This window comes from Faecalibacterium sp. DFI.5.82 (genome assembly GCF_029076575.1).
In the GTDB taxonomy this organism is placed as follows: Bacteria; Bacillota; Clostridia; order Oscillospirales; family Ruminococcaceae; genus Faecalibacterium; species Faecalibacterium duncaniae.
Genome location: NZ_JARFIS010000001.1, coordinates 281,238 through 337,743, shown reverse-complemented (window position 1 = coordinate 337,743; position 56,506 = coordinate 281,238). Strand labels below are relative to the sequence as shown.

Genomic DNA, 56,506 nt, shown 5'->3' with positions numbered 1-56,506 from the left:
AAGATTCCGCCGGGCTTCAGCACTCGATAAACCTCTCGGAAATTCTGCGCAAGCTCCGGCCAGAAATAGACCGTTTCAAAGGCGGTCACCACATCAAACTGCTCCGCTTCAAACGGCAGCTCTGCCACACTTGCCTGTTGCACGGTACACCGTCCTGCCGCAATGGCTCTGGCATTGACTTTTCGCGCTTTTTCCACGCTGACGGCTGAGTAGTCGATGCCCTGCACCTTGCCGTTGGGGCACAGTTTCAACAGCGTTTTAATGTTCGCTCCACCGCCGCAGCCGCAGTCCAGCACCATGGCATCCGGGGCAGGCTGTAAAAAGCGCAGCCCCCATTCTGCCATTGCGCTGTGCCCAAAGTTCATCATAGCAACCATGATCTTCCCGCCAAGGCCTACGGGCTTTCGGGTGTTTTCAAAAAAGGACATAATGCCACCTTCTTTCTGTTTACCGTTCACAATGCAATGCTTTTTACCAGATGCGCCCACTGCTCCGGGTGACAGGCCAGCAATTTCTCGTGCTTCAAGTTAGGAGAAGCTAACTTTCTGTTCTATAAAAAGCCGCTTCTCAGCGGTCCTTCTGCCAAAATAATACGCCCTGCTATCTCCTCTGTCAAGAAGTTTATGCATTTTCGGAGATTCTGAAAGAGATTTCGCTTTCGGGAACCCCCAACCGTCACCCCAGTGCCACATCCAGCACCATCATCACGCTGAAGCCCACCGCGAAAAATACCGTGCCAACGTTGGAGTGCTGCCCCTGCGACATTTCCGGGATCAGTTCCTCCACCACAACATACAGCATGGCTCCGGCAGCAAAGCTGAGCAGATAGGGCAACGTGGGCACCACGATGCCTGCCGCCAGAATCGTCAGCACTGCCCCGATGGGCTCTACGATGCCGGACAGCACGCCGCCCCAGAACGCCCGGCTTTTTTTCATTCCTTCCGCCCGCAGGGGCATGGAGATGATGGCACCCTCCGGGAAGTTCTGGATGGCAATGCCAAGGGAAAGTGCCAGCGCCCCGGCGGCGGTGATCTGAGCAGTTCCGGCAAGGTACCCGGCGTAGACCACGCCCACTGCCATGCCCTCCGGGATGTTGTGCAGCGTTACCGCCAGAACCATCATGGTGGTGCGCTGGAGCTGGCTTTTTGGCCCTTCGGCCTGCAAACTGTTCTGGTGCAGATGCGGGATGAGATGGTCCAGCAGCAGCAAAAACAGGATGCCCAGCCAGAAACCCACCGCCGCCGGGAAAAATGCCAGCCTGCCCAGATCCGCGGCCTGCTCCATAGCCGGGATCAGCAAGCTCCATACCGATGCCGCCACCATGACCCCGGCAGCAAAGCCGGTGAGGGCGCGCTGGATGCCGTCACGCAGAGAGTTTTTCAAAAAGAACACACAGCCCGCCCCAAGACTTGTGCCCAGAAAGGGGATTAAAATCCCCCAGAATGCGTCTTGTATCATGTAGTACCTCCTTGCGGTTAAATATAGCTAACCATACAAGCAGTATACTGCGCTCCGGCAAAAAGGTCAAGGGCTTTGCGATATAGAGGATGCAGATCGTTTCCTGCATCGAAAAAATTTCGCCCCTGTAAACTTGTCTGTTTCTGCTTGACAACGCCCGGTGGGAGTGCTATTTTTACTTTGTGAATTTGTTTTAACTAACCATCTGAGGGGCTTTGCCCCTGCATTTTTTGCATCGATTGTTAGGTAAAGCTAACTGTTTTTTCAAAACTGAGATAGAGGTGTGTTACTATGAGATTGAAAAAAGTATTTGCAGGTGCACTTGCGGCCGCTATGTTGGTATGCGCTGTGGCAGTCCCGGCCTTCGCTGCGGAAGAGGTGGAACAGGAAAACTGCCTGACCTCCAGCTATGTCCAGATGAACATCCCCTACGCCGACTTCTACAAAGCTGCCGGTGTGGACAACGCATCTGAGATCGACGCTGTGACCAGCGCCACCAAGAACAAGACCCGTGCAGGCAACCTTGCCGCCGGTTCCTACCACGTCAACGCCGATGGCACCGACATCACCGGCGTTTCCTTCCCGGTCAAGGTGCTGACCCCGTGGGCGCTGGAGAACGCAAAGCAGGTCACCGATGCCGACAGCTACGACATTACCGTTACCCTGAAGGGCAAGGAATCCACCACCACCTACACCGGCGCAGATGCCTTGTTTGAGAACGAGAGCTACGCTTACTACAAGCTCAGTGAGACCCCTGCCTACTACATCACCGCATGGTATAACCTGCTGAGCGGCAAGTGGGAGTTTGGCAAGGTCAACGCCACCGAGACCACCGTGGAGGGCACCACTGTGGAGCTGAATACCAACGGTCACCACACCACCTACGAGATGAAAATCTCCGGTTTTGATCTGGACTACAAGGCCAACAAGGTCTACGGCGTAGTTCTGACCACCGCCGATGGCAGTGAGTACGGCCTGCATCATGTGACCAACATCTGGCATGGTACCAAGCTGGGCTTCAATGCCGATGATCCTTACTTTGCATCCATCATCGGCAAGACGATTACTCAGATCACCTTCTACGCCGCCGATGGCGTGTATGTCCTGCCGGTCAGCGTGGCATTGTAAGTTTGCGGAAGGCTGCCTGATTTAGCAAATACAGTACAAAACGGCAAGGTCGCTTGGCATCAGGCGGCCTTGCTTTTCCGTGTCAGGAGGAGTTGGAATGAACAAAAAACGATGCCATACACTGCTGCCGCTGGTGCAGTTGCTCCCGACGGTGGCGACAGCGGCAGCTGTACTTTTTGCCCTGCCCCGCACCGTTCCGGTGCTGGCCGCCGTGCCGGAAAAGCTGACAACCGTGGTGGAGCAGCCTGTGGAAGCCGCTTCCTCCGAAGCGGAGGAAGAAACCCTGCCCAAGCTGCCCTATGCCGACGGCGTTTACGTCGGCTCTTCCCGGGGCTACGGCGGTGCCGTCCGAGTACAGGTCACCATGGAAAACGGCAGCATCACGGAGGTGGAGATCTTGGACGCATCCCACGAGACCAAGCAGTTTCTGCGGCGTGCCAAGCGGCTTTTGACCACCGTGGTGGAGACTCAGAGCTGGGAGGTGGATGCCGTTTCCGAGGCCACCTACACCAGCCGGGGCATTCTGGGCGCAGTGCAGAACGCCCTGACCGGCGAGGTGGTCAACAATCCCCTGCCGCCCCAGCCAAAGCCCGCTGCAACGCTTGTGGTGGAGGAATTTACGGCTCCCTCCATCTACTTGGACGGCATCTACACTGCCGAAGCCATGGGCTTTGAGGGCAAAATTACGGTACAGGTCACGGTGGCAGAGGATAAGATCACCGATATCACGATCCTGAGCGCCGAGGACGAGGAGGAATATCTCTCCCGGGCAAAACAGGTCATCCCCGCCATTCTGGAGGGACAAAGCCCCAACGTGGATACTGTTTCCGGTGCCACCTACTCCTCCACCGGAATTCTGAACGCAGTCAAGCTGGCACTGGCAAAGGCCGCTGTTGCCCCGGCAGAGAAAACCGCTCCGGAGCAGACTGCATCGGAAGAGACGGCAGAAGAAGCCGCGCCGTCTGAAGCAGCAGAGCCCGGGGAAACGCCGGTCACCGCGCCCACCGTGGAGGTGGTGCAGCCGGAGGAAAAGAGCGCCGTTCCCGTGTGGCTCAAGGAAGTATGGCAGCAGCTTTTCCCGGCAGATGCACCGGCATCCTCTGAACCGGAACCGGCATCTTCTGAGGAAGTGCTGCCAGCCTCCGAAACGGTGCTGCCGCCGGAAGAGACCGGGATTGAATCTGAAACGGAAGGAGCAGCAGAATGAAATACAAAAATTTTCTCCTCCGGGCGGTGAACCTGCTGCTAATTTTGGGGGTACTGTGGCAATACCAGCAGGTGGCGCTGATCCGGGCGGCAGCGGTAAGCCAGCGCAAGCAGGAAATTGCCGAAGTTGAAGCCTACAATGCTTTCGTTTTGCAGGCGCAGAGCGCAGCACAGGCAGAGCAGAGCGGCTACCGTGACGGCATCTATGAGGGCAGCGCCTATGGTTTTGGCGATGTCATTCGGGTGTCGGTGACGATCCAGAACGGAAAAATGACCGATATTGCTGTGCTGGATGCTTCCGGCGAGGATAAGCCCTACTATAAGCAGGCGCTGCCTTTGCTGGACGAGATGCTGGCAGTGCAGTCTGCTGAGGTGGATGCTGTTTCCGGCGCTACCCTCACGGCAGAAGGACTTATCGGTGCGGTAGAGAACGCACTGGGAAAGGCGGCAGGATGATGGAAAAAACACAGGCAAAGCCTTTAACAGCGGCGCAGCAGCGTCAGCGGGACAAAAAGCGCCGTACATGGCTGCGCACCGGGGTGCAGTTGTTCTTCTTTGTGTCCATGCCGGGCGCATTCGTGGCCGGGTTTTCCGGGGTAAAACAGATCTTTCTGCACATCGGTGCAGGCGAGGTGCTCTCTGTGGACAGCTTCACACTTTCCCTGCTGGGGCTGTGCGGCTTCACCCTGCTTTTCGACCGTTTTTTCTGTGGGTACGCCTGCGCCTTCGGCAGCTTGGGCGATGCCGTCTGGGCGCTTTCCGGGCTTATTCAGAAAAAGCTGTTCCACCGCAAAAAGCAGCTCCGTCTGCCGGAGCGGGCGGTGCTTTTGGGGCAGAAGGTCAAATATCTGCTGCTGGCATGGCTGGTAGCACTGTATGTGACCCGGCAGGAAAAGTTGCTGACCGGCGCAAGCCCGTGGGAGGTGTTTTCCCGCCTGACGGCTCTGCATCTGCCGCCGGAGGGCTTTGGTGTGGGCATCGGGCTGCTTGTGCTCATTTTGCTGGGTATGGCGGTGCAGCCCCGGTTCTTCTGTCAGTTCCTCTGCCCCATGGGAGCGGTGTTTGCCCTGCTGCCGGTGCTGCCATTTGCGCGGCTGCACCGGCAGAGCGACAGCTGCATCCCGGGCTGCAATGCCTGCAAACAGCAGTGCCCGGTGTGCCTGAAGCTGGAGGAAACCAGCCTGCGCAGCGGGGAATGCATCGCCTGTGAAGCCTGCGTTGGCACCTGCCCCAAGCAGAACATCCACCGGTGGGATATGGCCCTGTGCAAGAGCCTGTGGCTGCCGGTGCTGGGTAAAGTGTTGCTCTTCTTCCTGCTGGGCTGCTGGCTGGGCTTTTGCCGATTCATCTGAACTAAAAAAGGAGGCTGCTGCGCAGTATTTGTGCAGCAGCCTCCTTTTGGCTGGGAAATCTATCATTTCGATACGCCGGAGCATCTGCGGACGCTCCGGCGTACCATTTTTACAGGGAAGACTTCTGCCCCAACAGGTCTGTCATGCTGCGCAGGCTGATGCCTCGGTGCTTGTGGCCGCCGAGGCGATTTCAAACTGTGCAGAAATCCCCGCCTTTTCCACTAAGGCCTTCATCACAAATTCCGCCATAGGGCTGCGGCAGATATTCACATGATACTGATTTATTGAATTTACTGCAACATAATCTTGAAGTTTATGTAATGTATTTCGGTAACAAAGGTATTCAGCAAAGACCGTTTACGCTATATCATTTTTTGAGTAATTCCAATGCCCCGTCCATTGGTACGCAGTCTGCATATCGTTCAGGCCAGAGAAATTCATTATAGTAATGGTAAGCCTGTTCCCTAGTCATGTACTCATTGTCCTGCGTAGAATTTGCATAGGCAGGAACAATCATGTGTAAGCCATGCTCAAAACCAGCTTTTCAAAAGCTCCATCACCTGGTCATCGGTCAGCTCCCCCGGGCAGATCAGAAAACTTTCCAGCATCCCCCCGCGCGTACAGACAAAACGATTTTCATTATGCTGCATTCATTCTGCCGGGCTTATGAAAAGGCAGGCATTTTTCTTGCTTTCATCATCCTGCAAACAGACGATGAAGCACTACTGGGTATTAATATCAAAAAAGTCTTTATTTGAGTTCAGAATTCATTGAAGATCAAAGGATCATTCGGATTGCAATTACTGTATGAATATGCTATGATTACATTGAAAACCATTTGTGTTTCAACTGATCAAACAGGGAGCGTATGAACAGCCATGAAGCGTTTGCAGGATATTGCAGATCAAGTTGGTGTAAGCCGGACAACAGTGTCCAATGTGCTGCACGGCAACACCAAAAAAGTCTCCAAGGAAATGATCCGGAAAATTTCGGAAATTCTGAACCAGGAGGGCTATGTCCCGAATACATCTTCCCATGAGCTGACCCGCAAAGGGTCCTGCATCATTGGACTGGTGCTGGGCTACAGCTGTATCCACGGCATCCCTTCTCTGCGCGATACCTTTGTGGCAGAATTTCTGTCTGGTGTAGAAGAGACAGCCCATCGAAACGGATATTATGTCATGCTGATCAATGGCCATGACCAAAATACGGACCGGATGGCAGAGATTGCCTCCCGATGGAATGTGGATGGTCTTGTCGTCCTGGGACTGGACGAAAAGAAATACAAGGAGCTGCGCAGGCAACTCAACAAATATATGGTCCTGATTGACACCTATCCCGAGGCGGAGTACCACTACGTCAACGTGGGAACTGATGATTTTGGCGGCGGCGCCATGATTGCAAAGTATCTGCTGGACAACGGGTACACCCAGGCCATCTTTGCCGCCGAGTGTGATACCGGCGCAGACCATTACCGCTGGAAAGGATTTCAGCATCAGATGCGCTCTGCCGGGATTGACTGCGGAGAAGAGCGCCATATTCTTCTCCCCGAGGATCTTTCTCTGCGCCGTGTCATGTACGGCCACTATTTGGATTGCTTTGTCCAGGCCGGGGCTGTGGCCCTGGCCTCTGACTATGATGCGGCGGAAGTGATGAATTATCTGGAGGACCACGGCATACAGGTGCCGGAGCAGGTCTCCGTCACCGGGTTTGACGACTGCATCTATGCAGAACTCATGCATCCCCCTCTGACGACCGTGCGTCAGAACGTCCCGGCCAAAGCAGAGGCCGCCGTGGAACTGCTGGTGCGTCTGATTCGGCAGGAACCGGTGGAGTGTAAAAATTATGTTCAGCCTGTTGAACTGATCCGCCGCAGCTCGGTGCGCGAATCAACCCCCAACGCCGCGCCCTGGTCAAAAAATCTGCACAAAACCCACAAATAATTCTTGTGGTATTTGCCAGTTTCGTAGGAAACGTTGCGCAAAACCCTTTTCAAATCCTCTTCGGTTTTGTATAATGAACTCGTCAGAAAGACACGCTGCGCAGCCTGTCAGAACGAGACATATACAAACTGGAAGAGGATTTGTTTTTTGTATCCTGGATGGAGCAGACAAAAAATGAATTCCGGAAAATCTGACTGAACATCGTGGAGGATTTTATCATGAGAAAGATTTCGCGCAGATCATTCTTGAAGGCCGCTACCGTTGCCTGCGCACTCACCGCACTGACCGCCTGCGGAGGCGGCGATGAATCTGCCGCCGCTTCCGTGGCCAAGGACGAAAACGGAGCCTATGTGGACACCCTGACCATCACCCTGGGCCGTTTTGCGGAACCTTCTGCCGCTGCCCTGTTCCCTGAAGGCCAGACTTTTGAAGACAACGCCTACACCCGTTACATTGAATCCAAGCTCAACGTGGATCTGGTGGACAGCTTTGAAGCAGGCGGCGACGCTTACACCAACCAGCTGGCCACCTGCGTCGCCTCGGGTGAACTGCCCGACATCCTGACCGTCAACAGCTACGACACCTTTGTCGAGATGGTGAACAACGGCCTGACCTATGACCTGACCGATGTGTACGAGGAGTATGCCTCTGACTACATCAAGAGCCTCTACGATTCCTACGACGGCCGCTGCCTGGGCATGGCAACCTTTGACGGCCGGCTGATGGGTATTCCCGGCACGAACCCCGACAACAGCGTCCCTGTCCTGTGCTGGATGCGCAAGGACTGGCTGGACAAGCTGGGCATCAACCCCGACCCCGACGGCGACCTGTGCATCACGCTGGATGACATCGCCGCTGTGGCCAAGGCCTTTGTGGACGCCAATGTAAGCGGCGGCAACCACACCGTGGGCATGGCTTTTTCCGGCAATGATATCGCCGATGCCATGTGCATCGCCAACGCCATGGGCGGCTACATCGACCGATGGATCGAAAATCCCGATGGCACCATGAGCTGGTCCACCCTGGCGCCCGAAGTCAAAGCTGCCTGGGCCAAGATGAACGAGTGGTACGAGGAGGGCATCCTGGATCCCCAGTTCGGCACCCGCACCACCGAGGACATCAACGCCATGATGATCAACAACGAGCTGGGCATCGTCTTTGGCGCATGGCATATCCCCGACTGGCGTCTGAGCAGCGTCAAGGCCCTGGTGCCGGAGGCCGAGTACATCGCCTATACGGTGGCCGATGACAACGGCATCGTCCACACCTACCACGAAAACGCCGCCGACCGGTTCCTGGTGGTCAGCAAGGACTGCAAGTATCCCCAGGTGGCAGTGGAAATTCTGAACATCCTCTATGACGATCTGGCCCGCGCCACCGCGGAAACCGCGCCGGATGTCATCGCCTACATCAACGCCGGCGGACACAACGAGGGCCGTCCCTATTACATGGAAGTCCTGCCCTCCAACAATCCCTCCATTTACTACACCGAGCATATGGCCGTCATCAACGGCGAGATGACCCCTGAGGAAACCACCATTGCCGAGAACAGAGGCTCTTCCCAGGCCATTCTGGACTACCTGAAGGATCCCCAGAACGTCACCGAGAAAACCCTGGGCGGTTGGCACTTCTATGAGTCCCGCATCATCGGCCTGGGCGCATCCATCGAGGCGCTGGAAAAGAACGGCAACGCCGAGTGGATCACCCCCAAGTATCCCCCCACCACCCCCACCAGCGAGCAGAAAAAGGCAACCCTGGACAAGACCGAGCTGGAGGCCTATGTGGCAATCGTGACCGGCGCACAGCCCATCGATTATTTCGATACCTTTGTCAGCGAATGGAAGCGTCTGGGCGGCGACGCAATCGCCCAGGAAGTCCAGGAATACTTTGCACAGTAATAAAGGGGGTGGAACCGGATGAAAAATCAGGTCAAAAAGAGCCACGCAAACCAGGCCTATCAACTGTATTACCACGGCATGATGCTCCCTGGTTTCATCTTCCTGATTCTGTTCAACTTTGTTCCGATGTTCGGCGTCATCATGGCCTTTCAGGACTACAGACCCGCCAAAGGGTTTTTCGGTTCTGACTTTGTGGGCCTCAAACATTTCAAATACCTGTTCGAAATGCCAGACAGCTTTGAGCTGTTCCGCAACACCCTGATCATCGCCCTGGGCAAAATCGTCCTTACCACCATCATGTCCATCGCCTTTGCGATTCTGCTCAACGAGGTCAAGAACCGGGCCCTGAAAAAGTCGGTTCAGACGGTGGTTTACCTGCCTCACTTCCTGTCCTGGGTTGTGCTGGCTCTGGTCGTCAAGAATCTGTTCAGTGTGGACGGCTCCATCAACGCAATGCTGGGCACCTCGCTGAACTGGCTGGGCAGCAACTCCCTGTTCCAGCCCCTGCTGATCCTGACCGACACCTGGAAAGAGTTCGGTTATGGCTCCATCGTCTATCTGGCAGCCATCACTTCCATCGACTCGACCCTTTACGAGGCTGCTTCCATCGATGGCGCCACCTGGTGGAAAAAGGTCTGGCATGTCACCCTGCCCGGCATCCGCACCACCATCGTCCTGATGGCCGTCATGAATCTGGGCAACATCCTGAACGCCGGTTTCGACCAGGTCTATAACCTGTACAGCGCATCGGTCTATGCCACCGGTGATATTCTGGATACCTATGTGTACCGCGTCGGCCTGCAGGGCCTGCAGTACAGCTTCGGTACCGCCGTGGGCCTTTTGAAGTCCGTGATCGCCTTTGTTCTGATGATCGGCGCCAACAAGCTGGCTCAGAAGTACACCGACAGCAAAATTTTCTAAGGAGGTCCGTCCGGCAATGAAAGTTGATAAATTCCGCACTGTCATCATCTACATCATTATTATTCTGCTGGGCCTAGTCTGTCTGCTGCCGCTGCTGAACATTGTTGCCATCTCCTTCTCCTCCTCTGCAGCAGTGGAAGGCAACATGGTAGGGCTGATCCCGGTGGGATTCAGCACCGCAGCCTATGAGAAGATCCTGGAGGACTCCCAGTTCTGGCACTCCTTCCTGATCTCGGTGGAGCGGGTTGTGCTGACCCTGATCATCAACTTTGTGCTGATCGTACTGATGGCTTATCCCCTCTCCAAAACCAACGCACAGTTCCGGGGCCGCAACATCTATGCAAACCTGATGATTTTTGCCATGCTTTTCAACGGCGGCATGATCCCCACCTTCCTGCTTGTCAAATCCTACGGCCTGCTCAATACCGTCTGGGCCCTGGTTTTGCCGGGAGCCGTGCCCATCTTCAATGTCATCCTGGTGATGAACTTCTTTGCTGCCGTTCCCAAAGAGCTTGAGGAAGCCGCCTTCATTGACGGCGCCAACCCGCTCCAGGTTCTGACCAAGATCTTCATCCCCATTTCCAAGCCGGTTCTGGCTACCGTATCCCTGTTCAGCATTGTGGGCAGCTGGAACGACTTCTACAGCGGCCTGATCTACATGTCCAAAGCCGCCTATTATCCCCTGATGACCTATATCCAGAGTCTGCAGATCAACGTGGAAGATCTGATCAAGCAGGGCAATCTGTCTGCCGTGGTGGATTCTGCCTCCCTGGGCAACACCAACCTCAATGCAGCCAAGATCGTTGTTGCAGTTATCCCGCTGCTGCTGATCTATCCCCTGCTGCAGCGGTACTTCGTTTCCGGCATTGTGGTGGGCTCGGTTAAGGGCTAATTTATATTCTTGCTAATTTATATTCTTTCAGAGCGCTCCGGAGACGGGGCGCTCTGTCTGACAAAACAACCATTCAATCACTTTTATTTGGGAGAACGGTATGATTCAAAAGTATCTCTATGGTGTCCCCTTTGATACCGAATCGGTGGTCGCACCAATCCCTGCAAGCCAAGGCGAACCCCCTGTGGGAACGGTCAAAACCAGCGAGTCCGGCTTCTGCTTTGCCTGCCCCCTGGCGGAGGGCGACCGGGTCTACGGCCTGGGCGAAGCCAACCGCGGCATCAACAAGCGGGGCTTTGTCTACGTCAGCGACAATGTAGACGACGGCCTCCACACCGAAAACAAGCAGCGAATGTACGCCGCCCACAACTTCATCGTGATCTTGGGCCAGCAGAATCTGGGGCTGTTCTTCGACTATCCCGCCCGGATTCGGTTTGACATCGGCTTCACCCGCAGGGATTGGCTGGAAGTCACCTGTGAGCGGGCCGACCTGGCCCTTTACGTCATCACCGGCGACAGCGCCTGCGATGTGGTCAAGCAGTTCCGGGCCATCATCGGCCGCAGCTACATCCCGCCCAAATTTGCCTTTGGCTTTGGCCAAAGCCGCTACGGCTACAAGACCCAGGCCGACTTTGAAGAGGTGGTTGCCAAACACCGCCAGGCCCACATTCCCCTGGACATGGTGTACATGGACATCGACTACATGGACCACTACAAGGACTTCACCGTCAACCCGGAGGAATTCCCCGATTTTTCCGGCTTTGTATCCAAGATGAAAGAGCAGGGCGTCCGGCTGGTGCCCATCGTCGACGCCGGCGTCAAGGAGGAAGCGGGCTATTCGGTCTGCGACGAGGGCAAGGAAAAGGGCTACTTCTGCAAGCGGGCCGACGGAACCGATTTTGAGGGAACCGTCTGGCCGGGGTGGAGCCACTTCCCCGACGTGCTGAACCCCGAGGCCCGGGCCTGGTTCGGCAGCCAGTACAAGGCTCTGACCGACTGCGGCATCGAGGGCTTCTGGAACGACATGAACGAGCCCGCCATCTTCTACTCCCGGGAGGGGCTGGCCGAGCGGCTGGATCATCCGCCGGTTCCCCATGAAGACGGCACCATCGATCATTTTGGCCAGGCCATCGGCTGGCTCAATCTGTCCAATGCGCCGGAAGACTACGCCCGCTTTTATCACAAGGTGGACGGCAAAATGGTCCGCCACGACCAGGTCCACAACCTCTACGGCTACAACATGACCCGGGCCGCCTCGGAGGGGCTGGCCAGCATTGCCCCGGGCAAACGGTTTCTGCTGTTCTCCCGGTCTTCCTGCATCGGGATGCACCGGTACGGCGGCGTCTGGACCGGCGACAACCACTCCTGGTGGAGCCACCTGCTGCTGAACCTCAAGATGCTGCCCTCCCTCAATATGTGCGGTTTCCTGTATGTGGGAGCCGACCTGGGTGGCTTCAACGCCGACACCAGCCGGGATCTGCTGCTGCGGTGGCTGGCGCTGGGGGTGTTCACCCCCCTGATGCGCAACCACTCGGGCAGCGACACCCGCCGGCAGGAGTTCTACCAGTTTGAGGGCCCCGAGGACTTCCGCAGCGTCATCGAGACCCGCTACCGGCTGATCCCCTACCTCTACAGCGAATACATGAAGGCAGCGCTGAACGGTGATATGCTGTTCAAGCCCCTGGCCTTCGTCTACCCAGAAGACGAGATCGCCCTTCAGACCGAGGACCAGCTGATGCTGGGCAATGAGGTGATGATTGCCCCGGTCTACACCCAGAACGCCACCGGACGGATGGTGTATCTGCCCGAGGAGATGCTGTTTGTCAAGTTCGGCCCCGAGGGCCGCATCACACAGGAAGTCCTCCCCGCCGGCACCCACTTTGTGAAGGTGGCCCTCAACGAGGTGCCCCTGTTCATCCGCAAAGGCGCCTGCATCCCGGTGGCGGACCCCGCCCAGACGGTGGCCGACATCGACCCCGCCACCATCCGGATGATCGGCTGGCCCGGGGCCAGCTATGACCGCTACGACGACGACGGGGTCACTATCCCCGCAGAATAAGGAGGCATTACCATGGACCGCAAATGGTGGAAAGAAAGCATCGTATACCAAATCTACCCCAGCAGCTTCCAGGACTCGGACGGGGACGGCATCGGGGACCTGAACGGCATCCGTTCCCGGCTGGATTACCTGAAGGATCTGGGGGTCAATGTGCTGTGGCTGTGCCCCATCATGGACTCCCCCATGGATGACAACGGCTACGACATCTCCAACTACCAGACCATTAACCCTCGGTTTGGCACCATGGAGGACTTCGACGCCCTGCTGGCCGAGGCCCATCAGCGGGGCATCCGCATTGTGATGGACCTGGTGGTCAACCACACCTCGGACGAGCACCCCTGGTTTATCGAGAGCCGTAAGTCGGTGGATAACCCCTACCGAGACTACTATATCTGGAAGCCGGGCAAAGACGGCCACGAGCCCAACAACTGGGGCGCCAGCTTCGGCGGCTCGGCCTGGAAATACGACCCCCAGACCGATATGTATTACCTGCACCTGTTCTCCCCCAAGCAGCCCGACCTGAACTGGGAGAACCCCAAAGTCCGGGACGAAGTGTTCAACATGATGACCTGGTGGTTTGACAAGGGCATCGACGGGTTCCGGATGGACGTCATCAGTATGATTTCCAAGGACCAGCGCTTTCCGGATGGCGAGAAACACGGACTGTATGGCAATGGCGGTCCCTACTATGTCAATGGGCCCCGCATCCATGAATTTTTGCAGGAGATGAACCGGCGGGTCCTCTCGAAATACGACATTATGACGGTGGGCGAGACCCCCGGTGCCACGGTGGAAAACGCTCCCCAGTATGCGGGGCTGGACGGCAAGGAGCTGAACATGGTCTTCCAATTTGAGCACGTCGGCATTGGGGACGGACCCCTGGGCAAGTGGACCACCCAGCGCTACGATTTTATGCAGCTCAAGAGAATTCTCAGTCACTGGCAGACCGGCCTGGACGGTAAAGCCTGGAATAGCCTGTTCTGGGACAACCACGATCAGCCCCGGGCTGCATCCCGCTGGGGCGATGACTCGCCCCTCTCCGCCAAGATGCTGGCCACCTGCCTGCTGAGCCTGCAGGGTACTCCCTACATCTATGAGGGCGATGAACTGGGGATGACCAACGCCTATTTCAAAGATCTCAGCCAGTACCGGGATATCGAAAGTCTCAACGCCTTCAAGGAGCTGACCGGCGCAGGCTTGATTTCTGCAGACGAAATGATGGAGTGCCTAGCCCTCCGCAGCCGGGACAACGCCCGCACCCCGGTCCAGTGGGATGACTCCCCGAACGCCGGTTTTACCACCGGCACCCCCTGGATTGAGGTCAACCCCAACTATACCGCCATCAACGCTGCCGCCGAGGAAAAAGACCCGGACTCGGTGCTCAACTACTACAAGCAGATGATCACCCTGCGCAAGAGCCATTTGGGGCTGATTTACGGCTCCTTCCAGCTTCTGGCCGAGGAGAACCCCCAGGTCTTTGCCTACCGGCGTACCCTGGCCGAGACCGGCGAGAACTACCTGATCGCTTGCAACTTCTCAGACAAGGACGCGGCCTTCACAATTCCCGCTGATTTTGCGGGGGCCCGGCGCCTGATCGGCAATTATCCTGACACCGCTTCCACCGGCGCTGTGACCCTGCGCCCCTATGAGGCCTTTGTGCTCCAGAAGTAAACCAGGTGATACCCTATGAATGACTTTTTCGACCTGGATGCCCCTCTGTTCCGTTTCTTAACCCGGGTTGCGGATATGGTGATTCTCAGCCTGCTGTGGCTAATAGGAAGCCTGCCGCTGTTTACCTTGGGCATTTCCAGCACAGCCCTCTATTATGCAGTGAACAAGTCCCTAATTGAGGACCGGGGAACGGTCAGCGAGGAATTTTTCCGGGCCTACCGCCGGAGCTTCCGACAGGCAACTTTGAGCTTTCTTGCTCTGGCAGTGCCGGAGAGCATTCTGCTGGCTGACTGCTTTATGACCCATTACCTCAAGGGGCAACAGGCAGTGACGGGTAATCTCTGGATCATTTTTACGGTGCTGAGTACTTGTGGGCTGGCCTGGATGATCTACAACGCAGCCTATGCGGCAAGATTCGACGACCCGGTCAAAAAGACGGTGTTGCAGTCCGGTGCCATGGCATTGCTCCATTTTGACAAAAGTCTGCTGCTTTTGGTGGTGCTGGCTGCGTTCGGCCTGCTGACAGCATTCTGCCCGCCGCTGATCCTTCTGGCACCTGCCGGATATGCACTGTTTGCCCGGTGGGTCCTTGAGAAAAAGGTGTTCTATCAATATCTTCCCGATATAGACGATGGCATAGACAAGGAGAATAAAGACTGTTCCCATCAGGATTGACCTTTCCTCCAATTTGACCATTCTTTTCTACCAAAGGCAGGGGGCCTGACAGATGATCTGTCAGGCCCCCTGCCAATTATTGATGGGGCCAAAAGTTGTATACCGGGCAGCTCACCCTGTGGTGCCCATTTCCTTCATTTGCTCCACCGCTTCCTGCTGCACCAGCAGCCCAGCTGAGAAGCCAATCTTGAAGTGGCACTCATTCTCCTCGCACTGGGCGATGAAAGCCTGATCCTGGAGTTCTTCTACTAGGTCCCGTTGGCTGCTTTGGGCCGTTTCCACAGCCTCAGCTTGTGGGCAATGTTCCAGGTATCCTGATCCACAATGGCCTCATGGGTGTTTGGGAAGATCATCAGCTCGTCGGCAGTGGCAACCCGGCGCTGCTTGGTCTTGAAGTTCTCACAGATATCCTGCCATGGCAAACAAACAAGATCTTCTTCATCTTACTCTCCCAGCACCTCGCCCAGTGCCAGAACAGCGTTGCGGACGCACTCCGGGCACGGGCACAGCGGTGCGCCGTTCTCTATCCCCTTCAGATCCTTGCAGATGGTAGCACCGCACTTTTCCTGAAAGTTTTGCAGCAGTTCCTTAGAAATGCGGGGTGTGCCCTTGCCGTCGGTGACGATGCCCGCCACCATCACAGCGCCGATCAGTGCGCCGCAGGTGCTCTCCATGCAGCCCATGCCGGCGGCATAGCCTGCGCCCAGCTTCATCAGGGTGTCGGCATCCACCGGCAGCTTGTCCTCAAATGCCTTCATCACCGCCTGTGCACAGTTGCACTGTCCAGCAGCTTTCCATGCGGCAGCCTGTGCCGCCCGTTCTTCGATGTTCATTTTACAGTCCTCTTTCTTTGATGAATCGTAGTTTATTCGACATTATCATAAAATTCCTGTAACACTGTTGCCAATTCCTCCGGAGATTCTATGTTTGCTTCATGACCTGCTTTCAGAAGTTCATGGAAGTGGGAATCGCTCAAATAACTGGCAAGTTCCTTTGAGGCTTTTTTGTTTGCGTTGTCCTTTTCCCCACAAACGATCAATGCCGGACAGGACACCTTACATAATGAATCCCTGAAATCCAATTCCGTCATCGTACCGCACAAGCTGATCACATCGGCTTTTTTGAGGCCAAATTGCCTGAACATTGTATTCGGCATAAAGCGAAACAGCATATTCTGGAACTTCAATAGCTTTTCAGGCATTTTATATTGTGCTGCAATTAGCACCAGTGCCTTTACTTTATTCGGATGGTCTATCGCATAATTAAGTGCTAGAACAGCACCCAAGGAAAGCCCGCACAAGACGATTTCGTCATTTTCCTTGTTGCACTCTTCTGAGAATGCAGTATACAGCTCCTTATAGGTAGCCGCTTTTCCTTCCAGCATCTCTGCCAAGCTCAAGCTGGCGCTTCTATCCGAGACCGTCGTTTCTTTTATCACTCTATCCCAACTGTCTGGTTTTTGTCCCAACCCATGCAAGTATAAAAACTTCATCTAATTTCCGCTCTCCTTCACACGTCCTGCTGCTTCCTTTCCAGCGCTTCAAAGTGATACCGGGGCTTACCTTTGCTCTTTTTGCCGTACTCGATGGCCTCTTTGGGGCAGTAGCAGATGCACGCCATGCAGTGGGTGCAGTTCTTGCCCCAGATCGGCTTTCCGTTTTCCAGACGGATGTTGCTCAGCGGGCACAGCTCCACGCACTTACCGCAGCCGATGCAGGCATCCGTTGCCCGGAAGGCCTCCGCTTTTACAAAAAACCGATAGAACACCGGGTTTACCGGGCCGCTCATAAAGCGGTCGTAGAGGTTGTCTCTCGGCGGGGGAAATTCCTGCCCGGCCTTGAGCTGGGTCAGCACCTTCTGAAGTTCAGGCTCTGCCTGCTCCACGATGCTCTTTGCCTGCTCTTTTTGGGGCGCATTGAACATGGCAATGTAGTTTTCCGGCATAATGATCTGGGCTGTGCCCATATACTGCAGCTGCTTTTGCGCCGCAAGCTGCCGGTTATAGCCTGCCGCATTGCCGATCTCGCTGCCGCAGTCCATCACAAACCAGATACGCTCTGCCCCGGTCAGCGCGGTCTTGCCCAGCCACTCTGACACCACCCGGGGGATGCGCCATGCGTAGGTAGGCGTGACCAGCACCACATCCCGCCCGGTCTGCACCGGGGCGGTATTTCCTGCCTTGATGCAGGTGTTCAGGTCGTAAAGCGGCATCTCCAGCCCTTCGGCAATGCGCCGCGCCAGATATCGGCTGTTACCGGTTCCCGTAAAATAAAGTACCATGGCTGCTCCTTCGTTTTTTGTGTAGTTTTCAGTTGCCTGTCCGCCCGGCAAGCTGGAATTTGACACTTTGTATTTATTGAGAATACTCTTGAAACCATTTTATAAAGCGTGATTTATTGAAAATAATGAATTTATATAGTTCTCCATTTTTCATATTAACTGTTGCAATTGGAAAGACTATCCACTTCCAAGAGATTTCTTTTATTTCCTGCATCGGCAAAACTAAATTTCTGTATTTTTTGCCAACTGTAAGCTTGTTTGTCTTGTAAGTAAGCGACTGACTATCGAGGTACAGACCTCCTCCAACTATGCCATTGTGACACAAACTGCAAACAAAAGATTTCATAGAAACCTCCCTCCATTAAATTCCGAGTTGTCGCTCTCCGTATGCCATAGTCTCCGCACGCAAAAAAAGCCCTTTGCGGCAAGCTGTGCGCTTACACCTCGCCCGCAAACTTCATGCCCCAGCTCATGCGGGTGTCGTACATCAGGCGGGTCAGGGCAAGGCTGTCCTGCGGGGTGTAGCGGTCGCTGTCGGTACGCCCCAGCTTGACGCAGCGGCTTGCTTCCCGGATCTCGTACTCAAAGCCGTTGATGTCCACCGGGCAGCGGATGACCTCCGGCTCTTTGCCCTCCACTTCCAGCGTCATGGTCTCGGCGTGCTGGAAATCCGGCAGGAAAATACTGCCCTTGGTGCCAAGGATGCGGGCATTGCGCTCCAGCTCCTGCCCGATGGTCTGGACAGACTCTGCCATGCAGCCGCCGGGGTAGGTCAGCGCAAGGCGGCTGTAATCGTCGGTGCCATACTCATTGATGTGCACCTCTTTGGTCTCCACCTTCTCCGGGTCCTGCCCGGTAAGGATGCGCAGAAAGCCCAGATTGTAGATGCCGATATCCAGCAGCGCACCGCCGCCCAGACCGGAATCAAACTTGCGGTCCTTCCGGGCACCGGAGGCCACAAAGCCGTACTGACAGGTGATTTGCTTCAGCTCCCCGATGGTGCCAGCAGTAAGGATCTCGCGCAGGCGGTCGTACAGCGGCAGCAGCCAGATCCAGAACGCCTCCATGAGAAAGCGGTTCTTTTCCTCCGCCAGACGATACAGCTCCTGCGCCTGTTCCGGGCGGATGGTAAAGGGCTTCTCGCACAAAACGTGCTTGCCCTGCTCCAGACAGAGCTTGCAGTTTTCGTAGTGCAGGGTGTTGGGGGTGGCAATATAGATAGCCTCCACCTCCGGATCTGCGGCAAGGCCTTCGTAGGAGTCATAGCGGCGGGGAATGCCGTACTGCTGTGCAAACGCCTGTGCGCTTTCCATGTGCCGTGACCCCACGGCAACAAGCTGCTCCCCCTCTGCGCCCATTTGTTCCACCGTAGACGCAAACTTTTTGGCAATGGTGCCGGTGGCTAAAATTCCCCACTTCATAACGGTACCTCCCTGTTTATTATCGCAATTTTCAAAAATAGTGCCGATCAAAACGGCATATTTGCGATATGCAGTTTGCGGATGTTGCTTGAGCATCAAAAACACAAACTGCTATACTTTGGATTCAGTATACCATGGTTTTCCCCTACGGAAAAGATAGTGAAAAGCAAAAATGCCCCCGGAGGGCTTGTTCCAACTCTCCGGGGACAGATTCTATGCACCGGTATCTTTCATCTTGTTCCAAGCATTCTCATCCATTATAATAGAGATAGAAAGAAGGTGCCAACATGAAACATCGCATTGTGACGGCTGCGCAGATGAAGGAAATTGAACGAGCCGGGGATGCCCATGGTCTGCCCTACCTGCAAATGATGAAAAATGCCGGACTGGCGGCTTACGCCGAACTGCAAAAGCAGTTCCCACATCCCGGCAGGCTGCTGGTGGTCTGCGGAAAGGGCAACAATGGCGGTGATGGGTTTGTGATCGCCCGCACCGCCGCAAAAGACGGTTGGAATGTGACCGTTTTTCTGGCTGAGGGCGAGCCGAAAACTGCTGATGCCATCCTCAATTTTGAGCGTCTGCACTCCCTGCCGGTGCACATCTGCACCGACGGTTCTGTACTGGAAACCCAGTACTTTGATGCTGCTGTGGATGCCCTCTACGGCACCGGGTTCCATGGTGAACTTCGGCCTTCCGGTCTTGCTGCCTGCGGGCTGATACGCCGTCTGCACAAGAGCGGTGCCTTTGTGCTGGCCGTAGACTTGCCCAGCGGCATCAATACGGATACCGGGGAGGTTGCCGAGGGTGCTGCCCATGCAGATTTGACCGTAACCTTCGACAGTTATAAGCCTTTGCATATGGCAGAAGCTTCTGCGCCGCTGTGCGGAAAAATCGTCTGTGCCGACATTGGCATCCGGGACGAATGGCACCCGGAGTTTTGACGAGGCTTGCCGCTGCGGAAAAGCACCTGCACGCAAAAGACCCCGGCAGCTTTCAAGGCACGCCGGGGTTCTTTTTGTCATTCTGCTGCAAAATGTCTGCACTTTCTTGGCAGAACGCAGAAAATGCGGAAACCGCTTGATTTAGCTCGGTTTCCGCACTAGAATGGAAACCAGAAAAGCAAGCGCAGTTTCCACAAGGAGGACGTTCATGCAGGAAAAGCTCGATGCGCTGGTGCGCACACAGGCCATGCAGTTATTCCGTCAACAGGGGCTGCATTTCACCATGCAACAGGTGGCAGAGCCGCTGCACATCAGCAAAAAAACCATCTACACCGTTTACCCCTCCAAGGAGGCCCTTCTGCTGGACATGGTAGACCACGCCTTTGCGGACATCCACCGCTGCAAGCAGGAAATTCTGGCAGGCAGCGGTACTTTGCAGGAAAAGCTGCGGGCGGTCATCATTGCCATGCCGGATGAGTATGCCGCGCTGGATCTGCGGCAGATGAAGGAGCTGGACGAGAAATACCCGGTGGTGGCGGCGCGGGTGCGCAGTCAATTGGAAAACGGGTGGGGACCCACCATGGCGCTGCTGGAACAGGCTGTGGCAGAGGGGGTCATGCGCCCGGTGTCCCTGCCGGTGCTGCGGCAGATGATCACCGCGTCCATTGAGAGCTTTCTGGCAGACCGCAGTCTGGCAGAAAGCGGGGTGCATTATGTGGCTGTACTGGAGGAAATGATCTCGATTCTACTGGAAGGAGTGTTGCCGCGATGAAACACAGCTTTTGCGAGGACTGGGAGTTTACAAGACACTGGACGGAAGCCTTTGGCAAGGGGCTGCCGGTGCCAAAACAACAAACCGTCCGCTTGCCCCATACCTGCCGGGAGGTGCCACTGCACTATGCCTCCCCCGCCGATTATGAGATGGTCTGCGGCTACCGCAAGCGGTTCCGGGTGCCGCCGGTGCAGGCTGCGCCCCGGCTGTTCCTCCGCTTTGACGGAGCTGCTCATCAGGCGGTGGTGCGGGTCAACGGCAGGGTTGCCGGGCAGCACCGGGGCGGCTATACCGGCTTTACGGTGGAGATCACCGACCTTGTAGATCGGGAGGGTGAAAATCTGTTGACCGTGCAGCTGGACACCAGAGAAGACCCGGCTATTCCGCCCTTTGGCTTTGTCATCGACTACCTGACCTACGGCGGGCTGTACCGGGAGGTCTGGCTGGAAGCTACGGCAGAGAGCCGCCTGACCGATTTGTTCGTCTACACGCCCACCCTACATGATGCCGTGGTGCAGTGGACGGCAGAGCTCACACCCGCAGCCGTGGCGGTCCGCATCCGGCTGGAGACCGCGGACGGCACTCTGCTGGCAGAGCAGACCGCACAGGCGGCAGAAACCGGGAAGAGCCAGCTTTCCGTCCCGGACGCACAGCCGTGGGATACCGAGCACCCGGTTTTGCATCATGCCGTGGCAGAGCTTTTGAACGCAGCCGGACAACCCATCGACCGCAAACAGGTGACGTTTGGCTTCCGCACAGCGGAATTCAAGGCAGATGGCTTCTACCTCAACGGCAAAAAGACCTTTCTGCGGGGGTTGAACCGACACCAGAGCTACCCTTACATCGGCTACGCCGCACCGGAAAGCCTGCAGCGGGAGGATGCCCGCATTTTGCAGGAGGAGCTGCACTGCACCGCCGTGCGCACCAGCCACTACCCTCAAAGTCCATATTTTCTGGACGAGTGCGACCGGCGGGGTCTGTTGGTGTTCACCGAGCTGCCGGGCTGGCAGCACATCGGGGACGACAACTGGAAGGACGCCGCCTGTACGATGTTACAAGAGATGATCTTGCAGAACCGCAGCCACCCCAGCATCATCCTGTGGGGCGTGCGCATCAACGAGAGCGTGGACGACGATGCCTTCTATACCCGCACCAATCAAATTGCCCATCAGCTGGACCCCAGCCGCGCCACCTCCGGTGTGCGGTATCTGGAAAAAAGCCATCTGCTGGAGGACGTCTACGCCTACAACGATTTTTCCCACAACGGCGTAACGCCCGGCGCAAAGCCCAAAAAGGACGTGACCCCCGATATGGGCAAGGCGCTGCTCATCTCGGAGTGCAACGGTCACATGTACCCCACCAAAGCCTTTGACGATGGCCCGCACCGGCAGGAACACGCCTTGCGGCACGTCCGGGTGCAGAACGCCGCCTATGCCAGCGGAGAGCACGCCGGGTGCTTTGGCTGGTGTATGTTCGACTACCAGACCCACAAGGACTTTGGCTCCGGGGATCGCATCTGCTACCACGGGGTGCTGGACAGCTTCCGCAACCCCAAATTGGCGGCAGCGGTCTATGCCAGTCAGGGCGATACTGACCCGGTGCTGGCGGTCAGCTCCTCCATGGACATCGGCGATAACCCCGCCGGGCAGCTGGGCACGGCCTATGTTTTCAGCAATGCCCAACAGGTAAGGCTTTACAAAAACGACGTGTTCGTCACCACCCTGCGCCAAAGCGAGTGGACGGCGCTGCCCCACCCTCCCTTTATGATGGACGATCCCATTGGCGAGCTGCTGGAAACGCAGGAGCACTTTTCCCCCGCCAAGGCTGCCGCTGTGCGGGACTGCCTGCTGGCCGCCGGAAAATACGGCTTGGCGGGACTGCCGCTGGCCTACAAGGTCAAATTCGGCTGGTGTATGCTGCGCTACAAAATGAGCTTTGCAGATGGCGTGGCCCTTTACGGCAAGTACGTCGGCAACTGGGGCGGCGAGGCTACCCGCTGGCGGTTCGATGCCGTGCAGAACGGCAACGTGGTGCGCAGCGTGACCCTTTGCCCCAGTGCAAAGCTGCACTTGGAAGTCAAGGTCAGCCGGACGGCTCTTCGGGAAAAAGATACTTACGATATGGCGGCTGTCCGGGTGCGCATTCTGGACGAGAATGGCACCCCTGCCCCCTACGCACAGTTCCCGGTGCAGTTTGCGGTGGAGGGCAGCGCTGCCCTTGTGGGTCCACAGACCGCCGTTGCCGAGGGCGGCATGACCGGAACCTATCTGCGCACCGTGGGCACTGCCGGAGAAGCCCTGCTGACCGTTTCTGCACCGCAGACCCAGCCCGTTGTGCTGCGGTTCACCATTGAAAAGGAGGACGCTGTATGGAACTGACCCTGAAACAGAAAACCGCATTTGGTATTGGTGCCGTGGGCAAGGATATGGTATATGCTCTGTCGGCTTCTTACGTCATGTATTATTATCAGGATGTGCTGGGGCTTTCGGCCAGCTTTGTGGGCGTCGTGCTCATGGCGGCCCGGTTCTTTGATGCCTTCAACGACCCCTTTATGGGAGTTCTGGTGGCAAAGACCCGCACCCGCTGGGGACGCTTCCGTCCGTGGATCTTTTCCGGCACGCTGCTCAATGCGCTGGTGCTCTACGCCCTGTTTGCCGCCCCGGTGCTGGACGAAGCGGCGTTGATGGTCTATTTCAGCGCGGTGTACGTCCTGTGGGGCATCACCTATACCATGATGGATATCCCCTACTGGTCCATGATCCCGGCCGTGACCCGCACCCAAAAAGACCGGGAGAACCTCTCCATGGTGGGGCGTACCTGTGCGGGCGTTGGTTCGGCACTCATTGCCATGTTTACCATGCTGCTGGTGGGAGCCCTTGGCGGCGACAGCGAGCGCGCCGGCTTCCGCTGGGTGGCGCTGATCGTAGCGGCAATTTTTGCAGTGACAGAGCTGGTGTGCTGCATTTCCATGAAAAAAACCACCCACAGTGAGATGAAAACCGCCACCGTAAAGGAGATGTTCTCCGCCCTGTTCCGCAACGATCAGGCTATGGTAGTGGTGGGCAGCATCGTGCTGATCAACTCGGCGCTGTACCTTACCTCCAACTTCATCATCTATTTCTTCAAATACGACCTTGGCGGTGCAGGCTGGAAAGCCACCTACACCCTGTTTTCCACCGTGGGCGGTGCGGCGCAGATCCTTGGCATGATGGTGCTTTACCCCTTGCTGCGCAAAAAGCTCAGCAGCACGCAGGTATTTCAGCTCAGCCTTTTGCTGGCGCTGTGCGGCTACGGCATGCTGCTGGTGTTCTGCCTGACCGGCCTTTCCCATAGCCTTGCCCTGCTGTGCATTCCGGGCGTTGTCGTGTTCGCCTGCAACGGAATGCTGACCGTGCTGACCACCCTGTTCCTTTCCAACAGCGTGGATTACGGTCAGCTCAAGACCGGACGCCGGGAGGAGAGCGTTATCTTTTCCATGCAGACCTTTGTGGTCAAGGCTGCCTCCGGTGTGGCGGTATTCCTGACCGGCATCGGGCTGGACCTCATCGGTCTTGTGGGCAACACGGAGGAGACCGGCCCGGTGGCAGTACAAAGCGCCGGAACCCTGCTGGGTCTGCGCCTGATGATGACCGTTCTGCCCATGCTGGTGCTGGCTGGTGCGCTGGTGCTGTTCCGCCGCAAGTTTGTTCTGACCGATGCCCGCGCTGCCGAGATCAGCGCACAGCTCCACGGGGAGGAAACGCACCATGACTGAAACGCTGCACTGGTACGCAGAGACCACCGGCGGCGTACGGCAGGGCGCAGCCCCGGTGCACCCGGGCTGCGGCGTGGTGCATCTTTGCACTGACCTGCCCGCCGGGACGCTGAAGGCGGTGCGTGCCGAGATGCCGTGGACGATGGAAGCAGACGAGCGTCTGTTTATGAACGGCTACCAGACATGGACCTACAGCCCGGAGCTGGACCGGAACGGCAAGCTGCGCGGCACCGACCACATCCCCGGCTTTCTGCGCAAAAAATATGCCTTTGACCGCTACGGCGATTATCACTTTGTACCTTACGGGAATCAAAAAGGTCAAAGCCACGGCTTTTCCTACTGCTATTTCCGCAGGGGAGCGCAGTTCCGGCTGGTAGCATCGCTGGACGAGACCCCGGGCTACACCATCCTCCGCTACGACAGCGGCAAAGCCCTGCTGACGCTGGAGCGTGACTGCGCCGGGGTGGAGCATCCCGGCGGCAGTTTCCCACTCCTTGACCTGTTTTTTGCCGAGGGCGGCGAGACCGAGGTGTTCGACGGCTGGTATCAGGCTATGGGCATCAAGCCCCGGACTGAAAAGAAGCTGGCAGGCTATTCCAGTTGGTACAACCGCTATCAGGACATCACCGAGGATACCATCCGGGAGGACCTGACCGGATGTCGCAGCCTGCTTTGTCTGGGAGACCTGTTCCAGATCGATGATGGCTGGGAGCCGAAGGTGGGCGACTGGCTGGAAACAGATGCACAGAAATTCCCCCACGGGCTGAAAGGCATGGTGGAGGAAATTCATGCCGCCGGATTTCAGGCTGGGCTATGGCTTGCACCCTTTGTGTGCGAAAAGGACTCTGCCCTTTTCCGGCAGCACCCGGACTGGCTGCTGAAAGTGGACGGTGCGCCGTGGTGCTGCGGCTGCAACTGGAGTAGTTTCTATGCGCTGGATCTCGACAACCCGGCCGTGCTGGATTATCTGCGCCGGGTATTTGACCGGGTGCTGAACGACTGGGGGTTCGACCTTGTCAAGCTGGATTTTCTGTACGGCGCTGCACCCTTTGGCAACGCCCGCGAGAGCCGGGCAGCCCGGATGTACCGTGCTATGGAGCTTTTGCGCAGTTGGTGTGGACAAAAGACCATCCTTGGCTGCGGCGTACCGGTGATGCCGGCTTTCGGGCTGGTGGATTACTGCCGTGTCAGCTGTGACGTAGGGCTGGACTGGGACGATGTGTGGTATATGCGCCTGTTCCACCGGGAGCGGGTGTCCACAAAGCAGGCCATCAACAACACGCTATTCCGGCGGCAGCTCAATGGCCGTGCCTACGGCAGCGACCCGGATGTGTTCTTCCTCCGGGAGGAAAACTGCAAGTTGACGGCAGAGCAAAAACGCACCCTTGCCACAGTCAATGCCCTGCTGGGCAATGTGTTCCTTACCTCGGATATGCCGTCCCACTACACGGATGCGCAGCGGGCAGAGTACCGCCGTCTGCGCACCCTCTTTGAGCACGCCACACAGGTGCAGGCAGAAGCGGAAAACGGCCGTCTCTATATCCGGTATCTGCTGGACGGAACTCCACAAAAATTATGTTTCGACCTGTTCTGACAGTGTGAACAAACCACAACAAAACCACACCCGCCCATGTACTGTGCTTTGCACACAATACGCAGGCGGGTGTTTTGCTGTGGCCGGTGCGTGCCAGAAAGATCGCTGCCGCCGTGGCCTGTGCGCCCTTGATGCCCTCCGGGTGGTTGTGGGTGACCTCGGCAGTCACCTTTGCCATCTCCAGCGTTTTGTCCAGCGTATCAAACAGCCAGCCTGCCGCAGCCACCCTGCCACGCCGGACAGACCGCATGGAAGATATACTTTGCGGGCAGCCCGAATGCCGGGGTACACACTGCCCTGCCCGGCTCGCAGTGCCCGATGGCTTCACAGGCGGCGGTCAGCTCCTGCTCCCCTGCTGCCTGATAGATGGCACGGCTGGTGCCGCTGCCCTGCAAAAGGTTCCGGTTCGCCGGGTTGACGATGGCATCCACTGTTACCTTGGTGATGTCGTTGCGGATCATCAAAAAAGGCATGCTGGTTCCTCCCTCATGTGGTTTTTCACATTTCCCGCTGCTCCACGATTTCCAGACTGTCCCGCCCGACATGGCAAAGCAGAAACAGCACGCTCACACCTGCGGCTTTCGCTTCGGCCAGCGCTGTGCCAAACTCCGGCTGCGTGCCAACATTCGGCCTCACCTCGGTGATGCCTTCCATCTGGATCACAAAGGCTACTGCGCACCGATACCCTGCCCGCTGTGCCTGCGCTAACTCGTGCAAGTGCTTCACGCCCCGTTCGGTGGGTGCATCCGGGAAATAACCGATGCCGCCCACTTCCAATGTGCAGCCTTTGACTTCCAGCAGGTACTTCTGTTCGCCCTTTTCCATGTAAAAGTCGATGCGGGACTTGCCATAGGTGAATTCCGGCTTGATATAGTCGTAGCCCTGTTTTGCAAGCCACTCCCCTACCACCTTGTTGGGTGCCTGACTGTCCATATTGACCCAACCAAGTTCCTGCTTGTGTACCGCCACAAGGTCGTATTTTGTCTTGCGCTTCGGGTTGTCCGACACTTCCAGACGCACCGCCGCACCGGGCAGCAGCAGTTCCTTGCACCGCCCGGTGTTTTTGACATGGACGGTTTCCACCACACCGTTCACGTTTACATGGGCAATAAAACGGTTGGGGCGGTCAAGAAAAATGCCGTCCGCGATCTCTCTGTATTTCAATGTTTACTCCATTCTTGTCTGATACGCCTGCGCCGTCCGGGCATCAAAACAGCAGAAGATGACCCTCATATCGTAGTCGGCGTGGTTTTGCAGCCAATCGGTCACTGTATCCACCGCAATTTGGGTGGCGGCATCCAGCGGATAGCCATACACGCCCGTAGAAATTGCCGGGAAGGCGATGCTGTGGATGTCATAGGTCTTTGCCAGCTCCAGCGAATTGCGGTAGCAGTCTGCCAACTGCACAGTGTCCTCCGAGGTACCAGAGTAGATGGGGCCCACCGTATGGATGATATACTTCGCCTTCAGCCGGTAGCCCTTGGTGATTTTCGCTTCGCCGGTGCGGCAGCCATGCAGGGTGCGGCACTCGGCAAGCAGTTCCGGCCCTGCTGCCCGGTGAATTGCTCCATCCACGCCACCGCCGCCCAACAGGCTGCGGTTGGCCGCATTCACGATGCAGTCACAGTCCAGCTTGGTAATGTCTCCCTGCACTACTTGAATCTGATTCTTGATTTTTGGGGGAATCGTTGCAGACACCTCACTTTTTGAGCAGTTCCAGTGCCTTATCCATAGGCACGCAGCTAGCATAGAGATCCGGCCAGAGGAATTCATTGTAATAGCGATAGCTCTGCTCTCCTGTCATGTATTCGTTGTCCTGCGTGGAATTTGCATAGGCAGGGACGATCATATGAAAATCGTGCTCAAAGCCTGCTTCTATCGTTGCATTGATGCAGAAGTCGGTCATGATGCCGCAGACCATCACATCTTTTTCGCCCTTTGCGGTCAGATATTCCAGCAATCCGCTCTCTTTCTTGAAAGCGTTGCATACAGTCTTGACGAACCGTTTTTCGGTCTGCAGTGGTGCAAACTCAGAATAGATATCAAACTCATCATCCCCAATGGAGAAACCGGTGCCGGGCCCATCGTCATGCTGGACATAGACGACCTCGATTCCCTGTTCGCGGGCAGTCCGGATCAGCTCCTTGATGTTGCTGACAAACGTTTCAAACGCATACAGGCGTTCATCCACGATACCTTTCTGTGTATCCACAACCAATAAAACCATGTGTAAGCCCTCCTGTTTTTCTTTGATTTCATTCTACCATAGACCGTTTCTTTCTACAATCGGATTCAAAAAATCCCCACAGGGAAAACCTGTGTTTCACCTGCAGGGATTGATTCAGCCACCCAAGACGATCAGGATCAGCACCGCGACCACTGCAATAGCGATCAGGCAGCCGCACCCGCTGCCGTCCCCACCGCCGCCACCATTGTTGTGATTTCCGCCGCCACCGCCGCCGGACGAACCGCCAAAGTTGCGGTTGAAAGCCGTCATGTACTGGGCATAGCCCGTGTCGCCTTTGCCGAAATAGCCGTAATCACCGTTTGCCATTGTATTTTCCTCCATCTGAAGTGTGTTTTGCTTCTTCTGAGGTCATTTTACTGAAAGAGCTGTCCTATAAACATCTCTTTCAGCATTTTTGTCATCTCATTCTTCCCCGATGCCCAGATACACATCAATGTCCATGATACCTTCCCCGCTGACCTCCACCAAGTCCTCAAAGGGCACCACGGTGTCTCCCACCTGCAAGGTGCGGAACACCGGGTCGATGCGATCCGCTTTTCCGGTCAGCGTGAGGTAATTGCCCACCGCCGGAACCTCCGGGTGGGCGGTATCCTCTTTGAAATACCGCACCGTGATGGTCATGCCCTTGGTGACCTGCATCAGCCGATCGGACAGGGCGGACATTTCTTCCTCGGTCAGAATGCGCTTGGTTACACGCTCCGTGCGCTGCTTTTCTGCGGCAAGCTGCTCGTCGTAGCCCCGCAGCGGAGAGAAGGGCGAGAAAATTTTGGCACGGTTCTGTAAAGTCATGCGAGGGTGCTTGCGGAGGGATTCTTCGGTCTGGGGACGTTCCATCTCCAGGATGTCCCCGTACTTTTGGGCGGTCTCCAGCCCGATCCTGCTATTTTTGTAGTTTTCCATCTGAACCTCCCGCACTATGCCCGCCGATCTGCGCGTTGCGCTGTCGCATGGTGGCACCTTCCTCATAGCTGCTGGCTTTCAGCACGGCGTTTTTGCCGTACTTATTCTTGATACCCAGCATGGCTTGCTGGAGTTTTTTCTCCTTTTCCAGCTTCTTGGTGTCGGTGAAAAAATCCACCTGATAGATGCCCTCGTCCGGCGTGACCTTGTTGGCGTTGATGGTAATGCGCCGCACCGTCAGCGCCGGGTCGGTGATGCGCTCAAACAGCTTTGCGCTTTCGTTGATGAGGGTGCTGCCCAGATTGGTGGGGACATCGAACCGGACGGTACCGTGCGCCGCTTTGGGGATGACTCTGCCGTAGCGGTCGGTCTGGGTCAGACCACGGTAGCCGCCCTTGTCCACATTCTCCCGGTCGTAGCCGATCTCCAAGGTGATGGATTCTGTCACCAGTTTCTTTTCCGTGAGCCGGAACATCAGAATTTCCGCCATCTCCCGGACGATGAGCTTGGCTTTGTCGTTGGGGTAAGGGCAGGTCAGCACCTGTCCCTCACTGATGCTGTTGGTGCTGGGCTTGTAGCTTTTGATCTCAGCCATACCGCAGGGCTCATAGCCCCATGCGTGGTCGATGAGAATTTCTGCATCCACGCCAAAAATTTCATACAGACGGTCTTCTCCGTGGATAGAAAACCGTGCCAAATCCCCCATCGTATAAATGCCGTGGGCTTCCAGCTTTTTCACGGTGCCTGGGCCTGTCATCCAGAAATCCGTCAGCGGGCGATGGTTCCACAGCAGATATCGGTAGGACTGCTCGTCCAGCTCCGCAATGCGGACACCATCCTTGTCCGCCGGGATGTGTTTTGCCACAATGTCCATGGCCAGCTTTGCAAGGTAGAGGTTGGTGCCGATGCCTGCCGTTGCGGTGATTCCAGTGTTGTACAGCACCTCCCGCACCATGGTCATGGCAAGCTCATGGGCACTCATGTGGTAATAGGGCAGATAGCCCGTCACATCAATGAAAACCTCGTCGATGGAGTAGGGGTAGATATCCGCCGGGGACACATATTTGAGGTAGGTCTTGTAGATTTGGGTGGAAACATCCAGATACCGCTGCATCCGGGGCGGCGCAACAATGTAGCTCAACCCCAGTGCAGGGTCTGCGTTCAGGGCATTGGCATCAAAAGAGGTGCTGGCAAAGTGGTATTTGCCATCTTCCCCACGCACCGCCTTTTTCTGCCGGATGGCAGTTTGCAGCCGCTGGGCGTTGACCTCCTTCACCCGCTGAACGGCTTCAAACAGCCGTGCTCTGCCAGATATCTTGTAGGCTTTCAGGGAGGGCGACACCGCAAGGCAGATGGTCTTTTCGGTGCGGGAGGCATCCGCTACCACCAGATTGGTGGTCAGGGGGTCCAGATGGCGGTCTACGCACTCCACCGAGGCATAGAAACTTTTCAGATCGATTGCCAGATAGGTGCGCTGCGCTGCCATACTTCAGCCCTCCTTTGCAAAAGTCACAACTATTTATTTTATTATAATAAATAGTTGCACTGTTTTCAAGATGGAACGCTATTTTATCTGTGATATAGACAACAAAAAAGAGTGGCAGCATTTCAAGCTGAAACGCTGTCACTCTGTAGGAACTACGTAATGACTGACGATTATCCTTCTACTTTGACCGTAAAGAATGGACGGAAAATGTGAAAGGCTTGTGAAAAGACGGATCTCTGTAATCCAGATTGCTTTTTGAATACCATATAAAAAAGAAAGAGCCCGTTTCCGGACAAATTCGTTGGAAGCAGATTTGTTCGGAACGGGCTCTTGTAGCCGATATGCAAAGTCATGAAACATATAAAATAGGAAAAGCGTCAAAAATCATCTTGGCCAGCGCTCTTTTCTGGACATGAGTGGCGCGAATGGTACATGAGGATGCGTCTGGTACCAGTAAGCTGTGGTAGCGACATCATCCTGACGTTCAAAAAGACCTCCGTGGCTGACACCAATCTGCTGCAGAGTTACCTTAAGGTCCTTCTCAAAAAGGATAGGATCAAGAAGGTGCCAGCGGTAGAAGCTGCGTTGTGGCATCTGATCATCATTGTGGTAATCATTATGAAGGAAGGTATCGTGGCTAGAGTAGTAAGGATAGCCAAGATACGGAGTACAGTACTGATTTTCAACGGTTTGGCCATTTTGCTGTGTTGCAAAGCTCCAGGCACCGCCGAAGTAATCTTCTGTTCCGGTTCCGCAAATGGTTGGATAATCCTTGTCTCCATCGATGTAGAATTTCATCTCACCTTCTCCGTACCAGTAGCGTTCGAGGCTGGTAAGCGCAAGATAAGTTCCAACGTACTGGCCTTTCCCTTTGATGTTGTCGAGGACAACGTAGTCTTTTGCCTTTTCCGTTATACGCTGACGACGCCACTGGGCATGGAAATAGGCAGCATCCTCCGGAACCGTTGTCAGGCAATAGTCGATCTGATAAAAGAAGGCCGGAATCGGCTCATCACCCTGATTTTCAATGGTAATACGGGCGTTTTTACGGAACGGCATCGGGAAATAGCTGTTGAAACCACGGGTCGGATTGACAGCAATCGGGACTGAGTTTACCTGGTAGGAAACACCGAAGCCGCAGCAGAAGAAATCGCCAAGCGGGCATTCAACGGATGGGAATTCTTCATCGTCCCAGTACATGCGCAGAACAAGATCCCGCAGAACATAACGGTTACGTTCACTGGTACGGTCTGTAACGGTGATCCAGATGTGCTGAATCATGCCTTCTCCCTGGATCTCACCAAGTGTTACGGTCTCTCCTGCTTCTATTTTCGGGATACACGGGGAACCCTTTCTGGACGGACCAAGATCGCTGGATGCCATGCCGCCTTTTCCTTTTTCTCCGTTCCGGTTTTCCCAGTTGATGGAACGGGACTGTCCGTTTTTCAGCCGGAAAATATTCTGTAAACCACAATCAAACATCATATATTCCTCCTACTCACAAATGAGCAACTGTCTTTTATGTTGAATTGAATTCATTCAAACAATTCCGCTTAACAGGTACAGTCTCCACCCATGTTCCAGTTGATTCCTTGAAGGGGATTGCTTGCAAAGTTGTTATTATTGTACACTTTTATTTGTATAAAAGCAATGTGCTACTGCCATAAATCTTTAGCACCACACTTATGAATGCATAACCACAACATGAATTTTAACAAACAGACAGATAAGCCGACTCAAAAAGAAACATCATTGTACCAGCAAGCAGTGCGTCCGTCTATACAAACGCCGAGGGTTCCTCCCACATGGGAAGGGATTCCTCGGCGTTCTTCATTTCATGCTTTTTGATTGCCCGGTCAACAGTATCACGCGCCTTACTGCAATGCACAGATCACAGCCACTGTTTCAGCACATCGTTCAGCTTATTCAAATCAAGCGGTTTAGCGATATGCTCGTTCATGCCGGTGTTCTTTGCCAGTTGCACGTCCTCGGCAAAGGCATTTGCCGTCATGGCAATGATGGGCACTTTGCCCCGGCTGCCGGCAAGGGCACGGATCGCAGCAGTGGCTTCGTAACCATTCATAATGGGCATCTGGATGTCCATAAAAATGAGATCGTACCACTTTTCTGGCGCTTCCATCACCTTTTCGACTGCAATTTTTCCGTTTTCGGCGCTGTCGATGGTCACGCCTGTCATTCCTATGATCTCGGTTGCGATCTCACGGTTCAGCTCGTTATCTTCCACAAGAAGGATCCGCTTACCCGCATAGTTTTCCTTCGCAAAGTCTTCCAGATAGTTCCGGGCGTTTTCCTCCTTCTTCCCGGATGTAAACTGCCGCAGAGTTGCCGTCAGACGGGAACGGAACAGAGGTTTTGCCATAAACGCATTCACGCCCGCTGCTCTGGCTTCTTCTTCGATCTCGCTGAAATCAAAGGAAGTCAGGATGATGATCGTGACATCTTCTCCTACCCGTTCCCGGATTTTTCTGGCGGTTGCAATACCGTCTATTTCCGGCATCTTCCAGTCCAGGATCACCGCAAAATAGTCGCGGCCGGTCTTGTGCCGCGCCGCGCAGCGTTCCACGGCTTCCTTGCCGGTCAGGACCCATTCGCCCTCTATGCCGATCTCCTGAAGGGTTGCAACGGTGCTTTCGCAGCAGGTCTTGTCATCGTCCACGACCAGTACCGGCAGATCGAGCAGTTCTTTTTTCTGTTCCTTCTCGTTCTCCTGAAGCTTCAGATAGACCGTGACCGTGATCTTCGTTCCCTTGTTGGGAGCGCTTTCGACCTGAATGTCACCATTCATCAGGTTGACGATGTTTCTTGCAATAGCCATGCCAAGACCGGTGCCCTGCACCTTGGTCGTCCGGTGATCGTCTGCCCGGCTGAACGGCTCGAACATGATCTTCTGGAATTCCGGTGTCATACCGATGCCGTTGTCCTCGATGGAAAACTCGTAGCAGCCAAGCTTCGAGAAGCCGTTCGGTTTTTCCTTGATCGTAAGGGTGATGTTTCCTCCATCCGGGGTATACTTGACGGCGTTGCTCATCAGGTTCACAAAGACCTGTTGGATGCGCAGGCTGTCGCCGCAGACAGCTTCGTGCTCAATGTGCTCAACATGGACTTCGAACTGATGGTGGTGCTCGTCGATTGCCGGTTTTGTGAGGGTGAGCAGGTTATCGACCAGCTCCGGCAGGCTGAAATCCTCCTCGGCAAGGCTTATTCGCCCACTCTCGATTCTGGCCATATCCAGCACTTCATTGATCAGTCCCAACAGATGACGACTCGACTTTGTGATCTTGCCAAGGCACTCGACCACCCTGTCCTGACTCTCGATATTCGCACCCGCAATGGCGGTCAAGCCAACGATTGCATTCATCGGTGTACGGATATCATGGGACATATTGGAGAGAAATTCCGTCTTGGCGCGGCTTGCGTTTTCCGCCGCCCGGTACGCATCCTTCAGTGCCTTATGAGATTCGATTTCGGCCTTTTTCTCCTGTGACACATCCATAGATGCCAACAGTGCTTTGACCAGCTTTGTGCCATCCCACTCCAGCGGAATGAAGGAACCGATCTTATAGGTGTTTTCATCTATGGAGCAGTATTCAAATTTGTAGATGTCGTTCTCGCCCTGCAAATTCCTGCGGATATTTTCCGGTGAGAACAATGCGTCCATCGCCGCCAATGGCTCCAACGTCTTATACCTTGCAGCCACCTGCTCCACAAAATCATGGTAAGCCCCCGTCGGCGCATAGATCATGTCGCCTTGCAGGTTATAGAACCGATACCGGTCATTCTCCAGATCGCAGACGACAAAGCGGTCCAGCAGACGCACCATACTCTTGATCAAAAGATCCATCGATGCGTTATCTGAGGCCATCTGCATCCGCCGTGCCGTCTCTGCTTTGGACTCTGTGATGTCCCGCAGAAAAATCATCGCATATTCGGAATCTTCGATCTCGCCGCTCATGACCACGTTGCTGACCCATCGTTCCTCCCCATCCAGAACGATGCGGCACTCCTGACGCAGCTCCGTCTCAAGCCCCTTTAGTTTTTCCGTGATGTAGGCGCGATTATAGAAATTCGTTACAGACTTTTTGTCCTCTTCAACCACATAGTTATCCACAAAGAATCTGACCAGTCCATCCCATGTGTGGTTCTGCTCAAAGGCCGTCATCAAAGAGGGCTCCACTTTGAAAGCATCAAAGGTATTCTTTTCCAGATTTACATAGTATTCGCAGAGGTTTGCGCTGGTAAATGCACGGTGAAATGCCGCTGCCCGCTGCGCCTGCATCCGGCTTCTTTTTTCCACGTCAATGTTGCTGATGATTCCGGCAATTCGATTGGCCGAGCCATCCAGACGGCGTATCACCTCCGCCGATGCCCGGAACCAGTGGTATTGGCCATCCTGTATTTTCAGCCGGTACTCAACATTATACTTTGTAGTATTGGTTTTGTCCGCAATCGTTTCCAAAAGCAGCTGCATTACCCGGTCATAGTCCTCCGGGTGCAGAAGGTTCGACCACGAATCCAGTTTGTTCGGAAAATCCAGAATGTCATGATATCCAAGGATCTGCCGGAACGCATGGCTCCAGTTCACATGAACGATCTCACCGTTTTCATTACACTCAAAATACCATAGTGCAGAATGGATGGATTCATTAACCAGCGCAAGGTTCTCATACGCCCAGTTCATCTGTACTGACATGATCCAGATCGGTGTTCCATCCGTATCGACTGCATCTTTTTTGTAGAGACGCACATAGACAGGAGAGCCATCTGCTGTAAGGATCCGGCCTTCCCCTTCGCCTTGGAGCTGACGAAAGCGTGCATTGTCAAGGAATGCGGCATCTTTCTTATAGAAAAGATTCTTCAGCGAACCCTTTGTCTGCTCCATCAGGGATGCATAGCTGTGGTTCAGATTATGCAGCAACAGATCACTGACCGACAGGATCGACAATTCGGCATCATAGTACCCGGTAATGGTTCCGACACCGCCATTATGATAGATCGTCTCCCGCATTGCCTGAAATGCATTTTTTCCCAGCCTTACCGTATCGGAAGTGTAGATTTCATCTGTAAGTCTTCTATCGAATTTCATTTTCATCCTCGTAGGGTTTTGATCCCGCCGCACGCTTCAATTCTGGTATGTCTTTTGTGGTCAACTGGCATACTGATTTGTGATCAAGCTTGTACAGTATAACTAGTATAGTATACTTGCGCAGCATTTCGTTTTCAAGTGCTAATTGGCATTGGCTGTGCAAAAAAGAGAGGCCAATCTGCGTGAAAATTTACGCAAGTTGATCCCTGTACTTTTCCACAATCCGGCTATCAGTATAGACAGCCGCCCTGCGATGCGGTATACTCGAACCAGATCAACATTCCCGTCACAGCACGCGGAAAGATCGTGGGGAAAATATACGGGTAACAGGCGCAATGCTCCGCAAAGCTGCTATATAAACTAAAAAATCCGCCGAGGATGCCTCCCAACTGGGAAAGCTCCTCGGCGGTATTCGTTGATCTGCTCCGGGCTATGGTGGTGCCCCACCAGATAAGCCACCCGGTTCACAGGATATATTCCATCTGCCGTTCCTTTGTCCTCATGCCCATTTTTTCGTAAAAGTGCTCTGCCGAGGTGTTTCCTGCCCAGACGTTCAGCGTCACCTCATAGCAGCCTTGCTCTTTTGCCTGCTGCTTCACATATTCAAACAGGCTTTCCCCGATATGCTGTCCTCGTGCCTGCTGGTCAACGCACAAATCGTCGATGAACAGTGACTTAAAGGGCACCATATTCGTAGAAAATGGCTGCTCCTGCATCTGACAGAAGGCATAACCCATACACACCCCCTCCTCGTTCACGGCAACATAAATGGGTTTATCTTCCTGCTTCAAAAGTTCAGTCAGTTCGCAGACAGTGTATTTGGTAGTGCCGGGAATAAAAACATCCGGTCGGATCTCAGCATGGATCTGCAATACCTGCCCCAGCAGCGCAAGAAGTCTGGGAATATCTTTTTCCTCTGCCTTACGGATTTTCATTTCATTTTGCACCTTCCCGTTTTTCAATTTTACGAATTCAGTATACCACACCCAATCCCATTGTAAAAGAGGATATGTACGCCGCCCGCAGGCGGCACCCTTTATTCTCCCGGTGATTCTTGAAGCCAGCCTTTGCGCAGCTGTTCCAGTGCGTGGGTCTCGAGCCTTGAGACATAACTTCTGCTGATCTGGAGCAGCTGTGCCGTTTCCAGTTGGGTCAGGGGCGGCTGACCCGCCAGCCCGTACCGCAGCAGGATCAGCTTGCGCTCCCGGGCGGGCAGGCCCTCGATCAGCCTGCGCAGCCGCCGGGCCTCGTCCTGCCGCTCACAGGCATCCTCCATGCAGAAACCGTCCTGCAGTACATCGGAAAGGGTCAGTGCGCTGTCCTCCTTTCCCGCTTCCAGTGTTTCCTGCAGGGAAACGACCACACCATTTCTGCGCTCCCTGCGAAAATGCATCCGCAGCTCATTTGCTATCCTCTCCCCAGCGCACTTTGGGATGGAAAAGAGAATCCCCCTCTTTCACGCAATGACGCATCTACGTCAAAATGGATTTTTTGAAACCGAGAGAGCGGTTCCTTTTTTCTGCTTCAGAGGGTGTCATGTGAGGGTTGTGGCCTAACCCCTCTATACATCTTGCAGGTAACTTTGGCAGGCCCCCGCACCACCGTAGAGGCGCAGGCGTTCTACCGTATGTACCACTCTTACGCCGACATCCCGAACCCATGGGACCGTCTGCGTTGGTGCCGCTATGGTCTTGACCTGCTGCAAAAAGAGGTTGCTGCCATGGTGGGCATGGAGGAATGGCTCTATCGGGATCTGGAAAGCGGCGCATTTCACCGCAGCTTTACGCCGGAACTTGCGGACAAGCTCGCCGCCCTTTACGGCATCCCGGTGGAGGATATTCTGGACGACTACACCCTGTTTCTGCACCGGGGCGGAGGAGCCTTCCTCCGCAGATACCGGGAGGCAAAAGGCTGGAACCGTCAGCAGCTTGCCGACCATGCCAAGGTAGGCAGGACAAGTATTCGCTGCTGGGAGACCGGACAGAAAACCATCAGCCAAAAGTGTTTCCGGCTTCTGGCCGAAAATCTTGGGCCCGATTTTCTTTCTATGCTGCGCATGTGAGGTATGGTAATTTTTCTCCGGCCAAACGAAAAAGCTCGTCTGCAAGCCACGATATGTGGCAGCGCAGACGGGCTTTCGTTATGGAATCATTCTGTTTCAATTATTCTGATATTCGCTCTGACTTACATGGCGTTCCGTAAAACACGCAGTCGTTCTTCAAACGTTTCTTTCCATGCCGGATGCTCGGAGAATACGGTGTGCCCCACCTGACGGACTTGGTTCAGTCCGATGTTCCGCACCGCTTCCACTGCAGCATCTTTTTGGCTCAGATGGCGTTTTCCCACGGTCAGACAGTTTGCGCCTTCTGGCGTGTCGTACTGCTGAAACGCCCGGTTGAAGTCCATCAGGTCATGCAGACGGATGGGCTGATTGGTTTCGTTGTCTACCAGCAGACCCCAATTTTCCCAATGACGGTCGGTATTGCCCACCAGATAATCCAGAATGTTCATCATATAGTAGCCGGGAGCATCCAGCTCTAAGATCTTATCCAGCGTATTCCAATCACGGTTCGTGCAGTAGACGTCATAGGCTGCATAGGTCACAAGACTGTATCGCTGAGATGTCATGATTTTGCTGATAGAAACCGGCTCATTTTCAAACATCCCCTGCTCATACAGTACCTGATGGCAGTCAAAGCACCGGCAGATTTTGCTTGCCAGCACTTCACGTTCCACCGCTTCCCTGCCACCATCCTTGTAAAGATAGAAGCCATCCTCTTTTCGCACCCACGCCTTGGGGTACAAGCCGCCCGTAGACAGGTCATTTGCCAGAAGATGGGCGTTTGTCACCGTCATTTGGTGCCCCCGCAGCGCAATATCCACAAGCGCATTGCTTAAGGAGTGTGCAAAAAGGTTGATATCCTCGAATCGAATCTTCTCGTTTTCTTCTTTCACCCAGAACACATCCAGCAAAGACAGACAATGGTAGGATAATGCAATCTGTGCTCGTTCCCTGTCCGTAACACTCTGAGATGCACCGATACTGTTCAGGATTTCCTTGGCGTAGGTGCGATCCAACGTCAACATCCGGGAGGCGCACCAATAGTAAAAGTTCGTTACATTATTGATGCGCTCGTCAAAATCATCCGATTCCACCAGAACCAGATCATAGGGCATGAAATCCTCGAGGCAGACCCTGCATTCCCCTGTCGTGCTGAGTTGTGCCACACAGCTTTCCCGGTGCATGATCTCGTAAAACATGGTTTTCATCCCTCCCTGCGTTCTGTGTCTTGCTCTGTATTTATATTACCTTCTTTTTTCACGGGACGCAAGAGCTTTTACTTTTCAAAAAGCTTTTTCTGCTGCTCTATCAGGACGGTTTCGATACGCTCTTTCAGCAAAAAGTGGAACTGTTTGGGGTAATATGCAGCGTCAAATAATTTCCAGCCATTTGTGATCCTCCGCCATTCTTCCCTGCGTCTTTTCAACAAGCAGAACCGGGTCATATTCCGGAACGCCAACAGCATCCAGATAGTAATCCAAGCCCTTTCGTGTTTTCGGAATGCATCGGTCTGCCAGAAAGGCCAGGAAGTCTTCCCATGAGGGCGTTTCGTTCACACCAAACGCAGTATCCAGTATTTCGTCAACTTTGTTTTCGATGCAGATCTGCTCCGCTGTAAAATCTGCCAAAATCACGGTACACAACGTATCTCCGTCATAATACCGATATTCTTTCAGCTGATGTCCTTTCTGTTCTGCATTTCTGCGGAACAGTTCCGAGTCTGTTGATGCAAGCGGTCGGACGGTGATTTTTTCACCGTCAAAAGAAAGTTCTACCCGGTCCTCTTTTGAAAGTCCCATCGCATGAAGCCACACTGCCGGGAGATTGACCGAATACTTTTCTGCATTCTTTCCTGCTGTTCCCCCGGCTTTTCTTCTCATAATTTTCACGCTGCGACGATTCATGCACTTCACCTTCCCTTGCAAAAAGAATACCATATTGGCCGCCAACAATCAATGATTTTATTTTGTCAGCAAAATTCCAAAAACTTATGTAACACAAAAAGCCCCACGCTCAACACTGCCTCTGAATCTGACCGTCTCTGGTCAGAGCAGAAAAGCATATGTTGAGCGTGGGGCTTTGTTTATCGGCTCGGCTGCCAACCGGGCTTTTGGTGTTCTTTGGGTTTGTAAGTTCCTTTGGTAGTATCGATCACCGCCTGCAGCAATTCGAGCTTTTGCCATGTGGGGCAGTTCAGACGGTCGATTTTTTCGATCACATAGTTGGCGTGGGCGGTTGCGACCCGTTTTCCGAGTTCGTCCCATCCCTCTTTCGTTTTGGGGTAATGTACCACCACTTCAATGGGGGCACTCTTTCGCATGGCTCACTCACCTCCGATTACATTGCTATCACCTCATTTTTACGGGTTACTGGTTGTCCGCTATTCGCTGCGGCTTCCGCTCATAACATTCAGAGCCAGACTGACCAGCAAAGCCATATCAATGCGGAGCATTTCAGCCTTGCTGGCATAGCCCATAAAGCGTTCGATGCGGGATTTATCGATCGTGAAGATCTGCTCCAGAAGAATCATGGACGGTTCTTCAAAGGCCGGGTTGGAATCCACCAGCACATGGGTGGGCTGGTTTTTCTTCTTTTCCGTCCGGGTGGTAACAGTTGCAACGATCAATGTAGGCGAATGACGGTTTCCAATGTTGTTCTGCAGAACTACCACAGGGCGTTTCCCGCCCTGTTCCGAGCCGATATGCGGCTCCATGTCTGCATAGTAGATGTCCCCTCTGAGATATCTCCAATTGTTCGGTAACATAAAAATCAACCTCCTTTTTATGTAAGAAACAGCCGCCGCAGACGGATACCACGACGGCTGTTGTTCAGGAGGTAAAACGAAACTGTCAGTTTTTCAGCGGCAGACTCATCTCACGGCTGGCACCGTTATAGAGGCGGAGAATCTGCCGCATATGACGGTTGGCAGAGCTGCCGGTATCCTTCTGCGCCAGTTGGGTGATGGTCTTGGGGTGGGTTCGTGCCAACTGCTGCACCAGCCGTTCCCGGTCGTATTCGCCCTCATAGACGGAGATAAACCGGGTCACGCCCCGGATCACACCGGCAAGGTAGGAATCCACATTGCCCTTCCACGCCTCGTTGATGATGTGAAGCATCTCGACGTAGCGCTCACAGCCATACTGTTTGTACAGCTCGTATGCCGTTTCGATGCAGTAGATCTTCCAGGCTGCCCGGATGCCGTCGTAGGCAAACTCCACACCGGTATCTACGGTGGCTCTCACAAAGTGGATTGCATCCGGGTTTCTTGCCACCAGATTAGCACGCAGACGTTCGCCCGCCGTCAGGCAGGTGGAAATGCCGGTCTGCAACGCAAAGAGCGTTGCTTCGTCCTCCTTGCTCAGACCAAGGAAAACCTTGCAGCGGATGGGCAGGTCCTTACCGCCGTTGCAGGCCCGACGTGCCTCCACCGTGTTCTGCCCGTCAAAAACGTAATAGCGGCCATCCCGGAAGCTGACCTTCGGATCATTCGCAATGTACTCCGAGAAGTTTTCCGCAATGGATGCCACCTTCTCCGTGCGCAGAAGGCGCTGGTATTCCATGCAGGGGAAGAGCAATGCGCTGTTCACGAACTGGTAGGTAAAGGTGCTTTCGGGCAGGGTGCTGAGGTTCAGGTTGGAATTCAACATATTTACATCTCCTTTACAGTGTTCAGGTAGGTCGTCATTCGGTCGATCAATGCAGAAACGTCTTCCCTGCTGGTTTCATTGGTTAAAACATCCGGATAGTTCTGGAAAATAATGCCCCATCGGAACATAAAATCCTCTGCTGCGCCTTGCAACTCGCACAGCATGATGGAACCACTTTTTGCAATGCGGTCTCGGTACCGGCTGTCCACCGATACCTTCAACCGTGCCATGTCCTCCTCCGAGAGGTGGCGCTTGTGCCCCTGTATCTTCTGAAGAAAACTTGGTGGTCCGTTGCTGGCAGGTTCGATTTCCTCCTCCGGTGGGGAGGGTGTCACCGGCTCCGGTGCTGCGGGTTCCTCGTTCTGCGGAGGTTCCGGCGGTTTCGGCGGCGCAGACTTTGGCGGCGGACGCTCCGGCTTCGGTCTGGAAAGCAGATTCTCGTTCCGTTTGCCTTTTTCTTTCCGAAGCTCGTCCAAAATGGCCGGACGCTCTTCCTTGGGGATCGCAGGCAAAGCAGCAATCTGTGCATCCGTTGCCTTGATGCGCCCGGTCAGGATCTCCTCCTGTGCTCCGGGCACCGCTTCCTCAGCGGCATCTATGCCCTGCGAGTATTTTTCGGCACGTCGCACCGTCTTTTCTCCAACGCCGTGCTCGGAAGCAATGCGTTGACAGGTTCTGGATTCTGTGAAAATGTGGTCATTTTGACCACATTTTCGTATTCCATGTTTGCTGCCGAGAGGTGCGCCCACCGCCAGCTTGGTCGATTCATACTCCTTGCCCAGAAGAAACTTCTTTCGTTCTGGGCTGAGATTTCTGCGGCCAAGCTGATTTTTGCAGATCCATGCAAGCGCTTCGTACTTGTTCGCAAGCTGGATTTCTTCCACTTCAAACTTGATAAAGCCGTGCTTTTTCAGGATGCGGTAGCGGGTGTGCCCATGGTTTCTCTTAATTTGCCCCCGGCACCCCTGAGAAAGGGAAACATTCAGGCGTTGGATTTGCACCACTCCATTGGCCTCTCGGCCACCCCGTCTTCTTTATGACCGGGCCGCGAATTACGGAAGTATCATTATCTGGAAGTACCTGAAGCTGCATATTCAATTTTCAAGGTCCGCCCGGCTGCGGCTCCCGCTCCCTTTCGGAGCTGGGCCGCTGCTGTGACAATAGTGTATCGTACTTTCGAGCAAAAGTTTATGGACTCGTAGTCCAAGTCACCCACCCTCTTAGTCCATATATTGTATACAACAGTCCCAAAAAGCAAAAAAATCCCGCCTGAAAAGCAAAACCTTCGCTTTGCCCTCAGACGGGATGTCTTTCGACACGACTGTTAGCTAAATCAACCAATAAAGGCCTCCGAGTCTCTTTCTTATTAGGAAAAGATTCAGAGGCCTCTGTTTTTACAATTTTTTCGGAATAGCGGCTTTCACCAGCAGCGTCATGGGACGGCCCAGTTCATCTTTCATTCCGGGAATCCTCAGCATCTCTGCAGAGGTTCGTTGTCATATTCGCTGGTATGGAGTGGTTTCACTGGCTGCATTGAACTTCTGATAACATCCAAAATGGTCTGATCCGCCGGAAGCCACGGAACGGAATCAATGTCATCTTTTGTCAGCCATCGTGCAGCTTCCGCTTCTTTCAGAACAAGATCGCCGGAAACCACTTCACACCAGAAGCAGTCCATGGAAAGATGAAACGCCGGATAATCGTACTCGATTGTACCAATTAATTCCTCCACGGCGATTTCCGTGTCCAGTTCTTCTTCGATTTCCCGCTTCAGAGCCTTCTGCGGGGTTTCGCCCGGCTCGATTTTGCCGCCCGGAAACTCCCACTGGCCTTTATAGTCGCCATAACCACGGGCGGTGGCGTAGATTTTGTACTTTTCCTGCATGGAGTCGCAAATCACAGCGGCCACAACACGAATCGTTTTCATAACGTTCTCCTTTTGGATTCATTATAATGGCCGACCGTCAGAAGTCCCACCGACACGATAGAACACCCTGTTTCCTGCTTTTCTTGCAGTAAGCAGCCCCATCTCATGGAATTTCATCACAAACGTCCGAATGGTTGCATACGCAGCGTTTCGGAAATCTTTTTCCAGCTGCTTTGTGGTAAACTCCTCTGCACCATAAGCAGACAGAACATACTCCCAGAGCAGCCGTTCTTTTTCTGTGATTTTTCCTTCCGCAAGAGCAGTTTGATATACCTCAAGATCAGTTTTCGGCGGGACTGCATCCACCTGCAGGCGGTTATAGACCTCATTGCAGAAGTAGAACAGAAAGGGAGTCACATCCGTATAGCCGGAAATCAGAGCATTTCTCTCCACGCGTTCGTAGGCTTTGTAATATGCGTCCTTGTTTTCAGCGATGTATCGGGAAAACGGCGTGAATAGTGCCGCAGGATAGCCCTGCTGAACAAGATACCAGAGGTGGAATAGCCGTGCAGTGCGTCCATTCCCGTCAAAATAGGGGTGGTAGTATGCAAAAGCAAAGTGCAGAATGGCAGCCTTATGCAGCTCATTGATGCCGTCATTGGCATTCGCAAAATCGACAAGACATTTCATAGCACCGGGAAGCCGCTCTGCCGGAAGTCCCGGTCTGGGTTCTTCACCGCCCACAATAAAAACCTCGCCATGCCGATAAAAGTGGTTTGGCAGTAATCGATCTTCATCCGGGAGATAATCCCCTGTGCTGATCTGATATAGGTAATGCAGATTCTCCTCGGTGATCGTATTCTGACGATTCGCGATAAACTCCAGTCCGCGCTTCATACCATAGATGCGGGCTTCTTGTTCATCACGAGGGGCATAACCATCGAGGATATAACGGATACTGCTGCGGGTCGAGCGGATACTTTCAATTTGAAAAGTAGCATAAATTTCCTCGGTCATCGCCGACAAACCGAAGTTTTGTCCACTGACCGGGGCAGAGAGCAACTGCTTCATACCATTTGTTGAAATTTGCGCGAGGTTCGGCAGGTAAAACAGCTTATTTCCAGAAAAATCAGTCAACGGCAGAGGCTGCGCAAAGTTTTGCCGCAGCAATTCGGCAAATTCTTTGACGCTGACAGTCGAGTACTTGTATTCCATCCGATTGAGTTCAAACAAATGCTTATCTGAAAGCATTTTGGCAAACTGTGCCCCATCCATTCTGTCCACCTCGCAGTTGATACTTATTGATACTATATAGTATCATATATACCGATTCTTTATAAAAAAGTCAACCGAAACAGGCCGAACCAACCTTTTTTCCATACTCCCCGTCAAAATTCCCGTGGTTCCGTCACGAATCACATCTCCATCGGCTTATTCCCCACTTCGTCCAGATACGCATTCAAAAATTCCGCTGCAAGGCTGTTGGGACGGATGTTTTCTCTGGCTTCCTGCGGGGTGAACCACTTGCAGCGGTCCACTTCGTGGTTGATATGCAGCGCCTTTGCGGTTCTGACGAAAGCCGTAAAGTTGCACATCAGCGTGTTAGACGGCTCAAAAAACTTGGTACGGTTGAACCGGAGGTGCTCTACTTCCAACCCGGTTTCTTCCCGGACTTCCCGTACCACGGCGTGTTCTTCTGCCTCACCGCGGTTCACATATCCAGCCACCAGAATATAAGAGGGCTTGCCGTACTGCTGGATGAGCAGAATTTTCCCGGTTTCCTCATCCACAACAATCATGCTGACTGCCACATTGTACATCGGGAAACGGTATTGCTGGCATTTCGGGCAGTAAGGCACAATGCCCTCTTCTTCCAGTTCTTTTTCAATCAATGCCGTGCCGCATTCAAAGCAATGCTTCTGAATCATTTTTACACTCCAAACACTGTTTTTGTCAGCCGGATACCTGCTGCCGTCTTCATCGTATGTTCCATAAAGGTTCGGATTGCCTGCTGGTCGTACCCGCTTTCGGACGCATTGACGATATAATCTGCCTCAATCAGAATCTGATAGTCAATGCCGTCGATCTGCGCCGGACTATGGTGGTGCCCTACCAGATAGGCCACACGGTCGATCTGTTCTGCCGTCATGCCGGTATCCGCCAAGAACTCCCGCACCAGCGGGGCACCCTCCTGCTCCTGATATTTACCATTGGTGTTGCCGTACTTTTTGCGGCAGAGCGGGCAGGCGATATCGTGGGTGATGGCCGCCACCTCCAGAATAAACTGCGTGTCTGCGTCCAGCCCCTCCAGCTCACCAATGGTTTTGGCATAGGTCCACACGCAGCTCAGGTGCGTGATGTCATGGATATTCCCTTCGGAAAAGGCGATCATCTTTTCCATGATCTGTGCAATGGTCATCATTTGTTTCACTCCCCGTTTTTAATACTTAAATGTTCACCTTGATAAACGCGAAGTTGTCTGTCTGATTTCTTCGTCAATTTTTTTCATAGAATACTATATCCATTTTTTCGTTTATATGCTCAACCTTTCCAGTTTGAACATATCCCATTTTCTCATATAGATGTAGATTTCCCTTTTCTTGTAAAATTGTATCCAAACACCAATGGTCAGAACCATATATATTTTCAAGTTCAATCATTGCTTGTTGAGCATATCCTTTATTGCGAAATTCACCCATAATCCAAATTGGCGAAATTCTTTTTCTACTTCCATCGTTTTTATTAACTATTCGTACTGCACCAACAACTATATCATTCTCAACGATATAATAATAAGTTGTCCAAGGCTGTTCAAATTTAGCGATTATTTTTTCTAAGCTTTCAGTTGCCGGACTCATATCGAAATCTTGATATTTATCTAAAAGCTCTGTAAATGCCTCTACTTGCATTTTCCAGATGGTTTCTATATCTTCTCTCGTTGCTTTCTTTAATGTGATAGCCATTATCCTTCTCCTTCCTGTAATCGGTCGCACAAATTCCGATTTATCAAATAAGAATTTCTGTCAATTTTTCTCTTGACGCGACTCGCTTCTAAGAGTAGGAACGAACTGTTCTGTTGCCGGAGACGGACCATTCGGGTCGGTCTCCGGCAGTATTTTTGTTATCGCGTATTAAAAAACAGCCGGAACGACTTTCTGCTGCGCTACATCGATGATGCCGTATGTATTCAGTCTGAGTTTTGGAATGACCGGAAGGCTGACGAAGGCGAGGGTCATAAAGATGCCGATATCTTCCGCTACACCATGTGCCTTGAGGGCATCGTTCAGCGCCTGCATTTTCGCCGCAACGCTCTCTGCGCTTTCGGTGCTCATCAATCCGGCCACCGGAAGCGCAAGTTCTGCCACGACCTGTCCATCTGCCACAAACGCAAGTCCGCCTTTGTTTTTCCGCACGGTGTTGCCGGCCAGCATCATATCGGTATCGTTGTCCCCTGCCACAATCAGGTTATGGGAATCATGTGCGATGCTCGATGCAACGGCTCCGCATTTCAGGCTGAAGTTTCCTAAAAAGCCAATGCCCACATGGCCGGAGTGATGATGTCGCTCAAAAACGGCCAGTTTTACGATGTTGTGTTCCGGGTCCACACCGGGAGCTTTGCCCGGATGCCGTTGGAACGGGATGATTTTTTCCTCCGTAAGCAGCTCGCCCCGGTTCAGGCAGATGACACGCTCCTGCTCCCCGCTTTCCCGAAGTTCCAGGTCCTGCAGTGTGATCTCATCCAGATCAAAGGAATCCATAACGTGGGAAAATCTCACACGGTCGATGTCAAGCGGTGCGGGTTTCAGCGTTTTTCCGTGCTCGGCCACCAGCGTGCCATTCTTGTAAACCTGTTCGACCGTAAAGGATTCCAGATCAGGAACCACAACCAGATCTGCCCGGTACCCCGGTGCTACGGCACCGCGCTGCTTGAACCCAAAATACTGTGCCGGGACCAGCGTTGCCATTTTGACGGCCACCGCCGGGTCTGCCCCCAACCGGATTGCTTTGCGGATGTTGGAATCGATGTGTCCGCTGTCCAGCAGGTCACTGGGGTGCTTATCATCCGTCACCAGCATGCAGCGGCTGCAATAGGGCTCCCGGAACAGCGGCATCAGGGCCTCCATATTTTTTGCAGCCGTTCCTTCCCGGATCATGATGTATTGTCCGCGCCGGAGTTTTTCCATGGCTTCCTCAATGTTGGAGCACTCGTGATCAGACTGAACGCCTGCCGCAATATAAGCATTCAGGTCCTTATCGCTCAAGAGCGGTGCGTGTCCATCCACGATCTTTCCCGCTTCGGTGCAGTCGCGGATCTTCTGCAGGATCTTCGGGTCACAGCGCACCGTTCCGTAGGCATTCATCAGTTCCGCAAGCCCCAGCACGCGGGGATCGCCGTAGTAAGGCCGGAGCTGTTCTGCGTTCAGCACCGCACCGGATTCATCCAGATCCGTGGCCGGCACACAGGAGGGCAGCATGAAATAAACCGAAAGGGTCAGATTTTTTGTCGTTTCCAGCATAAAATCCAAGCCTTCCAGCCCCGCAACGTTCGAGATCTCGTGTGGGTCTGTGACCACCGCAGTGGTACCGTGGGGCAGCACTGCCTGCTCGAAAGCCGGACCACAGAGCATGGAGCTTTCGATGTGGATATGCCCATCGATCAGACCGGGACAGACATATTTGCCGTGCAGATCAACTTCTTTCCGGCCATGATACGCACCCACGCCCACGATCGAATTTCCGCTGATGGCAATGTCAGCGGTGTCGATCTCATCGGTAAATACATTGACGATTCTGGCATTTTTCAAAACCAGATCGGCCAAAGCATCTCCTCTGCCTGCCGAGATCCGGCGTTTCAGTTCATCGAACTGCATAGAAACATCTCCTCTCTCTGAAGTTCGATTTTCTCACCTGTGGATTGGTTCTGCCCTTATTCTACCACGCCTTGCCGCTGCGGAAAAGATGTCGGGAAACAAAAATGGCCCCGGAGGGCTTGTTACAGCTCTCCGGGGCCACCTTATGTGCGTGTGTGACTTGGCGCACACCGTCAGCACTCCACTGCCACCTTGATCACGCCGTCCCGTTTCTTTTCAAACAGCTCGTAGCCCTCTGCGATCCGGCACAGGGGGTAGGTGTGGGTGATGAGCGGTTCGGTATCGATCTTGCCTTCTGCGATGAGACGCAGCGTTTCTTCACAATCGCAGCCGTCCACGCCGCCGGTCTTAAAGGTGAGGTTTTTGCCGTACATTTCCGGCAGCGGCAGGGTCTGTGCCTTATCGTACAGTGCCACCACCGTCACAATGGCGTTGGGCCGTGCACACTCCCATGCCAGCCGGAAGGTGGAGTCTGCCCCTGCCACCTCCAGCACCACATCGGCCCCGCCGTGGTCGCTGTGGGCACGCACAAAGGCGGCGCAGTCCTCCGGCTGCACGGTGAGCACCTGCGGGTAGTGCCGACGGATGAACTGCAGGCGGCTTGCGTCCTTTTCACAGACGATGATGCGCTTGGGGCTGTGCAGCATGACGCACAGCAGCGTGCAGATGCCAGTCGGCCCTGCACCGAGGATCAGCACGGTATCCTCGGGGGTGATCTCCGAGATGCGTGCCGCCCAAAAGCCAGTGGCCAGCACATCGCCCACCAGCAGCGCCTGCCGATCGGTGACGCCGTCCGGGATCTTGTTCAGTCCCTGATCCGCAAAGGGCACCCGGACATACTCCGCCTGCCCGCCGTCGATGCGGCAGCCCAGTGCCCAGCCGCCGTTTTGATCGGTGCAGTTGTTCACGAAGCCTTTTTTGCAGAAGAAGCACTCTCCGCAGAAGGTCTCCACGTTCACCGTCACCCGGTCGCCGGGTTTCACATTGGTCACCGCACTGCCCACTTCTTCTACGATGCCCACCATCTCGTGCCCTACGGTGATGCCGGGCACCGCCCGGGGCACGCTGCCGTGCTTAATGTGCAGGTCGCTGGAGCAGATGCTGGCAAGGGTCACCTTTACAATGGCATCCCGCTCGTGCTGCAGCACCGGCTTTGGTTTTTCCATCAGGGCAAACATCGGTGTACAAGGGGTACAAACAAGATAAAATAGAAATGAGGGGCGATAGAGCGGAAATGTCAGATTTTCCACTCTATCTGAACACGGTCGCTGGCGGCCTTGATCGTAGAGATCAAACCATCGGCGGCTTTTCTTTTGTCGTCAAAATCTATGCTCTCCCAGTTGTCGAGATAATAGGACAACTTCTTTATCTGCTGGGGCGATATGGTTTCAACGCTCAATTCAGCGATTGCCTTTGAAATGGTCTGGCGTCGGGTGTCCAGTTCTTCAATTTTTTTGTTAGCGTAGGCAAGCAAGGTCGCATTGGCTCCGGTTAGCATATCCAGCAGCTTTTCAATTTCTGCCTCCACCTGTGCCCGCTCCACTTGATAGGCGGTCAGTTTCGGATTGACTTTTTCCTCTCTGCCGTGGAGGATCTGAAAGTCTTTGAACTTTTCCTGCATGGCCGAGAAAATGAATTGCTCAAATTCTTCTTTGCGGATTTTCCCGCAGCCCGGACAGCCTTTGTTTTCCGTCCGTTTGGTACAGCGGAAATATCCGGTGCTGTTTGGTACATGGGTGGCTTTCAGAGCATACCCACAATGCCCGCATTTGATTTTTCCGGCCAGCCAAGTGTTCTTCGGTTTCCGTCCCTGCTGGAAGGTGGTATTTGCCATAAGTTTTTTCCGGCATTTCAGCCATGTGTCAGAGGAAATGAGTGCTTCATGGGGAGCGATAACAAGTATCTGGTCTTTTAAGCACCTGTCCTTGTCCTCTTTCACATCCCGCCCCTGATAGAGATAGCAGCCGTTTGTTCCGGCAAAGTCAGAAGCGTCATTGACAATCGCTGCACCCTGACTCTTGAAAAATTCGTACAGCTCCAAATCGGCCTGTGCGTAAACGGGGTTTCTTAAAAGCTGGGAAAGAAATGTACGGAACATGGATTTTCCATAAATTTTTATGTCATGTTCCTCGAAGTATCGGGTAATATCTCCGAAGGAGGTTTCCGGTTCAGCGTACATTTCAAACATCAGCCGAACATGGTCGGCGGCTACGGGGTCGGCAACCATTTTCTTTGTGCGGATACCCTCTACCACAGTAGGCTCTAACTGATAACCGTATGGCGCCTGCCCGCTCATGTGGAAGCCTTTCAGGCACCGTGAATAGTAGGCGTCTGTGACACGCTTCTGAATTGTCTCACGTTCAAGCTGGGCGAATACAATGCAGATATTCAGCATGGCCCGGCCCATCGGGGTCGAAGTATCAAACTTTTCCGTGGAGGATACAAACTCCACATCGTACTCTTGAAACAGCTCCATCATCGTTGCAAAGTCCAGAATAGAGCGGCTTATACGGTCCAGTTTATACACGATGACCCGCCTGACCTTTCCCTTGCGGATCTCGCCCAACAGCTTTTGAAACTCCGGCCTATCCGTATTTTTACCGGAATAGCCTTTGTCCTTGAATACCCGGCAGTTCCCACCTTTCAATTCATACTTGCAAAATTCAATCTGACTTTCAATGCTGATACTGTCCTTGCGGTCTACTGACTGTCTTGCGTAAATACAATCTTCTCTGATAAATTCCATATTGGGCTCCTTTCCTTGTTGGAATGGAGATACCAACCTTACAACTATATTATACCATCAGCAGCCCCGGACAACAATGTTGCGAATGATTAGGGAAATCTGTCCCCATATTTGCTGAACACCTCATAAAGACAACGCTCAATTTCTTTTTTGCGCTGTGCTTTCTCCTTCGGGGGAAGTACCGGCGTGAGGCTTTCCAGCACAATGATCTTCCCTTGAAATGCGACAGCCTTTGTTTCTCGTTCATAAGTGACAGCTTGCGTCATTGAAAACCTCCTTTGCGAAAGTGCGTGTATATGCCAGCCTTTCCCACTTGTCCCGTGGGGAAATGTCAAAAGACGGCACCCCGCAGGTGCCGCCCTTTGAGCTTTCTCCACTTCGGGTCGATGTGGCCCGAGGTCAGTAAGGACTGGAATGGTACTTTTCTTTGGCGTCCTCCACGCTGTTGAGGTCAAATACTTCATAAAGCTGCCCCACAACACGCCGTATATCCTTCTTTGAAAATTCGCAGTTCTCCATTGCCATAATGACATAACCACGGCAGGCGTCATTGCTCCATTCGTCCGGTTCCAAGCCGGGGATCATTCCAAACGCATTTCCCATAAAGTGCTCCTCTTTTGAAAAGATGGGGAGCCACGCCGGATCGGTTGGCCTATCATCAGACAGCATTGCCGGGGGCTCCCCATAGGTTTTCACTTCATTTCAGACACATCGGACGGACATAGGCTTCATGCCCCATAGTATTTCAACTCTCCCCATTCTGATGGCAAGGCGTTCTCATTGCCTGCGACGGCTCACGGCTTGCAAGGCCGCTTCAACGCTCGGACTGTGACTAAACGCAAGTATCCGGGTTCTGCGCCTGTTCCGGTGGAGCCAGCCTTGCCCCACCTATGGCATGGACCTGTTCGCTCGCTCAGTTTTACAAAGACTGTATTCTCTGAAATCCGAGGTCATGGCGGGTCTGTCACACAGCGCGTTCCCCTTCGTATCCGGGTGTCTTTTTATTCAATTTTCAATCTGCATGAGGCTTGTCTGAACCTCGGGCCATTGTGAGCCGAAGTGTTTTACCTCTCATAAGCCATTTCATTTTCCGGCCTAAATCGGTACGCCTTACAAAGAATTTTTCAAAATTTTTTCTAAGCGACGCAGACCTCGCTCGATTGCGACACGAACTACTTTTTCATGGACGCCCTCTGCCCGGGCAATGTCCTGTTTGGTCATGCCGAGAATGAAATGGGCGTAAATCCGTTTTGCCTGTTTGTCTGGCAGACTGGTAATCGCTGCGTGAAGTTCCTGCATGGTCACTTTCCGCTCATACAGTTCATGGGGAGATAAAGCGACAAAGACAGCCTCATGCTCCAGCCCGTCATCCCGATCAAGGGAATAGTAGGCTTTGTGGCGGTATGTACGCAGCCGATAAGCAGCCTCTTTACGATCAAACTCTTTGAACATTTCTGCAACTTCTTCCGATACTTCCATGAAGCAATCCGATGTATAGAATGGGTAATAGTCCCGCAAATTGATAATAGTCATATTGACCTCCGTTTCGGTTGTTGGTTGACGAGTGACCGAAACGAAGGCGGCGGGGATCGGCACCGGGGAATGACTTCGGGCCAACATGACCCGAAGCAGCCCCATAAGAACACAAAAGCGCCCGGGCGGCATGAAGCCACACGGACGCATGAAATGACATGATAGTTAAGGTTCCAACAAATTTCGCATACATAGCCGGAATAACCCGGAGGGGGAGCTACGCTTTTTTTAGCTGGTGCAGATCATGGGTACTGTGAAAAAAGACAAAAATAGACACGGCGGCAATCCTCCTATATGCCGCCGTGGATTTACACGGTGTTAGGTCGTCGTTGGTTTAGGATAGACGAAAAGAAACGGCGGCTCTGAAAATCAAAGCCGCCGCTTCATAGGCGCGTGAAAATGTGTCTGCTTTACGACGGCTTTTTTTCTTTTGCCGTCGTCCGGCAGATCATTAGATATATTGCATTTATTTAGTCTTGCGGTTCAATCCTTTCAAAATTAACAATGACAAAATCACACAAACCATCAGAATTACAACGCCGATTAAAACCTGAAACATATTTGCATTATAATAACCAGAGATATTGAAAACGGCTGTCATGGGATATACCGTCTTTAACTGCTGGGACATACTCGCAAATAATCCAGCAAACGAATAAATTTCTGCAAATACCAGAGCCAGCCAATACCCCTTTTTCATCCGCGCTACCAGAGCGATAATAGGCGAAATTGCAAAGAATACGCCTACCCCATCCAGAAAATATATTTTCAGATTTTCTAACACAAGGCCAACGGAAAGTGCTTCTAAATGCAAAACTGCCTCGACAAGAAAGGTAATTGCAAAAAGTAAAAGGTAAATCAGAACGCTGAACACAAAGGCAAGTATCATTTTGGCAAGTGTCAGTTTCACTTCATCTACGGGAATGAGCCGCAGAGATTTTAAGGTATCCTCCTGTTCCTCCCGGCAAATCATATAACTTCCCAATAGGGCAATTACAGCAGGCAGAACATAAAAGGTAGCAAGGGATTGGGCCGCTGTCATAAACCATCCAGCCCCGTCAATATATCGGCGGTCATAGAATGTAAACTGTCCCTGTGCAAAGACGATCAACCCTACCATGACTGTTGCAAACCCAGCAATCCAGAGTATTTTGGAACGGTGGAGTTTCTGACTCTCCGCCCAAAGCAAATCTTTCATCATTTTTTGCACCTCACTTTCTCCGAACCAATGCCACATTCGCCAATACAGCCGAAGCAGCAGCCCATACACCAATACACAGAAATGCGGCTGGAATATTTAATGGCTGATCGAATACAACACCCGGAATATCATACATAACAATAGCGGTCATACTGGACAGCGGATGTAGGTACATATTCACCATCAAGAGGATAAAGCCGAGGAATGTATAAATCAGCGTCAGGCAAACAGGGAGAATATAGCCCTTTTGCGCTGCGGCAACCGCCAGTACTGGTAACACCGCAAAGGCGGTCAACAGAGAAATTTCCATACACTTCCGCAAAAGATAAAGGACACTTTCACTGTCAAAGGGAATATAACCGGATAGTATGCCGGTCAGAATGGACGCCGTTGCGGTAACTAGCATAAAGCAAATGGAATACACCAGCACCACAGCAAACTTGCTGAAAAAGTATGCCATTTTATTGACCGGTACAATCCAAAGCTGTTTGAGCATATCATACTGGTTTTCGTTATACATCAGCATGGTACACAACATCCCCAGCACTACCGGTAGGATGATCCACGGGGTATAGCTGAACGCTGTCCATTTGTAAAACATAATGGGGTCCACACCGGTTCCTTTGACACTTGAAAAGTAAAATACGGCAGCCAGTGGCATAAAGAGCGCCGCCAGCAGCATGAGCCAGATAAACTTTCTCCGGCGCAGTTTTAGAAATTCAACTTGTATCAGTTTAAGCAATTCCCTCTCCCCCTGTGATCTGTTTGAAATAATCCTCAAGGGTATCATTGCAGATTTGGGAGCTGATAACAGCTACATCCTGCACCACAAGGGCCTTGTTGATTGCCGCCATATCCAGTGCGGTGTCATAAAGCCGCAGGTTGTGTTCGTCCTGCACCGCATAATCGGTCACATGGAATTGCCTTTCCAAAATTAAAGAGGCTTTTGGAATATCCGACACTTGAAGCTGGATGTATTTCCGATTTTTCTTTTCTAATTCTTCCATGCTGCTTTCTTCCAGCAGAACCCCGTGGTCGATAATGCCTATGTCATCTGCCAACAGTGAAATTTCGGAAAGTATATGGCTGGAAATTAGGATGGTTTTGCCACGCTCCACACTTAAATTCTTAATAAAGTTCCTCACTTCGGCTATACCGATAGGGTCAAGTCCATTGGTCGGCTCGTCCAAAATCAAAAGCTCCGGGTCATGCAGAATAGCGTTGGCAATACCGAGGCGCTGCTTCATGCCGAGGGAATACTTACTGAACAGCTTTTTGTCCTTGTAGGGCAATCCCACAACTTCCAGCGCGTTCTTGACGGCATTGGGCTGAGGTGTCCCTCGTAACTTCGCAAAAATTTCAAGGTTTTCTGTGCCGGTCAGATTCGGATAAAAACCGGGAGTTTCGATGATGGCTCCAATACGGGGATAAATGCGTTTCTCATGGCCTTTGATGTTCTGTCCGAACACATCTACTTCGCCGGAAGTGATTGGTGTAAGGCCCAAAATCATTTTCATAATTGTGGTTTTACCGGCTCCGTTGCGTCCTAAAAGTCCATAAATCCGGCCCGGTTTTACATGAAGATTCACAGAATTAACGGCAGTTTGTTCCCCGTAAATCTTTGTCAGCTTTTTGGTTTCAATCACAAGATCACTCATAAAAATGCCTCGCTTTCTCATTTTGTTTCGTTCTTCCAGATAACATAGTTGTAAAGGCTGCCATCCGGGAAATAGTTGATGAATACTTTGAAATTGCCTTTGTCACAAGGAATGACAAATTCAACACGGATTTGGTCAGAGTGTTCCGGCACATAGCAGGACACATCCGGGGAAGTGTTCTCCGGCAGCCCGCCCAGCTTATCGACTTCTTCTTCCCATGTTTCCTGTATCGTCTCCGCAGAAATATTGTCCTGTACGCCCTGCGGCAACGCATTGAAGAAAGTTTCAAAATCTCCATCCATCATTTGGTTAAAGTATTCGGTTGCTTCTTCCGTAATGGCCTGTTGGTCGGGAGCCTCGCCGGAAGATGGAGCGGCCTGCTGGCAGGCACAAAGAGAAAAAACAAGCAGAATACCGAGTAATAAACAACTCAATCGTTTCATAGGTCTTTCCTTTCAGTAAGATTGCTTTTTTAGAGCCACTACGGATGCGGCGGCAAATGTAGCACCGATCAAGAGCAGCGAACCGACACAAACAAGCGGCGAAGTATTGAATAAAACGCCTTGCATCAGGCTTTCTACCATAGCTGCGGCCGCTTCGGAAATATGGGGATAAATCCCCATCACGCTTGCCAGCGGGTGTATTCCCGTAAGATAAGCCGGGGCAATGACTACGGGAATCAGATAAAGCAGCGTTGCGCCAATGGGCAGGATATATCCCTTTGACAGCGTGGAAAGAAACACAATCGGAAGCATGGCTATGGGAATCAGAATACCACCTGCCAGATACAAAAGACCAGCGTCCATCAGTGTTTGGGCGTTCAGATCGGGAAAGCCTCCGGCAATCAGCCCACCGACAACACACAAAAGAAAAGTAATCAGGCACAGTCCTACGGACATCAGAATAACCACAGCGACTTTTGAAAAATATAGCTGTGCTTTTGTAATAGGGATGATAAGCAGTTCTTTCATCGTGTCATTTTTGTGTTCATCGAAAAACAGTGTCGTTGCAAACATTCCCAGCACAATCGGCAGAAACAGGCTGGACAGATTCTTAAAGGCCAGTGTGTAAAGGTCGCCAAAACTATCCATAAAGGGACTGCTCCTTGAAATGCTGCAAGCCCTTTCAATCGCAAACGCTCCAAGCAGAAGTGTTAGAGCCAAAATGCACCAGACAATTTTATTCCGTTTCCATTTCTGGATTTCAGTTGTAATAATC

Annotated in this window: 59 protein-coding genes and 2 pseudogenes (2 of these 61 only partly in view); 18 read left to right on the top strand and 43 right to left on the bottom strand. The window is 53.4% G+C overall.

Annotation, left to right across the window (positions count from 1 at the left end; all coding sequences use genetic code 11):
• Together P0G09_RS01815 and P0G09_RS01810 are read right to left on the bottom strand one after the other, a co-directional pair.
• On the bottom strand, positions 1-428 hold the 5' portion of the coding sequence (locus P0G09_RS01815) for a class I SAM-dependent methyltransferase (protein WP_275251766.1). The gene continues 181 nt to the left of window position 1, outside the view; 428 of the gene's 609 nt are visible here — the first part of the coding sequence; it begins with the start codon at positions 426-428; the stop codon falls past the left edge of the window.
• 247 nt (positions 429-675) lie between these two features.
• On the bottom strand, positions 676-1,458 hold the full coding sequence (locus tag P0G09_RS01810) for a ZIP family metal transporter (protein WP_275251765.1): 783 nt from the start codon (positions 1,456-1,458) through the stop codon (positions 676-678).
• 291 nt (positions 1,459-1,749) lie between these two features.
• On the opposite strand from P0G09_RS01810, the gene P0G09_RS01805 reads away from it, so the two are divergent.
• The 4 genes from P0G09_RS01805 (at position 1,750) to P0G09_RS01790 (ending at position 5,144) form a co-directional block, all read left to right on the top strand.
• Entirely contained in the window at positions 1,750-2,586 is an 837-nt protein-coding gene (locus tag P0G09_RS01805; protein WP_275251764.1) for a hypothetical protein, read from the top strand.
• Between the two features lie 97 nt (positions 2,587-2,683).
• Positions 2,684-3,793 carry an FMN-binding protein gene (locus P0G09_RS01800; protein WP_275251763.1) on the top strand — a complete coding sequence of 370 codons (1,110 nt, stop codon included), beginning with the start codon at positions 2,684-2,686 and terminating at the stop codon, positions 3,791-3,793.
• A complete protein-coding gene (locus P0G09_RS01795) occupies positions 3,790-4,248 on the top strand; it encodes an FMN-binding protein (protein WP_275251762.1) in 459 nt (152 codons plus the stop codon). Before P0G09_RS01800 ends, P0G09_RS01795 begins: the two co-directional genes overlap by 4 nt.
• Positions 4,245-5,144: a 4Fe-4S binding protein gene (locus tag P0G09_RS01790; RefSeq protein WP_275251761.1), complete on the top strand. Its 900-nt coding sequence runs from the start codon at positions 4,245-4,247 to the stop codon at positions 5,142-5,144. The genes P0G09_RS01795 and P0G09_RS01790 overlap by 4 nt, the downstream gene beginning before the upstream one ends.
• Positions 5,145-5,306: 162 nt before the next feature.
• On the opposite strand, the pseudogene P0G09_RS01785 reads toward P0G09_RS01790, so the two are convergent.
• Positions 5,307-5,429 (bottom strand): annotated as a pseudogene (locus P0G09_RS01785) (phosphotyrosine protein phosphatase); the annotation flags it as partial.
• Between the two features lie 230 nt (positions 5,430-5,659).
• Here P0G09_RS01785 and P0G09_RS01780 point away from each other — a divergent pair.
• The 8 genes from P0G09_RS01780 (at position 5,660) to P0G09_RS01745 (ending at position 15,203) form a co-directional block, all read left to right on the top strand.
• Positions 5,660-5,902 carry a hypothetical protein gene (locus tag P0G09_RS01780; protein WP_275251956.1) on the top strand — a complete coding sequence of 81 codons (243 nt, stop codon included), beginning with the start codon at positions 5,660-5,662 and terminating at the stop codon, positions 5,900-5,902.
• Positions 5,903-6,022: 120 nt separating this feature from the next.
• On the top strand, positions 6,023-7,087 hold the full coding sequence (locus tag P0G09_RS01775; RefSeq protein ID WP_275251760.1) for a LacI family DNA-binding transcriptional regulator: 1,065 nt from the start codon (positions 6,023-6,025) through the stop codon (positions 7,085-7,087).
• 218 nt (positions 7,088-7,305) lie between these two features.
• On the top strand, positions 7,306-8,985 hold the full coding sequence (locus P0G09_RS01770) for a substrate-binding domain-containing protein (RefSeq protein ID WP_154277494.1): 1,680 nt from the start codon (positions 7,306-7,308) through the stop codon (positions 8,983-8,985).
• Between the two features lie 18 nt (positions 8,986-9,003).
• Positions 9,004-9,906, top strand: coding sequence for an ABC transporter permease subunit (locus tag P0G09_RS01765; RefSeq protein WP_227611912.1), 903 nt, complete (start codon positions 9,004-9,006; stop codon positions 9,904-9,906).
• A 16-nt stretch (positions 9,907-9,922) separates the two neighbouring features.
• Positions 9,923-10,798: a carbohydrate ABC transporter permease gene (locus tag P0G09_RS01760; RefSeq protein ID WP_117477024.1), complete on the top strand. Its 876-nt coding sequence runs from the start codon at positions 9,923-9,925 to the stop codon at positions 10,796-10,798.
• 100 nt (positions 10,799-10,898) lie between these two features.
• Complete coding sequence (locus P0G09_RS01755) at positions 10,899-12,857, top strand: TIM-barrel domain-containing protein (RefSeq protein WP_275251759.1); 1,959 nt, start codon at positions 10,899-10,901, stop codon at positions 12,855-12,857.
• Positions 12,858-12,869: 12 nt separating this feature from the next.
• The gene (locus P0G09_RS01750) at positions 12,870-14,528 is read left to right on the top strand and encodes an alpha-glucosidase (protein ID WP_275251758.1); all 1,659 of its coding nucleotides are present in this window, start codon (positions 12,870-12,872) and stop codon (positions 14,526-14,528) included.
• Positions 14,529-14,543: 15 nt separating this feature from the next.
• Complete coding sequence (locus P0G09_RS01745; protein ID WP_275251757.1) at positions 14,544-15,203, top strand: YesL family protein; 660 nt, start codon at positions 14,544-14,546, stop codon at positions 15,201-15,203.
• 248 nt (positions 15,204-15,451) lie between these two features.
• Here the strand turns inward: P0G09_RS01745 and P0G09_RS01740 are convergent, their stop codons facing one another.
• The 6 genes from P0G09_RS01740 to P0G09_RS01715 all read right to left on the bottom strand — a co-directional run bounded on the left by P0G09_RS01740 (position 15,452) and on the right by P0G09_RS01715 (position 18,904).
• The gene (locus tag P0G09_RS01740) at positions 15,452-15,625 is read right to left on the bottom strand and encodes a recombinase family protein (protein ID WP_342760507.1); all 174 of its coding nucleotides are present in this window, start codon (positions 15,623-15,625) and stop codon (positions 15,452-15,454) included.
• A gap of 21 nt (positions 15,626-15,646) precedes the next feature.
• Entirely contained in the window at positions 15,647-16,036 is a 390-nt protein-coding gene (locus P0G09_RS01735) for a C-GCAxxG-C-C family protein (protein WP_275251756.1), read from the bottom strand.
• Positions 16,037-16,068: 32 nt separating this feature from the next.
• On the bottom strand, positions 16,069-16,695 hold the full coding sequence (locus tag P0G09_RS01730) for an alpha/beta hydrolase (protein WP_275251755.1): 627 nt from the start codon (positions 16,693-16,695) through the stop codon (positions 16,069-16,071).
• A gap of 17 nt (positions 16,696-16,712) precedes the next feature.
• Positions 16,713-17,483, bottom strand: coding sequence for an EFR1 family ferrodoxin (locus P0G09_RS01725; protein ID WP_275251754.1), 771 nt, complete (start codon positions 17,481-17,483; stop codon positions 16,713-16,715).
• A 73-nt stretch (positions 17,484-17,556) separates the two neighbouring features.
• Positions 17,557-17,829: a hypothetical protein gene (locus tag P0G09_RS01720; protein WP_275251753.1), complete on the bottom strand. Its 273-nt coding sequence runs from the start codon at positions 17,827-17,829 to the stop codon at positions 17,557-17,559.
• A 91-nt stretch (positions 17,830-17,920) separates the two neighbouring features.
• On the bottom strand, positions 17,921-18,904 hold the full coding sequence (locus P0G09_RS01715; protein WP_275251752.1) for a Gfo/Idh/MocA family oxidoreductase: 984 nt from the start codon (positions 18,902-18,904) through the stop codon (positions 17,921-17,923).
• Between the two features lie 287 nt (positions 18,905-19,191).
• Here P0G09_RS01715 and P0G09_RS01710 point away from each other — a divergent pair, with 287 nt between their 5' ends.
• From P0G09_RS01710 to P0G09_RS01690, 5 genes are all read left to right on the top strand, one after another.
• Positions 19,192-19,845 carry an NAD(P)H-hydrate epimerase gene (locus P0G09_RS01710; RefSeq protein ID WP_275251751.1) on the top strand — a complete coding sequence of 218 codons (654 nt, stop codon included), beginning with the start codon at positions 19,192-19,194 and terminating at the stop codon, positions 19,843-19,845.
• A gap of 208 nt (positions 19,846-20,053) precedes the next feature.
• A complete protein-coding gene (locus P0G09_RS01705) occupies positions 20,054-20,617 on the top strand; it encodes a TetR/AcrR family transcriptional regulator (protein ID WP_275251750.1) in 564 nt (187 codons plus the stop codon).
• Positions 20,614-22,995, top strand: coding sequence for a glycoside hydrolase family 2 TIM barrel-domain containing protein (locus P0G09_RS01700; protein WP_275251749.1), 2,382 nt, complete (start codon positions 20,614-20,616; stop codon positions 22,993-22,995). The genes P0G09_RS01705 and P0G09_RS01700 overlap by 4 nt, the downstream gene beginning before the upstream one ends.
• A complete protein-coding gene (locus P0G09_RS01695; RefSeq protein WP_275251748.1) occupies positions 22,986-24,371 on the top strand; it encodes a glycoside-pentoside-hexuronide (GPH):cation symporter in 1,386 nt (461 codons plus the stop codon). Before P0G09_RS01700 ends, P0G09_RS01695 begins: the two co-directional genes overlap by 10 nt.
• Positions 24,364-25,965, top strand: a complete 1,602-nt coding sequence (locus P0G09_RS01690; RefSeq protein ID WP_275251747.1) for a glycoside hydrolase family 36 protein — start codon at positions 24,364-24,366, stop codon at positions 25,963-25,965. Before P0G09_RS01695 ends, P0G09_RS01690 begins: the two co-directional genes overlap by 8 nt.
• A gap of 112 nt (positions 25,966-26,077) precedes the next feature.
• On the opposite strand, the pseudogene P0G09_RS01685 reads toward P0G09_RS01690, so the two are convergent.
• From P0G09_RS01685 to P0G09_RS01630, 12 genes and pseudogenes are all read right to left on the bottom strand, one after another.
• Positions 26,078-26,143, bottom strand: a pseudogene (locus P0G09_RS01685) (hypothetical protein); the annotation flags it as partial.
• A gap of 22 nt (positions 26,144-26,165) precedes the next feature.
• Positions 26,166-26,438: a macro domain-containing protein gene (locus tag P0G09_RS01680; RefSeq protein ID WP_275251746.1), complete on the bottom strand. Its 273-nt coding sequence runs from the start codon at positions 26,436-26,438 to the stop codon at positions 26,166-26,168.
• 25 nt (positions 26,439-26,463) lie between these two features.
• Positions 26,464-27,129, bottom strand: coding sequence for a DNA/RNA nuclease SfsA (sfsA, locus tag P0G09_RS01675; protein ID WP_275251745.1), 666 nt, complete (start codon positions 27,127-27,129; stop codon positions 26,464-26,466).
• Positions 27,130-27,132: 3 nt separating this feature from the next.
• On the bottom strand, positions 27,133-27,639 hold the full coding sequence (locus tag P0G09_RS01670) for an O-acetyl-ADP-ribose deacetylase (RefSeq protein WP_342760515.1): 507 nt from the start codon (positions 27,637-27,639) through the stop codon (positions 27,133-27,135).
• 25 nt (positions 27,640-27,664) lie between these two features.
• Entirely contained in the window at positions 27,665-28,192 is a 528-nt protein-coding gene (locus P0G09_RS01665) for an isochorismatase family protein (protein WP_156070532.1), read from the bottom strand.
• A 114-nt stretch (positions 28,193-28,306) separates the two neighbouring features.
• The gene (locus tag P0G09_RS01660) at positions 28,307-28,519 is read right to left on the bottom strand and encodes an HFLK protein (RefSeq protein ID WP_156068823.1); all 213 of its coding nucleotides are present in this window, start codon (positions 28,517-28,519) and stop codon (positions 28,307-28,309) included.
• A gap of 96 nt (positions 28,520-28,615) precedes the next feature.
• Entirely contained in the window at positions 28,616-29,113 is a 498-nt protein-coding gene (locus tag P0G09_RS01655; RefSeq protein ID WP_275251743.1) for a hypothetical protein, read from the bottom strand.
• Positions 29,094-30,599 carry a DNA methylase gene (locus P0G09_RS01650; protein WP_275251742.1) on the bottom strand — a complete coding sequence of 502 codons (1,506 nt, stop codon included), beginning with the start codon at positions 30,597-30,599 and terminating at the stop codon, positions 29,094-29,096. Before P0G09_RS01650 ends, P0G09_RS01655 begins: the two co-directional genes overlap by 20 nt.
• 384 nt (positions 30,600-30,983) lie before the next feature.
• The gene (locus tag P0G09_RS01645; RefSeq protein WP_342760506.1) at positions 30,984-32,084 is read right to left on the bottom strand and encodes a glycoside hydrolase family 172 protein; all 1,101 of its coding nucleotides are present in this window, start codon (positions 32,082-32,084) and stop codon (positions 30,984-30,986) included.
• Positions 32,085-32,490: 406 nt separating this feature from the next.
• The gene (locus tag P0G09_RS01640) at positions 32,491-35,703 is read right to left on the bottom strand and encodes a PAS domain-containing hybrid sensor histidine kinase/response regulator (protein ID WP_275251741.1); all 3,213 of its coding nucleotides are present in this window, start codon (positions 35,701-35,703) and stop codon (positions 32,491-32,493) included.
• A 464-nt stretch (positions 35,704-36,167) separates the two neighbouring features.
• Entirely contained in the window at positions 36,168-36,638 is a 471-nt protein-coding gene (locus tag P0G09_RS01635) for a GNAT family N-acetyltransferase (RefSeq protein WP_275251740.1), read from the bottom strand.
• Positions 36,639-36,739: 101 nt separating this feature from the next.
• Positions 36,740-37,096 carry a sigma-70 family RNA polymerase sigma factor gene (locus tag P0G09_RS01630; RefSeq protein WP_098922699.1) on the bottom strand — a complete coding sequence of 119 codons (357 nt, stop codon included), beginning with the start codon at positions 37,094-37,096 and terminating at the stop codon, positions 36,740-36,742.
• Positions 37,097-37,285: 189 nt separating this feature from the next.
• Here P0G09_RS01630 and P0G09_RS01625 point away from each other — a divergent pair, with 189 nt between their 5' ends.
• On the top strand, positions 37,286-37,765 hold the full coding sequence (locus P0G09_RS01625; protein WP_275251739.1) for a helix-turn-helix transcriptional regulator: 480 nt from the start codon (positions 37,286-37,288) through the stop codon (positions 37,763-37,765).
• Positions 37,766-37,887: 122 nt separating this feature from the next.
• On the opposite strand, the gene P0G09_RS01620 is transcribed toward P0G09_RS01625, so the two are convergent.
• The 22 genes from P0G09_RS01620 to P0G09_RS01515 form a co-directional block, all read right to left on the bottom strand.
• Positions 37,888-38,973: a hypothetical protein gene (locus tag P0G09_RS01620; protein ID WP_275251738.1), complete on the bottom strand. Its 1,086-nt coding sequence runs from the start codon at positions 38,971-38,973 to the stop codon at positions 37,888-37,890.
• Between the two features lie 162 nt (positions 38,974-39,135).
• The gene (locus P0G09_RS01615; protein WP_249241623.1) at positions 39,136-39,669 is read right to left on the bottom strand and encodes an AbrB/MazE/SpoVT family DNA-binding domain-containing protein; all 534 of its coding nucleotides are present in this window, start codon (positions 39,667-39,669) and stop codon (positions 39,136-39,138) included.
• A gap of 179 nt (positions 39,670-39,848) precedes the next feature.
• Positions 39,849-40,085: a hypothetical protein gene (locus tag P0G09_RS01610; RefSeq protein WP_005922522.1), complete on the bottom strand. Its 237-nt coding sequence runs from the start codon at positions 40,083-40,085 to the stop codon at positions 39,849-39,851.
• 60 nt (positions 40,086-40,145) lie between these two features.
• Positions 40,146-40,529 (bottom strand): type II toxin-antitoxin system PemK/MazF family toxin, encoded by a 384-nt coding sequence (locus P0G09_RS01605; RefSeq protein ID WP_275251737.1) that lies wholly within the window; start codon positions 40,527-40,529, stop codon positions 40,146-40,148.
• Positions 40,530-40,614: 85 nt separating this feature from the next.
• The gene (locus P0G09_RS01600; RefSeq protein ID WP_275251736.1) at positions 40,615-41,412 is read right to left on the bottom strand and encodes a DUF6551 family protein; all 798 of its coding nucleotides are present in this window, start codon (positions 41,410-41,412) and stop codon (positions 40,615-40,617) included.
• A gap of 2 nt (positions 41,413-41,414) precedes the next feature.
• On the bottom strand, positions 41,415-42,296 hold the full coding sequence (locus P0G09_RS01595; RefSeq protein ID WP_275251735.1) for a hypothetical protein: 882 nt from the start codon (positions 42,294-42,296) through the stop codon (positions 41,415-41,417).
• 587 nt (positions 42,297-42,883) lie between these two features.
• Positions 42,884-43,339, bottom strand: coding sequence for a (deoxy)nucleoside triphosphate pyrophosphohydrolase (locus P0G09_RS01590; protein ID WP_275251734.1), 456 nt, complete (start codon positions 43,337-43,339; stop codon positions 42,884-42,886).
• A 21-nt stretch (positions 43,340-43,360) separates the two neighbouring features.
• Complete coding sequence (locus P0G09_RS01585) at positions 43,361-44,554, bottom strand: Fic family protein (RefSeq protein WP_275251733.1); 1,194 nt, start codon at positions 44,552-44,554, stop codon at positions 43,361-43,363.
• 140 nt (positions 44,555-44,694) lie between these two features.
• Positions 44,695-45,207 carry an NUDIX domain-containing protein gene (locus tag P0G09_RS01580; RefSeq protein WP_005922551.1) on the bottom strand — a complete coding sequence of 171 codons (513 nt, stop codon included), beginning with the start codon at positions 45,205-45,207 and terminating at the stop codon, positions 44,695-44,697.
• Between the two features lie 2 nt (positions 45,208-45,209).
• Entirely contained in the window at positions 45,210-45,701 is a 492-nt protein-coding gene (locus P0G09_RS01575; protein ID WP_005922554.1) for an HD domain-containing protein, read from the bottom strand.
• Positions 45,702-45,774: 73 nt separating this feature from the next.
• Positions 45,775-46,242 (bottom strand): GNAT family N-acetyltransferase, encoded by a 468-nt coding sequence (locus P0G09_RS01570; RefSeq protein WP_187115648.1) that lies wholly within the window; start codon positions 46,240-46,242, stop codon positions 45,775-45,777.
• A 168-nt stretch (positions 46,243-46,410) separates the two neighbouring features.
• The gene (gene ade, locus P0G09_RS01565; RefSeq protein ID WP_275251732.1) at positions 46,411-48,150 is read right to left on the bottom strand and encodes an adenine deaminase; all 1,740 of its coding nucleotides are present in this window, start codon (positions 48,148-48,150) and stop codon (positions 46,411-46,413) included.
• Positions 48,151-48,323: 173 nt separating this feature from the next.
• Entirely contained in the window at positions 48,324-49,316 is a 993-nt protein-coding gene (locus P0G09_RS01560; protein ID WP_275251731.1) for an alcohol dehydrogenase, read from the bottom strand.
• A 71-nt stretch (positions 49,317-49,387) separates the two neighbouring features.
• Positions 49,388-50,896 (bottom strand): recombinase family protein, encoded by a 1,509-nt coding sequence (locus P0G09_RS01555; RefSeq protein ID WP_256175306.1) that lies wholly within the window; start codon positions 50,894-50,896, stop codon positions 49,388-49,390.
• Positions 50,897-50,985: 89 nt separating this feature from the next.
• Positions 50,986-51,162 carry a hypothetical protein gene (locus tag P0G09_RS01550; protein WP_005945143.1) on the bottom strand — a complete coding sequence of 59 codons (177 nt, stop codon included), beginning with the start codon at positions 51,160-51,162 and terminating at the stop codon, positions 50,986-50,988.
• Positions 51,163-51,295: 133 nt separating this feature from the next.
• Positions 51,296-51,499, bottom strand: a complete 204-nt coding sequence (locus P0G09_RS01545) for a hypothetical protein (RefSeq protein WP_256175308.1) — start codon at positions 51,497-51,499, stop codon at positions 51,296-51,298.
• 507 nt (positions 51,500-52,006) lie between these two features.
• Complete coding sequence (locus P0G09_RS01540) at positions 52,007-52,429, bottom strand: sigma factor-like helix-turn-helix DNA-binding protein (protein WP_179148988.1); 423 nt, start codon at positions 52,427-52,429, stop codon at positions 52,007-52,009.
• Between the two features lie 466 nt (positions 52,430-52,895).
• Entirely contained in the window at positions 52,896-53,627 is a 732-nt protein-coding gene (locus P0G09_RS01535) for an ABC transporter permease (protein WP_179148991.1), read from the bottom strand.
• Between the two features lie 13 nt (positions 53,628-53,640).
• Positions 53,641-54,372, bottom strand: coding sequence for an ABC transporter permease (locus P0G09_RS01530; protein ID WP_005945158.1), 732 nt, complete (start codon positions 54,370-54,372; stop codon positions 53,641-53,643).
• Positions 54,365-55,288 (bottom strand): ABC transporter ATP-binding protein, encoded by a 924-nt coding sequence (locus P0G09_RS01525; protein ID WP_118526926.1) that lies wholly within the window; start codon positions 55,286-55,288, stop codon positions 54,365-54,367. The genes P0G09_RS01530 and P0G09_RS01525 overlap by 8 nt, the downstream gene beginning before the upstream one ends.
• A gap of 17 nt (positions 55,289-55,305) precedes the next feature.
• Positions 55,306-55,731, bottom strand: a complete 426-nt coding sequence (locus tag P0G09_RS01520) for a DUF3887 domain-containing protein (protein ID WP_085808135.1) — start codon at positions 55,729-55,731, stop codon at positions 55,306-55,308.
• 12 nt (positions 55,732-55,743) lie between these two features.
• Positions 55,744-56,506, bottom strand: the 3' portion of a protein-coding gene (locus P0G09_RS01515; RefSeq protein ID WP_005945168.1) for an ABC transporter permease. The gene runs 5 nt beyond the window's last position; 763 of the gene's 768 nt are visible here — the last part of the coding sequence; its start codon lies off the right edge, out of view; it ends in the stop codon at positions 55,744-55,746.

Bases quoted from the DNA above. Each gene is read 5' to 3' on its own strand.
- P0G09_RS01810 (WP_275251765.1), bottom strand. From the start codon at position 1,458: ATGATACAAGACGCATTCTGGGGGATTTTAATCCCCTTTCTGGGCACA.
- P0G09_RS01805 (WP_275251764.1), top strand. From the start codon at position 1,750: ATGAGATTGAAAAAAGTATTTGCAGGTGCACTTGCGGCCGCTATGTTG.
- P0G09_RS01800 (WP_275251763.1), top strand. From the start codon at position 2,684: ATGAACAAAAAACGATGCCATACACTGCTGCCGCTGGTGCAGTTGCTC.
- P0G09_RS01795 (WP_275251762.1), top strand. From the start codon at position 3,790: ATGAAATACAAAAATTTTCTCCTCCGGGCGGTGAACCTGCTGCTAATT.
- P0G09_RS01790 (WP_275251761.1), top strand. From the start codon at position 4,245: ATGATGGAAAAAACACAGGCAAAGCCTTTAACAGCGGCGCAGCAGCGT.
- P0G09_RS01780 (WP_275251956.1), top strand. From the start codon at position 5,660: ATGTGTAAGCCATGCTCAAAACCAGCTTTTCAAAAGCTCCATCACCTG.
- P0G09_RS01775 (WP_275251760.1), top strand. From the start codon at position 6,023: ATGAAGCGTTTGCAGGATATTGCAGATCAAGTTGGTGTAAGCCGGACA.
- P0G09_RS01770 (WP_154277494.1), top strand. From the start codon at position 7,306: ATGAGAAAGATTTCGCGCAGATCATTCTTGAAGGCCGCTACCGTTGCC.
- P0G09_RS01765 (WP_227611912.1), top strand. From the start codon at position 9,004: ATGAAAAATCAGGTCAAAAAGAGCCACGCAAACCAGGCCTATCAACTG.
- P0G09_RS01760 (WP_117477024.1), top strand. From the start codon at position 9,923: ATGAAAGTTGATAAATTCCGCACTGTCATCATCTACATCATTATTATT.
- P0G09_RS01755 (WP_275251759.1), top strand. From the start codon at position 10,899: ATGATTCAAAAGTATCTCTATGGTGTCCCCTTTGATACCGAATCGGTG.
- P0G09_RS01750 (WP_275251758.1), top strand. From the start codon at position 12,870: ATGGACCGCAAATGGTGGAAAGAAAGCATCGTATACCAAATCTACCCC.
- P0G09_RS01745 (WP_275251757.1), top strand. From the start codon at position 14,544: ATGAATGACTTTTTCGACCTGGATGCCCCTCTGTTCCGTTTCTTAACC.
- P0G09_RS01735 (WP_275251756.1), bottom strand. From the start codon at position 16,036: ATGAACATCGAAGAACGGGCGGCACAGGCTGCCGCATGGAAAGCTGCT.
- P0G09_RS01730 (WP_275251755.1), bottom strand. From the start codon at position 16,695: ATGAAGTTTTTATACTTGCATGGGTTGGGACAAAAACCAGACAGTTGG.
- P0G09_RS01725 (WP_275251754.1), bottom strand. From the start codon at position 17,483: ATGGTACTTTATTTTACGGGAACCGGTAACAGCCGATATCTGGCGCGG.
- P0G09_RS01720 (WP_275251753.1), bottom strand. From the start codon at position 17,829: ATGAAATCTTTTGTTTGCAGTTTGTGTCACAATGGCATAGTTGGAGGA.
- P0G09_RS01715 (WP_275251752.1), bottom strand. From the start codon at position 18,904: ATGAAGTGGGGAATTTTAGCCACCGGCACCATTGCCAAAAAGTTTGCG.
- P0G09_RS01710 (WP_275251751.1), top strand. From the start codon at position 19,192: ATGAAACATCGCATTGTGACGGCTGCGCAGATGAAGGAAATTGAACGA.
- P0G09_RS01705 (WP_275251750.1), top strand. From the start codon at position 20,054: ATGCAGGAAAAGCTCGATGCGCTGGTGCGCACACAGGCCATGCAGTTA.
- P0G09_RS01700 (WP_275251749.1), top strand. From the start codon at position 20,614: ATGAAACACAGCTTTTGCGAGGACTGGGAGTTTACAAGACACTGGACG.
- P0G09_RS01695 (WP_275251748.1), top strand. From the start codon at position 22,986: ATGGAACTGACCCTGAAACAGAAAACCGCATTTGGTATTGGTGCCGTG.
- P0G09_RS01690 (WP_275251747.1), top strand. From the start codon at position 24,364: ATGACTGAAACGCTGCACTGGTACGCAGAGACCACCGGCGGCGTACGG.
- P0G09_RS01680 (WP_275251746.1), bottom strand. From the start codon at position 26,438: ATGCCTTTTTTGATGATCCGCAACGACATCACCAAGGTAACAGTGGAT.
- P0G09_RS01665 (WP_156070532.1), bottom strand. From the start codon at position 28,192: ATGGTTTTATTGGTTGTGGATACACAGAAAGGTATCGTGGATGAACGC.
- P0G09_RS01660 (WP_156068823.1), bottom strand. From the start codon at position 28,519: ATGGCAAACGGTGATTACGGCTATTTCGGCAAAGGCGACACGGGCTAT.
- P0G09_RS01655 (WP_275251743.1), bottom strand. From the start codon at position 29,113: ATGGAAAACTACAAAAATAGCAGGATCGGGCTGGAGACCGCCCAAAAG.
- P0G09_RS01650 (WP_275251742.1), bottom strand. From the start codon at position 30,599: ATGGCAGCGCAGCGCACCTATCTGGCAATCGATCTGAAAAGTTTCTAT.
- P0G09_RS01645 (WP_342760506.1), bottom strand. From the start codon at position 32,084: ATGATGTTTGATTGTGGTTTACAGAATATTTTCCGGCTGAAAAACGGA.
- P0G09_RS01640 (WP_275251741.1), bottom strand. From the start codon at position 35,703: ATGAAATTCGATAGAAGACTTACAGATGAAATCTACACTTCCGATACG.
- P0G09_RS01635 (WP_275251740.1), bottom strand. From the start codon at position 36,638: ATGAAAATCCGTAAGGCAGAGGAAAAAGATATTCCCAGACTTCTTGCG.
- P0G09_RS01630 (WP_098922699.1), bottom strand. From the start codon at position 37,096: ATGCATTTTCGCAGGGAGCGCAGAAATGGTGTGGTCGTTTCCCTGCAG.
- P0G09_RS01620 (WP_275251738.1), bottom strand. From the start codon at position 38,973: ATGAAAACCATGTTTTACGAGATCATGCACCGGGAAAGCTGTGTGGCA.
- P0G09_RS01615 (WP_249241623.1), bottom strand. From the start codon at position 39,669: ATGAATCGTCGCAGCGTGAAAATTATGAGAAGAAAAGCCGGGGGAACA.
- P0G09_RS01610 (WP_005922522.1), bottom strand. From the start codon at position 40,085: ATGCGAAAGAGTGCCCCCATTGAAGTGGTGGTACATTACCCCAAAACG.
- P0G09_RS01605 (WP_275251737.1), bottom strand. From the start codon at position 40,529: ATGTTACCGAACAATTGGAGATATCTCAGAGGGGACATCTACTATGCA.
- P0G09_RS01600 (WP_275251736.1), bottom strand. From the start codon at position 41,412: ATGTTGAATTCCAACCTGAACCTCAGCACCCTGCCCGAAAGCACCTTT.
- P0G09_RS01590 (WP_275251734.1), bottom strand. From the start codon at position 43,339: ATGAAAACGATTCGTGTTGTGGCCGCTGTGATTTGCGACTCCATGCAG.
- P0G09_RS01585 (WP_275251733.1), bottom strand. From the start codon at position 44,554: ATGGATGGGGCACAGTTTGCCAAAATGCTTTCAGATAAGCATTTGTTT.
- P0G09_RS01580 (WP_005922551.1), bottom strand. From the start codon at position 45,207: ATGATTCAGAAGCATTGCTTTGAATGCGGCACGGCATTGATTGAAAAA.
- P0G09_RS01575 (WP_005922554.1), bottom strand. From the start codon at position 45,701: ATGATGACCATTGCACAGATCATGGAAAAGATGATCGCCTTTTCCGAA.
- P0G09_RS01570 (WP_187115648.1), bottom strand. From the start codon at position 46,242: ATGGCTATCACATTAAAGAAAGCAACGAGAGAAGATATAGAAACCATC.
- ade (WP_275251732.1), bottom strand. From the start codon at position 48,150: ATGCAGTTCGATGAACTGAAACGCCGGATCTCGGCAGGCAGAGGAGAT.
- P0G09_RS01560 (WP_275251731.1), bottom strand. From the start codon at position 49,316: ATGGAAAAACCAAAGCCGGTGCTGCAGCACGAGCGGGATGCCATTGTA.
- P0G09_RS01555 (WP_256175306.1), bottom strand. From the start codon at position 50,896: ATGGAATTTATCAGAGAAGATTGTATTTACGCAAGACAGTCAGTAGAC.
- P0G09_RS01550 (WP_005945143.1), bottom strand. From the start codon at position 51,162: ATGACGCAAGCTGTCACTTATGAACGAGAAACAAAGGCTGTCGCATTT.
- P0G09_RS01545 (WP_256175308.1), bottom strand. From the start codon at position 51,499: ATGGGAAATGCGTTTGGAATGATCCCCGGCTTGGAACCGGACGAATGG.
- P0G09_RS01540 (WP_179148988.1), bottom strand. From the start codon at position 52,429: ATGACTATTATCAATTTGCGGGACTATTACCCATTCTATACATCGGAT.
- P0G09_RS01535 (WP_179148991.1), bottom strand. From the start codon at position 53,627: ATGAAAGATTTGCTTTGGGCGGAGAGTCAGAAACTCCACCGTTCCAAA.
- P0G09_RS01525 (WP_118526926.1), bottom strand. From the start codon at position 55,288: ATGAGTGATCTTGTGATTGAAACCAAAAAGCTGACAAAGATTTACGGG.
- P0G09_RS01520 (WP_085808135.1), bottom strand. From the start codon at position 55,731: ATGAAACGATTGAGTTGTTTATTACTCGGTATTCTGCTTGTTTTTTCT.